This window comes from Aliihoeflea sp. (genome assembly GCF_052435475.1).
In the GTDB taxonomy this organism is placed as follows: Bacteria; Pseudomonadota; Alphaproteobacteria; order Rhizobiales; family Rhizobiaceae; genus Aliihoeflea.
Window position 1 is genome coordinate 56,009 of the sequence record NZ_JBQVMV010000014.1, and the last position, 54,855, is coordinate 110,863.

At 64.9% G+C, this 54,855-nt stretch carries 56 protein-coding genes, 1 tRNA gene and 1 riboswitch (1 of these 58 running past the window's edge); of the genes, 16 read left to right on the forward strand and 41 right to left on the reverse strand.

Going from position 1 to position 54,855, the window contains the following annotated elements:
* A protein-coding gene (locus tag ACT6QU_RS15090; protein WP_444564378.1) for a TIGR02302 family protein crosses the window boundary here: on the forward strand, positions 1 to 948 show its final stretch. Its footprint begins 1,605 nt before the window's first position; 948 of the gene's 2,553 nt are visible here — the last part of the coding sequence; its start codon lies off the left edge, out of view; its stop codon occupies positions 946 to 948.
* Position 949: 1 nt separating this feature from the next.
* Here the strand turns inward: ACT6QU_RS15090 and ACT6QU_RS15095 are convergent, their stop codons facing one another.
* From ACT6QU_RS15095 to ACT6QU_RS15105, 3 genes are read right to left on the reverse strand one after another with little or no spacing between them, the layout of a single operon-like run.
* On the reverse strand, positions 950 to 1,315 hold the full coding sequence (locus ACT6QU_RS15095; protein ID WP_024587036.1) for a response regulator: 366 nt from the start codon (positions 1,313 to 1,315) through the stop codon (positions 950 to 952).
* Positions 1,312 to 1,857, reverse strand: a complete 546-nt coding sequence (hpt, locus tag ACT6QU_RS15100; RefSeq protein WP_444564379.1) for a hypoxanthine phosphoribosyltransferase — start codon at positions 1,855 to 1,857, stop codon at positions 1,312 to 1,314. The genes ACT6QU_RS15095 and hpt overlap by 4 nt, the downstream gene beginning before the upstream one ends.
* Entirely contained in the window at positions 1,857 to 2,444 is a 588-nt protein-coding gene (locus tag ACT6QU_RS15105; protein WP_444564380.1) for a hypothetical protein, read from the reverse strand. Before ACT6QU_RS15105 ends, hpt begins: the two co-directional genes overlap by 1 nt.
* Positions 2,445 to 2,594: 150 nt before the next feature.
* On the opposite strand from ACT6QU_RS15105, the gene ftsE reads away from it, so the two are divergent.
* The 4 genes from ftsE (at position 2,595) to ACT6QU_RS15125 (ending at position 5,891) form a co-directional block, all read left to right on the forward strand.
* Entirely contained in the window at positions 2,595 to 3,254 is a 660-nt protein-coding gene (gene ftsE / locus ACT6QU_RS15110; RefSeq protein ID WP_024587039.1) for a cell division ATP-binding protein FtsE, read from the forward strand.
* The gene (locus ACT6QU_RS15115) at positions 3,247 to 4,209 is read left to right on the forward strand and encodes a cell division protein FtsX (protein WP_444564381.1); all 963 of its coding nucleotides are present in this window, start codon (positions 3,247 to 3,249) and stop codon (positions 4,207 to 4,209) included. The genes ftsE and ACT6QU_RS15115 overlap by 8 nt, the downstream gene beginning before the upstream one ends.
* A 109-nt stretch (positions 4,210 to 4,318) precedes the next feature.
* On the forward strand, positions 4,319 to 5,023 hold the full coding sequence (locus tag ACT6QU_RS15120) for a YdcF family protein (RefSeq protein WP_444564382.1): 705 nt from the start codon (positions 4,319 to 4,321) through the stop codon (positions 5,021 to 5,023).
* Positions 5,024 to 5,087: 64 nt separating this feature from the next.
* Positions 5,088 to 5,891 carry a lysophospholipid acyltransferase family protein gene (locus ACT6QU_RS15125; RefSeq protein ID WP_444564383.1) on the forward strand — a complete coding sequence of 268 codons (804 nt, stop codon included), beginning with the start codon at positions 5,088 to 5,090 and terminating at the stop codon, positions 5,889 to 5,891.
* Here ACT6QU_RS15125 and ACT6QU_RS15130 read toward each other — a convergent pair.
* A complete protein-coding gene (locus ACT6QU_RS15130) occupies positions 5,884 to 6,399 on the reverse strand; it encodes a gamma-glutamylcyclotransferase (protein ID WP_444564384.1) in 516 nt (171 codons plus the stop codon). The genes ACT6QU_RS15125 and ACT6QU_RS15130 overlap by 8 nt on opposite strands.
* Positions 6,400 to 6,463: 64 nt before the next feature.
* Between ACT6QU_RS15130 and ACT6QU_RS15135 the strand changes: the two genes are divergently transcribed.
* Positions 6,464 to 7,459, forward strand: coding sequence for a DUF2125 domain-containing protein (locus ACT6QU_RS15135; RefSeq protein WP_444564385.1), 996 nt, complete (start codon positions 6,464 to 6,466; stop codon positions 7,457 to 7,459).
* Here ACT6QU_RS15135 and ACT6QU_RS15140 read toward each other — a convergent pair.
* Positions 7,456 to 8,379, reverse strand: coding sequence for a prephenate/arogenate dehydrogenase family protein (locus ACT6QU_RS15140; protein WP_444564386.1), 924 nt, complete (start codon positions 8,377 to 8,379; stop codon positions 7,456 to 7,458). The two genes, ACT6QU_RS15135 and ACT6QU_RS15140, sit on opposite strands and share 4 nt — an antisense overlap.
* Before the next feature lies 1 nt (position 8,380).
* Positions 8,381 to 9,475 carry a histidinol-phosphate transaminase gene (gene hisC, locus ACT6QU_RS15145; protein WP_444564387.1) on the reverse strand — a complete coding sequence of 365 codons (1,095 nt, stop codon included), beginning with the start codon at positions 9,473 to 9,475 and terminating at the stop codon, positions 8,381 to 8,383.
* Between the two features lie 83 nt (positions 9,476 to 9,558).
* A riboswitch (SAM riboswitch) is annotated at positions 9,559 to 9,636 on the forward strand.
* 51 nt (positions 9,637 to 9,687) lie between these two features.
* On the opposite strand from hisC, the gene ACT6QU_RS15150 reads away from it, so the two are divergent.
* Complete coding sequence (locus ACT6QU_RS15150; protein WP_444564388.1) at positions 9,688 to 10,605, forward strand: homoserine O-succinyltransferase; 918 nt, start codon at positions 9,688 to 9,690, stop codon at positions 10,603 to 10,605.
* A 17-nt stretch (positions 10,606 to 10,622) separates the two neighbouring features.
* Here ACT6QU_RS15150 and ACT6QU_RS15155 read toward each other — a convergent pair whose 3' ends face one another.
* The 4 genes from ACT6QU_RS15155 to ACT6QU_RS15170 form a co-directional block, all read right to left on the reverse strand.
* Positions 10,623 to 10,844: a sulfurtransferase TusA family protein gene (locus tag ACT6QU_RS15155; protein ID WP_444564389.1), complete on the reverse strand. Its 222-nt coding sequence runs from the start codon at positions 10,842 to 10,844 to the stop codon at positions 10,623 to 10,625.
* Between the two features lie 4 nt (positions 10,845 to 10,848).
* The gene (locus tag ACT6QU_RS15160) at positions 10,849 to 12,027 is read right to left on the reverse strand and encodes a L,D-transpeptidase family protein (RefSeq protein ID WP_444564390.1); all 1,179 of its coding nucleotides are present in this window, start codon (positions 12,025 to 12,027) and stop codon (positions 10,849 to 10,851) included.
* A 141-nt stretch (positions 12,028 to 12,168) separates the two neighbouring features.
* On the reverse strand, positions 12,169 to 13,122 hold the full coding sequence (locus tag ACT6QU_RS15165; RefSeq protein WP_024587050.1) for an acetyl-CoA carboxylase carboxyltransferase subunit alpha: 954 nt from the start codon (positions 13,120 to 13,122) through the stop codon (positions 12,169 to 12,171).
* A gap of 78 nt (positions 13,123 to 13,200) precedes the next feature.
* Positions 13,201 to 14,124, reverse strand: a complete 924-nt coding sequence (locus tag ACT6QU_RS15170) for a site-specific tyrosine recombinase XerD (protein WP_444564391.1) — start codon at positions 14,122 to 14,124, stop codon at positions 13,201 to 13,203.
* Between the two features lie 108 nt (positions 14,125 to 14,232).
* Between ACT6QU_RS15170 and ACT6QU_RS15175 the strand changes: the two genes are divergently transcribed.
* Together ACT6QU_RS15175 and ACT6QU_RS15180 are read left to right on the forward strand one after the other, a co-directional pair.
* Complete coding sequence (locus ACT6QU_RS15175; RefSeq protein WP_444564392.1) at positions 14,233 to 14,559, forward strand: hypothetical protein; 327 nt, start codon at positions 14,233 to 14,235, stop codon at positions 14,557 to 14,559.
* A gap of 73 nt (positions 14,560 to 14,632) precedes the next feature.
* Positions 14,633 to 14,893, forward strand: coding sequence for a glycine zipper domain-containing protein (locus ACT6QU_RS15180; protein WP_024587053.1), 261 nt, complete (start codon positions 14,633 to 14,635; stop codon positions 14,891 to 14,893).
* A 50-nt stretch (positions 14,894 to 14,943) separates the two neighbouring features.
* On the opposite strand, the gene ACT6QU_RS15185 is transcribed toward ACT6QU_RS15180, so the two are convergent.
* The 3 genes from ACT6QU_RS15185 to xylF form a co-directional block, all read right to left on the reverse strand.
* Positions 14,944 to 15,729: an ATP-binding cassette domain-containing protein gene (locus ACT6QU_RS15185; RefSeq protein ID WP_444564393.1), complete on the reverse strand. Its 786-nt coding sequence runs from the start codon at positions 15,727 to 15,729 to the stop codon at positions 14,944 to 14,946.
* Between the two features lie 10 nt (positions 15,730 to 15,739).
* The gene (locus ACT6QU_RS15190) at positions 15,740 to 17,053 is read right to left on the reverse strand and encodes a sugar ABC transporter permease (RefSeq protein ID WP_444564394.1); all 1,314 of its coding nucleotides are present in this window, start codon (positions 17,051 to 17,053) and stop codon (positions 15,740 to 15,742) included.
* A gap of 116 nt (positions 17,054 to 17,169) precedes the next feature.
* On the reverse strand, positions 17,170 to 18,213 hold the full coding sequence (gene xylF / locus ACT6QU_RS15195) for a D-xylose ABC transporter substrate-binding protein (protein ID WP_024587056.1): 1,044 nt from the start codon (positions 18,211 to 18,213) through the stop codon (positions 17,170 to 17,172).
* A gap of 159 nt (positions 18,214 to 18,372) precedes the next feature.
* Between xylF and ACT6QU_RS15200 the strand changes: the two genes are divergently transcribed.
* Positions 18,373 to 19,608 (forward strand): ROK family protein, encoded by a 1,236-nt coding sequence (locus tag ACT6QU_RS15200; protein WP_444564395.1) that lies wholly within the window; start codon positions 18,373 to 18,375, stop codon positions 19,606 to 19,608.
* Positions 19,609 to 19,610: 2 nt separating this feature from the next.
* Here ACT6QU_RS15200 and phoB read toward each other — a convergent pair whose 3' ends face one another.
* From phoB to ACT6QU_RS15250, 10 genes are all read right to left on the reverse strand, one after another.
* The gene (phoB, locus tag ACT6QU_RS15205) at positions 19,611 to 20,297 is read right to left on the reverse strand and encodes a phosphate regulon transcriptional regulator PhoB (RefSeq protein ID WP_024587058.1); all 687 of its coding nucleotides are present in this window, start codon (positions 20,295 to 20,297) and stop codon (positions 19,611 to 19,613) included.
* Positions 20,298 to 20,310: 13 nt separating this feature from the next.
* Entirely contained in the window at positions 20,311 to 21,021 is a 711-nt protein-coding gene (gene phoU, locus ACT6QU_RS15210) for a phosphate signaling complex protein PhoU (protein WP_444564396.1), read from the reverse strand.
* Positions 21,022 to 21,046: 25 nt separating this feature from the next.
* Entirely contained in the window at positions 21,047 to 21,862 is an 816-nt protein-coding gene (gene pstB, locus ACT6QU_RS15215; RefSeq protein WP_444564397.1) for a phosphate ABC transporter ATP-binding protein PstB, read from the reverse strand.
* 13 nt (positions 21,863 to 21,875) lie between these two features.
* Complete coding sequence (gene pstA / locus ACT6QU_RS15220; RefSeq protein WP_444564398.1) at positions 21,876 to 23,174, reverse strand: phosphate ABC transporter permease PstA; 1,299 nt, start codon at positions 23,172 to 23,174, stop codon at positions 21,876 to 21,878.
* Between the two features lie 4 nt (positions 23,175 to 23,178).
* Positions 23,179 to 24,558: a phosphate ABC transporter permease subunit PstC gene (gene pstC, locus ACT6QU_RS15225; RefSeq protein WP_444564399.1), complete on the reverse strand. Its 1,380-nt coding sequence runs from the start codon at positions 24,556 to 24,558 to the stop codon at positions 23,179 to 23,181.
* Positions 24,559 to 24,646: 88 nt separating this feature from the next.
* A complete protein-coding gene (locus ACT6QU_RS15230) occupies positions 24,647 to 25,684 on the reverse strand; it encodes a substrate-binding domain-containing protein (RefSeq protein ID WP_444564400.1) in 1,038 nt (345 codons plus the stop codon).
* Positions 25,685 to 26,069: 385 nt separating this feature from the next.
* Positions 26,070 to 28,988 (reverse strand): response regulator, encoded by a 2,919-nt coding sequence (locus ACT6QU_RS15235; protein WP_444564401.1) that lies wholly within the window; start codon positions 28,986 to 28,988, stop codon positions 26,070 to 26,072.
* A gap of 132 nt (positions 28,989 to 29,120) precedes the next feature.
* Positions 29,121 to 29,195: transfer RNA gene (locus ACT6QU_RS15240), tRNA-Glu, on the reverse strand.
* A 68-nt stretch (positions 29,196 to 29,263) separates the two neighbouring features.
* Complete coding sequence (locus tag ACT6QU_RS15245) at positions 29,264 to 29,656, reverse strand: VOC family protein (RefSeq protein WP_444564402.1); 393 nt, start codon at positions 29,654 to 29,656, stop codon at positions 29,264 to 29,266.
* Positions 29,657 to 30,046 carry a fimbrial protein gene (locus ACT6QU_RS15250; protein ID WP_444564403.1) on the reverse strand — a complete coding sequence of 130 codons (390 nt, stop codon included), beginning with the start codon at positions 30,044 to 30,046 and terminating at the stop codon, positions 29,657 to 29,659.
* Between the two features lie 25 nt (positions 30,047 to 30,071).
* On the opposite strand from ACT6QU_RS15250, the gene ACT6QU_RS15255 reads away from it, so the two are divergent.
* Positions 30,072 to 31,112: an RluA family pseudouridine synthase gene (locus tag ACT6QU_RS15255; protein ID WP_444564404.1), complete on the forward strand. Its 1,041-nt coding sequence runs from the start codon at positions 30,072 to 30,074 to the stop codon at positions 31,110 to 31,112.
* A gap of 175 nt (positions 31,113 to 31,287) precedes the next feature.
* Positions 31,288 to 32,196: an RNA polymerase sigma factor RpoH gene (gene rpoH / locus ACT6QU_RS15260; RefSeq protein ID WP_444564405.1), complete on the forward strand. Its 909-nt coding sequence runs from the start codon at positions 31,288 to 31,290 to the stop codon at positions 32,194 to 32,196.
* 56 nt (positions 32,197 to 32,252) lie between these two features.
* Here rpoH and ACT6QU_RS15265 read toward each other — a convergent pair whose 3' ends face one another.
* Both ACT6QU_RS15265 and ACT6QU_RS15270 read right to left on the reverse strand, forming a co-directional pair.
* The gene (locus ACT6QU_RS15265) at positions 32,253 to 33,845 is read right to left on the reverse strand and encodes a hypothetical protein (RefSeq protein WP_444564406.1); all 1,593 of its coding nucleotides are present in this window, start codon (positions 33,843 to 33,845) and stop codon (positions 32,253 to 32,255) included.
* A gap of 62 nt (positions 33,846 to 33,907) precedes the next feature.
* The gene (locus ACT6QU_RS15270) at positions 33,908 to 35,206 is read right to left on the reverse strand and encodes an adenylosuccinate synthase (RefSeq protein WP_444564407.1); all 1,299 of its coding nucleotides are present in this window, start codon (positions 35,204 to 35,206) and stop codon (positions 33,908 to 33,910) included.
* A gap of 197 nt (positions 35,207 to 35,403) precedes the next feature.
* Between ACT6QU_RS15270 and ACT6QU_RS15275 the strand changes: the two genes are divergently transcribed.
* The 3 genes from ACT6QU_RS15275 to ACT6QU_RS15285 are packed head-to-tail and all read left to right on the forward strand — an operon-like array spanning position 35,404 to position 36,899.
* Positions 35,404 to 36,300 (forward strand): DMT family transporter, encoded by an 897-nt coding sequence (locus ACT6QU_RS15275; RefSeq protein ID WP_444564408.1) that lies wholly within the window; start codon positions 35,404 to 35,406, stop codon positions 36,298 to 36,300.
* A gap of 57 nt (positions 36,301 to 36,357) precedes the next feature.
* The gene (locus ACT6QU_RS15280; RefSeq protein WP_035449617.1) at positions 36,358 to 36,516 is read left to right on the forward strand and encodes a YqaE/Pmp3 family membrane protein; all 159 of its coding nucleotides are present in this window, start codon (positions 36,358 to 36,360) and stop codon (positions 36,514 to 36,516) included.
* Complete coding sequence (locus ACT6QU_RS15285; RefSeq protein ID WP_444564409.1) at positions 36,513 to 36,899, forward strand: DUF4112 domain-containing protein; 387 nt, start codon at positions 36,513 to 36,515, stop codon at positions 36,897 to 36,899. The genes ACT6QU_RS15280 and ACT6QU_RS15285 overlap by 4 nt, the downstream gene beginning before the upstream one ends.
* A gap of 48 nt (positions 36,900 to 36,947) precedes the next feature.
* Here ACT6QU_RS15285 and serA read toward each other — a convergent pair whose 3' ends face one another.
* The 16 genes from serA to obgE all read right to left on the reverse strand — a co-directional run bounded on the left by serA (position 36,948) and on the right by obgE (position 53,896).
* Entirely contained in the window at positions 36,948 to 38,546 is a 1,599-nt protein-coding gene (gene serA / locus ACT6QU_RS15290; protein ID WP_444564410.1) for a phosphoglycerate dehydrogenase, read from the reverse strand.
* Positions 38,547 to 38,615: 69 nt separating this feature from the next.
* A complete protein-coding gene (locus ACT6QU_RS15295; protein ID WP_444564411.1) occupies positions 38,616 to 39,818 on the reverse strand; it encodes a phosphoserine transaminase in 1,203 nt (400 codons plus the stop codon).
* A 168-nt stretch (positions 39,819 to 39,986) separates the two neighbouring features.
* Positions 39,987 to 40,679: an outer membrane protein gene (locus tag ACT6QU_RS15300; RefSeq protein WP_444564412.1), complete on the reverse strand. Its 693-nt coding sequence runs from the start codon at positions 40,677 to 40,679 to the stop codon at positions 39,987 to 39,989.
* Positions 40,680 to 40,842: 163 nt separating this feature from the next.
* Entirely contained in the window at positions 40,843 to 41,634 is a 792-nt protein-coding gene (locus tag ACT6QU_RS15305; protein WP_444564413.1) for an outer membrane protein, read from the reverse strand.
* 199 nt (positions 41,635 to 41,833) lie between these two features.
* Positions 41,834 to 43,186 carry a phosphoglucosamine mutase gene (gene glmM / locus ACT6QU_RS15310; RefSeq protein WP_024587077.1) on the reverse strand — a complete coding sequence of 451 codons (1,353 nt, stop codon included), beginning with the start codon at positions 43,184 to 43,186 and terminating at the stop codon, positions 41,834 to 41,836.
* A gap of 148 nt (positions 43,187 to 43,334) precedes the next feature.
* Positions 43,335 to 44,009, reverse strand: a complete 675-nt coding sequence (locus ACT6QU_RS15315; RefSeq protein ID WP_444564414.1) for a DUF1028 domain-containing protein — start codon at positions 44,007 to 44,009, stop codon at positions 43,335 to 43,337.
* Positions 44,006 to 44,521, reverse strand: a complete 516-nt coding sequence (locus ACT6QU_RS15320) for an RNA pyrophosphohydrolase (RefSeq protein ID WP_444564415.1) — start codon at positions 44,519 to 44,521, stop codon at positions 44,006 to 44,008. Before ACT6QU_RS15320 ends, ACT6QU_RS15315 begins: the two co-directional genes overlap by 4 nt.
* A 9-nt stretch (positions 44,522 to 44,530) precedes the next feature.
* Complete coding sequence (locus ACT6QU_RS15325) at positions 44,531 to 45,676, reverse strand: divergent polysaccharide deacetylase family protein (RefSeq protein WP_444836982.1); 1,146 nt, start codon at positions 45,674 to 45,676, stop codon at positions 44,531 to 44,533.
* A 108-nt stretch (positions 45,677 to 45,784) separates the two neighbouring features.
* Positions 45,785 to 47,116, reverse strand: coding sequence for a S41 family peptidase (locus ACT6QU_RS15330; protein ID WP_024587081.1), 1,332 nt, complete (start codon positions 47,114 to 47,116; stop codon positions 45,785 to 45,787).
* Positions 47,106 to 48,425, reverse strand: a complete 1,320-nt coding sequence (locus ACT6QU_RS15335) for a murein hydrolase activator EnvC family protein (protein ID WP_444564417.1) — start codon at positions 48,423 to 48,425, stop codon at positions 47,106 to 47,108. The genes ACT6QU_RS15330 and ACT6QU_RS15335 overlap by 11 nt, the downstream gene beginning before the upstream one ends.
* Before the next feature lie 69 nt (positions 48,426 to 48,494).
* Positions 48,495 to 48,974 (reverse strand): 23S rRNA (pseudouridine(1915)-N(3))-methyltransferase RlmH, encoded by a 480-nt coding sequence (rlmH, locus tag ACT6QU_RS15340; RefSeq protein ID WP_444564418.1) that lies wholly within the window; start codon positions 48,972 to 48,974, stop codon positions 48,495 to 48,497.
* A gap of 83 nt (positions 48,975 to 49,057) precedes the next feature.
* Positions 49,058 to 49,417, reverse strand: coding sequence for a ribosome silencing factor (rsfS, locus tag ACT6QU_RS15345; protein WP_444564433.1), 360 nt, complete (start codon positions 49,415 to 49,417; stop codon positions 49,058 to 49,060).
* A gap of 186 nt (positions 49,418 to 49,603) precedes the next feature.
* Positions 49,604 to 50,224 (reverse strand): nicotinate-nucleotide adenylyltransferase, encoded by a 621-nt coding sequence (locus ACT6QU_RS15350; RefSeq protein WP_444564419.1) that lies wholly within the window; start codon positions 50,222 to 50,224, stop codon positions 49,604 to 49,606.
* Positions 50,225 to 50,427: 203 nt separating this feature from the next.
* A complete protein-coding gene (locus ACT6QU_RS15355; protein ID WP_444564420.1) occupies positions 50,428 to 51,714 on the reverse strand; it encodes a glutamate-5-semialdehyde dehydrogenase in 1,287 nt (428 codons plus the stop codon).
* Positions 51,715 to 51,725: 11 nt separating this feature from the next.
* The gene (gene proB / locus ACT6QU_RS15360; protein WP_444564421.1) at positions 51,726 to 52,853 is read right to left on the reverse strand and encodes a glutamate 5-kinase; all 1,128 of its coding nucleotides are present in this window, start codon (positions 52,851 to 52,853) and stop codon (positions 51,726 to 51,728) included.
* 5 nt (positions 52,854 to 52,858) lie between these two features.
* Positions 52,859 to 53,896 carry a GTPase ObgE gene (gene obgE, locus ACT6QU_RS15365; protein WP_444564422.1) on the reverse strand — a complete coding sequence of 346 codons (1,038 nt, stop codon included), beginning with the start codon at positions 53,894 to 53,896 and terminating at the stop codon, positions 52,859 to 52,861.
* Positions 53,897 to 53,985: 89 nt separating this feature from the next.
* Here obgE and ACT6QU_RS15370 point away from each other — a divergent pair, with 89 nt between their 5' ends.
* Positions 53,986 to 54,849: an endonuclease/exonuclease/phosphatase family protein gene (locus ACT6QU_RS15370; protein ID WP_444564423.1), complete on the forward strand. Its 864-nt coding sequence runs from the start codon at positions 53,986 to 53,988 to the stop codon at positions 54,847 to 54,849.
* The last annotated feature ends 6 nt before the right edge of the window (positions 54,850 to 54,855 follow it).

Sequence of the window (54,855 nt, forward strand, 5' to 3'; positions counted from 1 at the left end):
GAAGGCGCTTCGGACGAGGAGATCGAGCAGCTTATGGCCGAATTGCGCGAGGCGATGCAGGAATTCCTGCGCGAATTCGCCGAACGCGCCATGCAGAATCCCGAGCAGGCCATGCCCATGCCCCAGAACGGGCAGGAAATGCGCCAGAGCGACCTCGAACGGATGATGGACCAGATCGAGGAACTGGCGAAGTCCGGCGCGCGCGACGAGGCGCAGCAACTGCTTTCGCAGCTTCAGGACATGATGAACAATCTGCAGGCCGGCCGCCAGCAACAGCAGCAGGGCGGCGAGCAGAGCGAGATGCGCCAGCAGATGGATCAGCTCGGCGAGATCATGCGCCGCCAGCAGGAGCTGATGAACGAGACGTTCCAGATGCAGCAAGGCCAGCAGGGTCAGCAGCAGCCGGGTCAGCAGGGGGAGCAGGGCGAAGGCGGCCAGATGTCGCCCGAAGACTTTGCCGAGGCGATGCGCCAGTTGCAGGAGGGCCAGGGCCAGCTCCGGCAGGACCTCGAAGCGATGATGGAAGCGCTCGAAGGCATGGGCATGGAGCCTGGCGAAGGCTTTTCCGAGTCCGGCGAGGCGATGGGCCAGGCAGGCGAATCGCTTGGCGAAGGCCAGGGCGAGAGGGCCGTCGGCGAACAGGGCCAGGCGCTCGAAGCGCTGCGCCGCGGCGCGCAGGACATGATGCAGCAGATGCAGCAGGCGATGGAAGGCGAAGGCGGCGGCCAGCAGCCCGGCGGGCGCAGCCGTCAGGGCGCCGACCGCGATCCGCTCGGTCGCCCCCGCGCGACGACCGGACCCGATTTCGGCGACACGGTGCGCGTGCCCGACGAGATCGACGTCCAGCGGGCGCGTCGCATCCTGGAGGCGATCCGCGAGCGGCTGGGCAACGCGCTCAGCCCGGAACTGGAGCGCGACTACCTCGAACGGCTGCTGGAAATGCGCTGAATCAGTGCGTCAGCGCGCGCGACACCGCCGATCGGATGTCGGCGAGCGTGAACGGCTTGTCGACAACATCGATCACCACCTGTTCGAGATCGCTCGCGCGCTCGCGCTGGTCGGCAAAGCCGGTCATCAACAGGATGCGCAGCGAGGGGAACGAGGCCTTCGCTTCCTTCGCCATCTCGATGCCGTCCATAGCCGGCATGCGGATGTCGGAGAGGATCAGATCGAAACCGCCCGCGTCGCGCGTGATGATCTCCAGTCCTTCCATGCCGTCCTCCGCCATCTCGACCTGATGGCCGTCGACGGAAAGCGCCCGCGCTGTGAAGGTGCGCACCGAGGCATCGTCCTCGACGACGAGAATGCGCTTCATTCGGCATCTCCCTTGACTACGCCCACGAAGGGCAGTTCGCGAAATGCGTGCGCGACGTCCATGCCGTAGCCGACGACGAAATAGTCCGGGCATTCGAAGCCGGTGAAATCGGCGTCGAGGTCGGTCTGGCGGCGCATCGTCTTGTCGAGGAGGACGGCGATCGACACGCTCTTGGCGCCGCGCGACAGCATCAGTTCGCGCGTGAATTTCAGCGTCTTGCCCGATTCGAGAATGTCGTCGATCAGGAGAACGTCGCGCCCGGCGACCTCGTTGTCGATGTCGCGCAGGACGCGCACTTCGCCGCTGGTCGTGCCCGCGCCATAGCTGGAGATGAAGATGAACTCGACTTCCGGCGATAGGCCGGTGTCGTGCATCGCGCGGATCAGGTCCGCCGCGAAGATGAACGAGCCCTTGAGAATGGAGATCACCAGGAGATCGTCATAGTGACGCTCGGCGATCTCCTTGGCGAGTTCCAGATTGCGCCGCGCGATCGCGGAGGCGGAGTAGAGAACTTCGATATCCTTGCCGCGGACGACGGGCATTAGCGGCTTCCTTCCTGAAAAGTGATCGTTACCGACGCGACGCCGTTTCGGGGCGCGTCGAGGCGGCTTGAAAACGCGTGGGCCTGCCCGGGCGCCAATACGGCCTGATTCGTCGCCAGATGATAGCGCAGCGTCGGCCCGTCGGTCTCGGCGACCGAGATGACGATGGAGGGCAGCGCCAGCGCCTCCCTGCCATTGTTGCGCGCCGCGCCGTCGACGACGAGAAAGGCGCGCCCTTCGCGCCGCTCGATGCGGCTCGCGACGCCTTCGATCTGCAACGCCTGCGCCGGCGAATTGCGGATCGTCTCGGCGAGCGGATCGAGCACCATGCGATGGCCGCCCGCGACCCAGAATACGAGGAAGGTGGAGAGCAGGACCGTCGACCAGAAGAGAACTGGACCGGCCTTGGCGCGGCTGTGCTCATGCGCGCCGAACCCTGAAAAGCGCCGCGCCGGTGGGACCGGATCGTTCGGGGATGCGTGCGGCGGATCGGCGCGCTTGGGCGCTTCGGCGGGCATGACCTCGCCCGCGACGAGCCTTGGCTGATCGGGAACGCCCTGCATCTGCGCGTTCATCTCCTGCGACATTGATCCGACCGGCTTTAAGCGCAAATGGTTAAGGCTTCGCTCGGGGACCCTGCATGCCGGAGGATTCTTAACGCCTCGTTAACCATAGCGGACCAAGGTCGTCCGGGGCCTGGCTGTGCGTGGTTCGTGATTCCGGTGAAGGTCGGTGCGGTGATTCAGTTCGAAAATGTCGGCTTGCGCTACGGAATGGGCACGGAAGTGCTGCGCGACGTCTCGTTTCAGGTGCCGCCGCGCTCGTTCCAGTTCCTGACCGGGCCCTCGGGGGCCGGCAAGACGACGCTCCTGCGCCTCCTCTTCATGTCGCTGAAGCCAACGCGCGGGTTGATTTCGGTCTTCGGCAAGGACCGCGCGCGCATCTCGCCGCGCGAACTGCCCTTGATGCGCCGGCGCATCGGCGTCGTGTTCCAGGATTTCCGCCTGCTCGACCATCTGACGACCTACGAGAACGTCGCGCTGCCGCTGCGCGTGCGCGGGCGGGACGAGGCGAGCTATCGTCAGGACGTGATCGAACTTTTGAAATGGGTCGGGCTTGGCGAGCGCATGCACGTGCTGCCGCCGGTTCTTTCGGGCGGCGAGAAGCAGCGCGCCGCCATCGCCCGCGCCCTGATCGAGCAGCCCGACGTGCTTTTGGCCGACGAGCCGACCGGCAATGTCGATCCGCCGCTGGCGCGTCGGCTTTTGCGGCTGTTCATGGAACTGAACCGGCTCGGCACGGCCGTTGTCATCGCCACCCACGACCTGACCCTGATGGACCAGGTCGACGCGCGGCGCATGGTGCTGACCGGCGGCAGGCTCGACATCTATGACTGAGATCGCCGAGCACGCCCCCGCCCTGCCCGCCCGTACCGCCCGGCGCGCGCTGACACCGATCGTCCCGGCACAGAACGTCGCCGGCACCGCGCTCGTCGTCGTGATCGCGATCATGACGTTCCTGTCCTGCCTGACGCTCGGCGCGGTGACGCTGGTGCGCGATTCCTCGGCGGCCTGGCAGACGGAGATCTCCCGCGAGGCGACGATCCAGATCAAGCCAGGCGACGGCGTGGACATGGACAGGGCGCTCGTTGCGGCGCAAGGACTGGCGGCGGGCTTTGCCGGCGTGCGCAGCGCCTCGATCGTCGACGAGGACGCGACCGCCCGCCTGCTCGAGCCTTGGCTCGGCACCGGGCTCGACCTCGACGAACTGCCCGTCCCGCGCCTCGTCATCGTCACCATCGATCCTTCGACGCCGCCCGATTTCGCCACCATGCGCGCGCTTCTGGCCGAACAGGTGCCGGGCGCCGCGCTTGACGACCATCGCACCTGGGCCGACCGGCTCGTCGCCATGGCCCGCACGACGGTCGCGATCGGCATCGCAATCCTCGGCCTGATGCTGGCGGCGACGGTGCTGACCGTCGTCTTCGCGACGCGAGGCGCGATGGACGGCAACGGGCACATCATCGAGGTGCTGCATTTCGTCGGCGCCGAGGCCCGCTTCATCGCCCGCGAGTTCCGCCAGCATTTTCTCCTGACGGGCCTGAAAGGCGCTGCGATCGGCGGCGTTGCGGCCATCGTTGTCTTCGTCGGGTTCTCGCTCTGGTCGTCGGCCAATCTGGCGACGCCGCAGGGCGACCAGGCCGCGGCCCTGTTCGGCAATTTCGCCATCGGTCTGACGGGCTATGCGGGCGTCGCGCTGGTCGCCGCAACCGTCACGATCCTGACAGCCGCCACCACCCATTTCACCGTCGCCGCATATCTTTCCGAACTCGACGGGCGCCAGCACGACTGAATTCGCGCGCGACGAATGGAAATGTTTTGTGTGTTCATGCGTTTAAAGGCACTACCCATGGGTCTCTTCGCCGCGTAACGATGGGCGACATTATCTGGTGCTGAAGAACATGCGAGGAACGAGCGCGCGGGGATTTGAGCGCGAAACCGGAAGGCGGGGCCTGCCGGCGACGTTTCGCGTCGCGATCATCGTGGTTCTTTGCCTCGGCTTCGTCTTTTCCGGCGGCTTCCTGGTCTTCGCCACCCATGTTGGCCGGCTGGAAACACCGAGCGATCCGGGCAGCGCGGATGCGATCATCGTCTTGACCGGCGGCTTTGCCCGGCTCGACGCGGCGGTGCAGCTTCTCCAGGAAGGACGGGGCCAGCGGCTCCTGATCTCCGGCGTCAATCCCGTCGCCCGCCCGCTCGACATCCAGCGTGCCACCGGTGCCAATGAGGACCTTTTCACCTGCTGCGTCGACATCGACCGCGATGCGCTCGACACGATCGGCAATGCCGCCGAAAGCGCCAAATGGCTGGAGCAGAACGCCTTTCGCAGCGCCATCGTCGTGACCAACAACTACCATATGCCGCGCAGCCTGCTCGAAATGAGCCACGCGCTGCAGAACGCGCGGCTGACGCCTTATCCGGTCGTCACCAACCGGCTCGACGGCGGCCAGTGGCTGGCGAGCCGCAATGCGCTGCGGGTGCTCTTCACCGAGTACACCAAATACCTCGCCGCCCTCGCCCGCACGACGGTGATGCCGTCGCGCTCGGGCGACGTGCCGGCGGTGATCGTCGAGGCGGGTGCGGGCAACGGCCCGGTCGAGCGATAGGGCGTTTCCCTTTGACGCCTCATCGTGTAACCAGCGACGGTCCATTCCGACGCGAGCCTGCCTGATGCTGCAAATCCGTTCGCTGGCCTTCAACGTGGCCTTCTATGCGAGCCTGATCGTCCAGATGATCGTCTGGACGCCGATATACTTCTTCCTGCCGCGCCATCTCGCCTGGTTCGTGCCGCGTACATGGTCGCACACCAGCATGTGGCTGATGAAGGTGATCGCCGGCACGGATCGGAAGATCGAGGGGCTCGAGAACCTGCCGGAAGGCGGCTACATCCTCGCGCCCAAGCACCAGTCCTTCTGGGACACGATCGCGTTCTTTCCCTACATGCCGGACCCGGTCTACATCCTGAAGCGGGAACTCATGTGGATACCGCTCTTCGGCTGGTATGTCGGCAAGATGAAGATGATCCCGATCCACCGCGGCAGCCGCTCCAAGGCGCTGAAACAGGCGGTGCGGGTGGCGCGCGAGCGCATGGCGGACGGCCGCCAGTTGATCATCTATCCCGAAGGCACGCGCCGGGCGCCGGGCGCCGAACCGGCCTACAAATATGGCATCGCCGAACTCTACGCCGCCCTCAACGTGCCGGTCGTGCCGGTCGCGCATGTGGCGGGGCTCTACTGGCCGCGCCGCAAGTTCCTGCGCCATCCCGGCACCATCCGCGCGAAGTTCCTGCCGCCGATCGAGCCAGGGCTCGAAAAGCAGGTGTTTCTCGAACGGCTGGTCCGCGAGACGGAAGCTGCCTGCGACGAGCTTCTGGTCGAGGTCGCGCGCGATCCCTCCGGCCCGCCCTTGCCGCCGACCGCGCTCGACCGCCTGAAGGCGCTCGGCGTCGAGCCGGCGCCGCGCAAGGCTAGCTGATTTTCGCGGCGACGCTTTCCAGCCAGTGATCGCGAATGCCGAGCGCTTCGAGATGCGCGACCGTGTTGAGGACGTATTCCTCGTTCGGTCCCGACTTCCCGACCGCGCCGCCCACCGCGCGCGCTGCCTCCTCTGCGTCGATCCGGCCGGCATATTGCTGGTGCGCGCGGTCGACGACATAGGTCACCGCCTCGACGACCGGTCCGCCTTCCAGCCTGACCGGCAGGCGTCGTTCCAGATAAACGTTGGTGACGAGTTCGCGCGCGCGAAGATAGTCGATCACCTCCGCGTGCAGCGCTTCGGGCACGCGAAACGCCATGCCGATGCACGAGCCGCCGCGGTCGAGCCCGAGCACGAGACCCGGCCGCTCCTCCGTGCCGCGATGGACGAAGGAGCGCACGCACAACGCCCGGCGATAGCCGTGCAGCCGCGCCCGATGCGTCTCCGTATGCGCAAAGCCCGGTCGCCACATCAGCGAGCCGTAGCCAAAGACCCAAAAATCGCCCATATCGCCGTCAGTTTAGTTCGAACGCCGGTCGATCCGACCGGACCGGGGTAGCGAGGCACGGGGCATGGCGTCAAGACAATCCGGCGGATCGGGATATTCCCGCCGCATCATCCTGCTCGCACTTGGCATCGTCGTCGTCGTCATCGGCTACACCTATGGCTGGAATTATGCGGCAGATCGGCTCGTGGCTGAGGCGAATGCGCGCGTGGCGGCGCTCAATGCCAGTGGACGCCGCGCAAATTGCGAGAATGCCGAGGCCCGCGGCTACCCGTTCCGCATCGGGCTCTTCTGCCGCTCGATCATGTATGTCGACGCGCCGTCGGGCGTCGCCGTGCGCGCGGGCGCCTTCCGCTCGGCCGCGCAGGTCTACCAGCCGCAACGCGTCGTCGGCGAATTCGACGGCCCCGCGATCATCGAGTTTCCGGGCATCAATGCGCTGGAGGTAAGCTGGGAGGAAATGCGGGCAAGTTCGCGCCTCGCCTCGCCGCGCCCCGACATCGTGTCCGTCGAAGCCAACAAGATTGCCATCGGCCCCGATTCGGCTCCCGCCGGCCAGCGCCCCGCTGCCTCGGCCGACCGCGCCGAGTTTCACATCCGTCCCGCCGGAACCGGGTCGGACGTCGCCTGGCGCTTCGAACGGCTGTCGCTCGATCCCGACCTGCTGGGCCAAGGCACGCTGCCGCTGATCAGCGGCGAAGCGGATTTGCATTTTCCCGTCGATCCGGTACCGGCCTTTTCAGGGCGCGGGCTGCGCGGCCTCGCAACGGTCGTCAACTCGATGGTGATCCGCACCGCGGGCAACGAGACGGCGGCGCGGGTGGAAGGTCCGTTCTCGACCGATGAAGCCGGGCTGATCGACGCGGAGCTGTCGCTATCGGTCGAGAACCCTCAGGTGTTCGCGCAGATCATGGCGGAACTGTTTCCGGCCGCGCGAGACCAGATTCGGCTCGCGGTCGCCGGCGCAGCCATGCTCGGAGACAATCCCAGCCTGCCGATGCGGATATCGAAAGGCAGGGTCTCGATCGGCTTCCTGAACCTTGGAACGCTGCCGCCGCTCTAGCTTTTCTTCGCCGCCTGCCGTCCGAAGTCCGGCGCGTCGACTTCCTGGCCGGCATCGATGATCGAGCGGCGCACCGCCCGCGTGCGGGTGAAGAGATCGAACAGCTTGTCGCCGTCGCCCCAGCGAACCGCACGCTGGAGGGACGCGAGGTCCTCCGAAAAGCGGGCCAGCATTTCGAGAATCGCGTCCTTGTTGTGCAGGCACACGTCTCGCCACATGGTCGGGTCGGAGGCGGCGAGGCGCGTGAAGTCGCGGAAGCCGGAGGCCGAATATTTGATGACTTCGCTCTTCGTCACCGCTTCCAGATCGTCCGCGGTGCCGACGATGTTGTAGGCGATGATGTGCGGCAGATGCGAGACGATGGCAAGCACCATGTCGTGGTGCTGCGGGTCCATCGTGTCGATGTTGGAGCCGCAGGCGCGCCAGAACTCGGAGAGACGCTCCAGCGCTTGAGGGTCGGTGCCTTCGAGCGGCGTGAGGATGCACCAGCGATTGGCGAAGAGTTCGGCAAAGCCGGCGTCGGGACCTGACTTTTCCGTGCCCGCCAGCGGGTGGCCGGGAATGAAATGGACGCCCGCCGGCATGTGCGGCGCCATCTGCGCGATGACGGATGCCTTGGTGGAGCCGACATCGGTGACGATCGCGCCAGGCTTCAGATGATCCCGGATGGCGATCGCGACGGATTCGGAGGCGCCGACCGGCACCGAAACGACGACGAGATCGGCGTCGCGCACGGCCTCGGCCGGATCGACGGTGTAGCTGTCGCCGAGCCCGAGTTCCTCGGCGCGCGCCAGCGTCTCTGCGCTGCGGGTCGAGACGACGAGATGGCCGGCGAGCCCTTCCCGGCGCACCACGCGGGCGAGCGAAGAACCGATCAAGCCGATGCCGATGAAGGCGATGCGGTCGAAATGGGGTTTCACGTCACGCCTTCATGAAGTCGGTCAGCGCCTCGACGACGCCGCGATTGGCCTCTTCCGAGCCGATCGTCATGCGCAGCGCATTGGGAAAGCCGTAGCCCGTCACGCGGCGCAGGATGAAGCCGCGCTCGGTGAGGAACGCATCGGCCGCTTCCGCCGAGCGCGTCTCGGTGAAGTGAATGAGCACGAAATTGCCGACGCTCGGCGTCACGCGAAGACCGATCTGCGTCAGTTCGTCCGCGACCCAGGGCAGCCAGGCTTCGTTGAAGGCGACGGCCTCCTCGACATGGTTGCGGTCGCGGATCGCGGCGGCGCCCGCGGCGATCGCCATCGCGTTGACGTTGAACGGCCCGCGCACGCGGTTGACGGCGTCGATGATGCCGGCCGGGGCGTACATCCAGCCGATGCGAAGCCCGGCAAGGCCGTGAATTTTGGAGAAGGTGCGCGTCATCACGACGTTCTGCGCCGACGAGACGAGTTCGATGCCGGACTCGTAGTCGTTGCGGCGGACATATTCGGCATAGGCCGCGTCGATGACCAGCACGACATGGGACGGCAGGCCGGCATGGAGCCGGCGCACTTCCTCGAACGGCAGGTAGGTGCCGGTCGGGTTGTTCGGATTGGCAAGGAACACGATCTTCGTGCGCTCGGTGACGGCGGCGAGGATCGCGTCGACATCCGCGCGCTCGTTCGTCTCCTTGACGACGACCGGCACGCCGCCCGAGGCAAGAATCTGGATGCGGTAGACGAGAAAGCCGTGCTCGGTGAAGATGCCCTCGTCGCCGGCCGTCAGATAGGTCTGTGCGAGAAGGCCGAGCAGTTCGTCCGATCCGTTCGAGCACAGGATGTTGTCGGCGTTGAGGCCGTGGACCTCGGCGATGGCCCGGCGCAGCTCGTTGGCCGAACCGTCCGGATAAAGCTCGGCATGGCTGAGCACCTGCGCGGCGGCGTCGATGGCCTCCGGAGAAGCGCCGAGCGGCGTTTCGTTGGACGACAGCTTGTGGACCTTGCCCTTCAACGTGTCGCCGTGCTTGCCTGGCACGTAGGCTGCAATGTTCATGACGCCGGGGCGGGGCTGCGGGCGAAGCTTCTCATTCATGTCGACGGGTCCACTTTGGGAAAGGCGGGCTCCATCTACCAAGCTTTGCGATTGACGCAAAGGGCGTGTGTGCCTAAATGCGCGCGTGAACCCGTGGTGATTTGGCCGGTCGGCTTGCAGCCACGTTAAAAAAATTGCTAAGGGGCCGCTTGCACAGTCCGTTCGGACCGGCCGCGAATCTGCCGCCGGTTTCTTGCGTTCTGGAGTGCGCCATGCCGATCAAGATTCCCGACCAGCTACCCGCCCGCGACATTCTCGTGCGCGAGGGCGTGTCCATCATGGACGAGCAGACGGCGCTCCGGCAGGACATCCGCCCGCTGCAGATCGGTCTGCTCAACCTGATGCCGAACAAGGTCCGCACCGAGACGCAGTTCGCCCGGCTGATCGGCGCGACGCCGCTCCAGATCGAGCTGACGCTGGTGCGCATTGCCAACCACAAGGCCAAGAACACGCCCGAGGACCACCTGATCTCTTTCTACCAGACGTGGGACGAGGTGCGTGATCGCAAGTTCGACGGATTCATCGTCACCGGCGCGCCGATCGAGCTGCTGCCCTTCGAGGAAGTCGGTTACTGGGCCGAGATGACGCGCATCCTCGACTGGACGAAGACCAACGCGCATTCCTCGTTCTTCATCTGCTGGGGCGCGATGGCTGCCGCCTGGCACTTTCACAAGCTGCCGAAATATGCGCTGGAAGAAAAGGCGTTCGGCGTGTTCCGCCATCGCAACAACGCGCCCGCATCGCCCTTCCTGACGGGCGTCTCGGACGACTTCGCCGTGCCGGTCTCGCGCTGGACGGAAGTGCGGTCCGCCGACATCCGGCCGGAATCAGGTCTCGAACTCCTGATGGAATCGGACGTGACGGGGCCGTGCATGCTGGCGGAGAAGGCCGGGAACAGGCTCTATATGTTCAACCATATCGAGTACGATTCCACCTCGCTGAAGGAGGAATACGACCGCGACGTCGCCGCAGGCGTGAAGACCGGCCTGCCGCACGCCTATTATCCTGACAACGACCCGACCCGCGCGCCGCTCAACCGCTGGCGCTCGCATGCCCATCTTCTGTTCGGCAACTGGATCAACCAGGTCTACCAGACGACGACCTTCCGGCTCGAAGACATCGGCAAGTAGGAGCTCGGCTGCGGCCGCTATCCCTTTTCGATCACGAAGCGGTGGCCGCCGTCGACGGACGTGCTGTCGACGAGCCTGTGGCCGTCTTCCTGGCAAAAGGCGGGGATGTCGAGGACGGCGAGCGGATCGGTCGTTTCGACCGTCAGGCGTTCGCCGATCCGCATCGATTGCAGGCGCTTGCGCGTCTTCAGCACCGGAAGGGGGCAGTTGAGCCCCCTCAGATCGTAGATTTCGCTCAAATCTCTAGTTGCCGAACAGCGTCATCAGGCGGCCGAGGCGCGAGGGCGGCTCGGCGGGCTGCGGCGCGGGCGCGACGGCAACCGGAGCCGGCTCGGCGACGGGCGCTGCGGCAACGGGTGCCGGCATCGTCGCGGGAACGGGCTGCGGGGCCGGCTGGTAGGCGACGGCCGCAGCGGCCGGGCGTTCGCTCGGCGGACGCGTCGAAACCATCACGCCGGACTGTTCGAAATTCGGCGGCTCCTGGCTGACGCGTTCGCCGCGCGCGCGCTTGCGCGACCAGTCGGCCACGAGCGCCGCTTCCTTGACGCCGGTGATCGACGGCGCGGGCTTGGAGAAGGCGCTGGAATCGAGGGCGGAGGTGAAGGCGACGTCGAAGGTCGACTTGTAGGTCTTGTAGGCCGTCTGCAGCGCCTCGGGCTGCGTCGCCGCAGGGCAGGCGCCGGTGGGCGAGAAAGGACGCCCGTCCGCCGTATACTGGTTGAAGACGTAGCGGCGCTCGCACACGTCCACTTTCGGCGGCAGTTTGGTGATCTCGAAGTGGTCGTAGCCTTCCTTCAGCATCGTCCAGAACTCGTAGTTCGGATCGCTCTTGTAGCGCGCCATGTTCTGCGCGGTCATGCGGAAGGGATAGGCCTGCAACTGGAACGCCTGCTGGCCACCCTTGAAGGCGTCGCGCGCGAAGGCGTAGATTTCCTCGACCTGCTCGTCTGTCATCGAGTAGCAGCCCGACGACGAGCAGCCGCCATGGACCATGAGATGCTGACCGGAGCGGCCATGCGCGCGGTCATAGGCGTTCGGGAAGCCGATATTGAACGACAGGTGATAGCTCGACTGCGGGTTCATCTGATGCGGCCCGACCGCATAGAAGCCCTCCGGCGCCTGGCGGTCGCCTTCGGTGAATTTCGGCCCGAGCTTGCCCGACCATTTGCAGATCTCGTAGGTCTTCACGAGGTCGAAGCGGCCATTGTCCTTCTGCTTCCAGACTTCGAGGACGGCTTCTTCCTTGAACAGACGCACCATGATCGGCGACGTCGTGCTCATGCCCTTCGCCTTCATCGTCTGCACGACCTTGGCGGGCAATTGCCGCTCGGCCTTGGGCGCAATGTCCTCGAGCGAAGCGTTGCAGCCGGCCAGCATGGTGGCGGCGGCGAGAAGGGCGACATGGGCAAGGCGAAGATTCATGGTCGTCGACGGCTCTCTGTGATCCCCCGCGAAGCCGCATGCATAGCGCACCGGGCCTCGCAAAACCCGACGCTAGACTGGTTAACCTTGAAAAACCGTTACCACAATCGAAAAATTGTCTTGCCCTGCCGCAACGTCGCCTCAGGCGAGACTGCGACCGATGGCCAGGAACTTCTCGCGGCGATGCTCGCGGTAGTCCATATTGGCGCCCTGCAGTTCGGCAAACCCGCGTGAAATCTGCTCGCCGGCGGCCTCGATGACGTTCTCGCGGCCGCGGTGGGCGCCGCCGAGCGGCTCGGAAATGATGCCGTCGATGATTTTCAGGTCGAGCAAATCCTGCGCGGTGATCTTCATGTTCGTCGCCGCATCCTTGGCGCGCGTCGAATCGTGCCAGAGGATCGATGCCGCGCCTTCCGGCGAGATCACCGAATAGATCGAGTGCTCGAGCATGTAGACCTTGTTGGCCGTGGCGATGGCGATCGCGCCGCCCGAACCGCCCTCACCGATGACGACGGAAACGGTCGGGACCTTCATCGCCAGACACTGCGAGGTCGAGCGGGCGATGGCCTCGGCCTGCCCGCGCTCCTCGGCGCCGATGCCCGGATAGGCGCCGGCCGTGTCGACCAGCGTGATCATCGGCACCTTGAAGCGGTCGGCAAGTTCCATGATGCGCACGGCCTTGCGGTAGCCCTCAGGCCGCGCCATGCCGAAATTATGCTTCAGCCGCGTCTTGGTGTCCGAGCCTTTTTCCTGTCCGAGAACGGCGACCGGCTGGCCGCGAAAGCGTGCGAAGCCGCCGATGATCGCATTGTCCTCGCCGAAGGCGCGGTCGCCGGCCAGCGGCGTGAAATCGGTGAACAGCCCGGCGACATAGTCGACGCAATGCGGGCGATCCGGATGGCGGGCGACCTGCGCCTTCTGCCAAGGCGTCAACTGCCGGTAAAGATCGCGCAGCGCTTCGCGCGACCGCTTTTCCAGCCGGGAGATTTCCTCGCCGACATCAACCGCCTCGCCGCTGTCGGCCAGCTTCCTCAGTTCGAGAATCTTGCCTTCCAGATCTGCGACAGGCTTTTCGAAGTCGAGATAATTATACATGGACTCTCTGGCTTACCGGGAAAGGTGGCGTGACGGTCCGCGCTTGCGGGATGCGGGCTTCACATAGCGGTCACAAGGCTAATCGGCAAGCGGATGGTGATTCGCGACGAGATCGCTGAGCGTCTTTTCCAGCACATGCGTGTAGATTTGCGTCGTCGAAATGTCGGCATGGCCAAGAAGTTGCTGGACGGCCCGCAGATCGGCACCGTTCTGCAGGAGATGGCTGGCGAAGGCATGGCGCAGGACGTGGGGCGAAAGATCCGCGGCTCGAATGCCCGCCCGAGTCCCGAGCGCCTTCAAGTCGCGTGCCACGACCTGTCTCGCCAGATATCCCTCTTTCGAGCGGGCAGGGAAAAGGAACCGGCTGTCGGCCCATTGCGGGTCGGCATTGCGCAAGGCGGCCCATGCCTTCACCGCCTCGCGCGCGACCGGCGAGAGGGGAACGAGACGATCCTTGCCGCCCTTGCCGGTGACGGCGAAGAAGCGGTCATTGCGTGCGGCAACCGTGACCGGAAGCTGGACCAGTTCGGAGACGCGCAGGCCCGTCGCATAGAAGAGTTCGACGATCGCCTGCATCCGGACGCGCAGTGCACGCTCCGCGTCGGACAGGCCGGCTTCGCTCGCTTCCGCTTCGGCACGCGCGAGCAGTCGGTCGACGAGGCTTTCTCCCATCGTCTTCGGCAGGTTGCGCGCCTTGCGCGGCGCATCGATGGTTGCGGTGGGGTCGTCACCGCGCAGTCCTTCGGAATAGAGGAAGCGGTAGAACTGGCACAGCGCCGAGAGATGCCGGGCCTGCGTGGTCGATGCAAAGCCGCGCAACGACAGGTCTTCCAGATAGAAGGCGATATCGGCCGGCGCGGCCTTCGCCAGCCCGCCACGCGCTGCCAGCACGCCCTGCGCATCTTCCAGGTCGCGCCTGTAGGCAGCGAGCGTGTTGTCGCTCGATCCGCGTTCGGCACTCATCATCTCGAGAAAGGATTCGATTCGCAGCGCGCTCGACATGGCTGGCCTCCGCCCGGCCAAGATCGGTGCGATTCGTTATCGTTTGATGAAGCGGCGGGAACCAACTGCGCGGCTTTGCCGTTTCTGGCTCGTGAAAGGGACGTGGTCATGGAACACATCGCTGCCATTCTTCTGATGATCGGGTGCTCGGGCGATCTCGCGCAATGCGAGGAAATTCCAGCTCCGGTCTTCACCTATGAAACGGTCGAGGAATGCCGGTCGGACCTTCCTTCGGTGCGATCCGCCGCCGGGGAAAGCCATCCGAAGATGTTCGCCGAATGCGTTTCCGTCGATCCCCTGCTCGTGGAGGCTGATGCCGAGCTGGTCTGGGATATCGAGGACGGAAAGATGGTCGCGTCTCTAGAGCCCTGGGTGGAACCGAGCATGGCTGTCGCCATGGCATTCGGTGATGCCGTTACGAACCGTCAGGAATAAACGACTTGATTATCCAACCGCATGCACTTCATTTACCCGCCGAAGGGCATGCCCATCCCTATGGAGGCTGTAAATGAAGAAGACACTCTTGGCTCTCGCCGCAACGATGATGATTGCTGCCGGCTGCACCACCGCTGAACAGACCGCCGTCGGCGGCGCTGCCGTCGGTGCCGGCGTCGGCGCCATCGCTACGGGCCGCGCGTCGGGCGCTCTGGCCGGCGCTGCCATCGGCGGCGCTGCAGGCTACCTCGTCGGCCGCTCGCAGGATCGTCAGGGCTACTGCCTGTACCGCGATCGCAACAACCCGTCGCGTACCTACGAAGCACGCTGCTAATTTCAGCCTCAGGCTGAAACGAAAGGGAGCGCCGAAAGGCGCTCCTTTTTTTATGCGGCGATCTTCAGGGCGCCCGGCCCCGGAACGGCTCCGGGCGGGCATTTGCCGAGGATGATCATCCCCAGCACCTCGTCCTGATCGACATCGCTGGTGCGCGCCGTTCCGACCACCTGCCCGTTCTTCATCACCACGACCCGATCGGCGAGATCGAATACGTCGTGGATGTCGTGGCTGATCAGGAAGATGCCGATACCGTCCTGCTTGAGCTGGAGAACGAGTTCGGAGACCTGCTGCGTCTCCTGCGGCCCAAGAGCGGCGGTCGGTTCGTCCATGATCAAAATGCGCGCGTTGAAGTGGATCGCCCGCGCGATGGCCACGGACTGGCGCTGGCCGCCCGACAATTTGCTCACCGGCTCCTTGAAGCGCTGGAAGCGCGGATTGAGCCGGCCCATGACCTTGCGCGTCTCCGACTCCATCGCGACGTCGTCGAGCGTGCCCCAGGGCGTGCGCAGCTCGCGGCCGAGAAAGAGGTTGGCCGCGGCGTCGACATTGTCGGCCAGCGCGAGCGTCTGGTAGATCGTCTCGATGCCGTATTTCTTGGCGTCGCGCGGATTGCCGATCTGCGCTTCTTCGCCATTGACGAAGATTTCGCCGGTATCGCGCTTGTAGGCGCCGGAGAGGATCTTGATCAGCGTCGACTTGCCGGCACCATTGTGGCCCAGAAGCGCGACGACTTCGCCCGGATAGAGGTCGACGCTGGCATTGTCGACGGCATGGATGCCGCCGAACGAGATCGAGATGTTGCGCATGTCGACGAGCGGCGTGCTTGTTTCCATGATCGTTCTCCTAGCCCACGCGACGGCGATAAATGGTGTCGAGCCAGACGGCGACGACGAGGACGGCGCCGACGACGATGTTCTGCAAAGGCGAATCGACACCGAGCAGGATCATGCCGGTGGCAAGCGACTGCATCAGAACCGCGCCGATCATGGCGCCGACGATGGTTCCGACGCCGCCGGCAAGCGACGTGCCGCCGATGACGGCAGCGGCGATAACGAGCAGTTCGTCGAGCGTCCCTTGGGCGTTGGTCGCCGCATTGAGACGCGCCGTCGAGATCACCGCGCCGATGGCGGCAAGCGCACCCATCAGCATGAAGATCTTCATCGTGATCCAGCGCGTGTTGATGCCGGCGAGCGACGCGGCCTCCGGATTGCCGCCGATGGCGAAGACGTAGCGGCCGAACCGGGTGCGCGTCGTCACGAAGGTCATGACGATGCCGACCGTGATCGCGATCAGGACCGGGATGGCGATGCCGTGCGGGATGAAGAGCCCGCCTTCGGGCACCGTGATGTTGTTGACCTCGGCATAGCGCCGGACGGTGCCTGCCGGCCAGGGATAGGCATTGGCGACGGCGACGGCGCCGAGGATCGCGATGCAGGCGACGCCGGCAAGGAACCCCTCGGCCCAGACCGGACGCAGCGGGAAATGAAAGCGCCGGCGCTGCTTGCGCGCGTTCCAGATGAAGAAGACGACCGCAAGACATGCGACGATCCCGACGACCCAGCTCCACTGGGCGCCGATCGCCCCTTCCGGCCCGCCGCCCAGAAGGCGGAAGGTCGTGTCCATCGGCGCGACCGTCTGGCCGCTCGTCACCCACCAGGCCGCACCGCGCCAGACCAAAAGGCCGCCAAGCGTGACGATGAAGGCAGGCACCTGCAGATAGGCGATGATGAACCCCTGAAGGGCCCCGATGGCGATGCCGACGGCCAGCCCGACGAGGATCGCGATCGCCCAGATCGCCGGGTGGCCGAGCCCGAGATAGTCCGGCAGGATTCTGACCTGCGTAACGGCGATGATCATGCCGGTGACGCCGAGCACGGAACCGACCGACAGGTCGATGTTGCGCGTGACGATGACCAGCACCATGCCGGTCGCCATCACCGAAACGGAGGCGGACTGCACCGACAGGTTCCACAGATTGCGCGGCGTGAGGAACAGACCGCCCGACATGATGTGGAACCCGATCCAGATGACGGCGAGCGCGCCGAGCATTCCGAGCATGCGCGTGTCGAGTTCGGTGGCCTTCATGAAGCGTGTGAGCGCGTTCTGCTCGGATGCGCGCGCGGTATCCACCGGCGCCGGGGACGTCGTGTCCGACATCGTGTCCTCCATCGCGGTCGCTCGCGGTCGAGGACCCGACGCGCCGCTATTCATCTTATGAATGCGCCGCGGCTTTCGTCAAACCGCGGCGCACGATGTTTTCAACCTGGCGAGACTTAGTCGCAGGCTGGCGTCGAGCCGGCGGACACGCCCTGGCAAACGACGTCCTTGGTGACCCATTCGGCGTCGATCACGACGTCGAGATTGTCCTTTGTGATCGCCAGCGGCTCGAGGAACACGGCGTTCATCTCGGTGCCGTTCGGGCCGTCGGACCAGGCCGTCACCCCTTCGATCTCGTTCATCGCGGTGCCTTCGGCGAGTTCGTTGGCGATTTCCGCCGCCGACTTGCCGAGTTCGCGCGAATCCTTCCAGACCGAGACGGTCTGCGTACCGAGAGCGATGCGGTTCAGCGCGGCGTGGTCGGCGTCCTGTCCGGACACGGGAACCGAACCTGCCAGGCCCTGCGCGTCGAGCGCCGCGATCGCGCCGCCGGCCGTGCCGTCATTCGAGGCGACGACCGCGTCGACCTCGTTGTTGTTCTGGGTCAGGATCTGTTCCATGTTGCGCTGCGCGTTGGCGGGCAGCCAGCCATCCGTATAGGCCTCGCCGACATTCTTGATCGTGCCGGCGTCGATCGCCTCCTGCAGCACTTCCATCTGGCCCGAGAACAGGAAGTCCGCGTTCGGATCGGACGACGAGCCCTTGATGAAGACGTAATTGCCTTCCGGCTGCGCCTCCATGACGGCCTGCGCCTGCAGGCGGCCGACTTCCTTGTTGTCGAAGGTCAGGTAGAAGGCGTCGGGGTTCTCGATCAGGCGGTCATAGCCGACGACCGGAATGCCTTCCGCGACCGCGTTCTCGACGGCCGGCCCGATGGCCGAGGAATCCTGCGCCAGGATGATGAGCGCGTTCGCGCCCTGGCTGATCAGCGACTCGACGTCGGTGAGCTGCTTGGCGGCGGACGATTGCGCGTCGGCGGAGATGTAGCTGTTGCCGGCGGCCTCGATGGCGGCCTTCATCGCGGCCTCGTCGGTCTTCCAGCGCTCTTCCTGGAAGTTGGACCAGGACACGCCGATGACCTTGCCCTCGGCCTTCGCCGCGGCGGAAAGCGTGAGCGAAAGCGCGACACCCGCCAGCAAGGCGGTTGCGAAATTCTTCATGATGTTCCTCCCTGCGCCGCGTGCGGCGCCTCCTCAGATTGCCTCTCGGCAGCGGGAAGCCCTTTTTTTTCGAGCCTCGAAAAAAATAATGACTCAGCATTTTCCGTGTGTCAATATCCTTTCAGAGGTGCTTCAAGACGCCTTTGGGAGGTTGGATCGATGATTTTGGGCGTGCGCCACGACGATCTGCGCAAGCGCAATCGCGCCATGGTCATCGCCGCCGTCAGGCGCGACGGCCAGCCATCGCGCACCGATCTGGTCAGCCGCACCGGCCTCAGCCATTCGACGATTTCCGCGATATCCTCCGACCTGATCGCCGAAGGCGTGCTGCGCCCGGTCAAGAGCGGCGAGAACGAGGTCGTGCGCCGCGGACGGCCCCAAGTCTCGCTCGGACTCGAACCGAAGGCGGCGACCGTGCTGACCGTCGTGCTTCTGCTCAACACGCTTTCGGCGACGGTCTTCGACTACGCAGGCGAAATCGTCGCGCAAAAGCGCGAACGGCTGTCGACGCTGACGGCAGGCCGCGACGAGCTGGTCGGCGCGGTGACACACATGATCGAGGCCGTACTCCAGAATGCGGGACGCACGCCGAACGACGTCATGCGCATGACGATGGCAGTGCAGGGGATCACGGATTCGGATGCCCGCGCGATGCTGTGGACGCCGATCACGCCCGAAAGCGACATCCCCTTCGCCGACATTCTGGAACGGCGCTTCGGCTTTCCCGTCACCGTCCAGAACGACTGCAACATGATCGCCGTCGCGCTGGGTGCCCGCGATCCGGAGCGTTATCGCGACAATTTCGTCACCCTGCTCCTGTCGAACGGCATCGGCATGGGGCTGGTGCTGCGCGGCGAACTCTTCACCGGCGCCTATTCCTCGGGCGGCGAGTTCGGACACATGATCCACCGGCCTGGCGGCGCGCTCTGCCGCTGCGGGCGGCGCGGCTGCATCGAGGCCTATGCGGGCAATTACGCGATCCTGCGCGAGGCGGCCGGGCGCAGCGACCAGACGGTCGCCGATGCCGACGTCGACCCGCAGACAATGCTCGAACTCGCGCAGGATGCCCGTGCCGCCGACGGACCGGCCCGCGACGCCTTCACCCGTGCCGGAGAGGCGATCGGCTATGGGCTGGGCTCGCTCTTCGCGCTGATCGACCCTGCGCCGGTGGCGATCGTCGGGCCGGGTACACTCGCCTTCGACGTGATGGAACCGTCGATCCGCGAGGCGATCGGCCAGACGGCGGGAGGACAGCACGACGCCGTCATCTCCTTCGACCTCGAAGCCGACGAAATGCCCTTGATCCTCGAAGGCTGCGCGCGGCGCGCGCTGGAGGCCGTCGACAACGAACTCTTCGCACCGGGCTATATCGCGACCATGCAGGCGGGCGCCTGAGATCAGCTTTCGTTGATCGAGTAGCCCGCGCCGCGGATGGTGCGGATGACGTCCGGCGCGCTGTCCGGATTGACCGCCTTGCGCAGACGCCCGACATGGACGTCGACCGTGCGCTCGTCGATATAGATCGTCTCGCCCCACACATTGTCGAGCAACTGCCCGCGCGAGAAGACGCGGCCGGGATGCTGCATCAGGAATTCGAGCAGCCGGAATTCGGTCGGGCCGAGATGGACCTCGACCTGATCGCGATAGACGCGGTGCGACTCGCGGTCGAGCACGATGTCGCCGACCTTGAGCACGCTCGACAGGATTTCGGGCTTCGCCCGCCGCAGGAGTGCGCGCACGCGGGCGACGAATTCGGGCGTCGAGAACGGCTTGACGAGATAGTCGTCGGCGCCGGTCGAAAGCCCGCGCACCCGGTCGCTTTCCTCGCCGCGCGCCGTCAGCATGATGATCGGCAGGCGCTCGGTTTCAGCCCGCATCCGCAGGCGCCGGCAAAGCTCGATACCGGAGACGGCCGGCACCATCCAGTCGAGCACGAGCAGATCCGGCACGGTTTCCTGGAGCCGGATTTCCGCTTCGTCGCCGCGCGTGATCACCTCGACCTTGTAGCCCTCGGCTTCCAGATTGTACTTGATGAGGACGCCCAGCGGCTCCTCGTCCTCGACCACCATGATCCTCGGCGCGATCATCGGCCGCTCCTCATGCCGGCCTGGCCGAGATCGACGTCTCGTCGAGCTTCGGCCGGTGGAGCGGCAATTGCTGGCCGACCATCACATAGTAGGCGTTCTCCGCGATGTTGGTCGCATGATCGCCGATCCGCTCCAGATTCTTGGCGCAGAAGAGGAGATGGGTGCAGGCGGTGATGTTGCGCGGGTCCTCCATCATGTAGGTCAGGAGTTCGCGGAAGACAGCGGTATACTGCACGTCGATATTCTCGTCGTCGGCCCTCAGCGTCACCAGCGCCTGCGGGTTGCGGCCGACATAATTATCGATCACGCCAGCAAGCTGCGCGCGCACCAGTTGCGACATCGCGTCGATCGAATGGGAGAGCTTGCGCTGCATCGCGCCCGAACCGACCGCGCTGACGCGCTTGGAGATGTTCTTGGCCAGATCGCCAATGCGCTCGAGGTCGCTCGCCATGCGGATGGCGCCGACGACGGCGCGCAGATCCTGCGCCATCGGCTGCCGCTTGGCGATCAGCGCGATCGCCCGCTCGTCGAGCTCGCGCTGGCGCGCGTCCATTACCACGTCGTCCGAAATGACCCGCTGGGCGAGCGGCACGTCGTTTTCGAGCAGCGACTGCGTCGCCGCCAGAACCATCGCCTGTCCCAGATCGCCCATGTCGCGGATCAGCCGGTCGATCTGCCCGAGTTCCTCGTCGAAGGACGCTACGATATGTTGTCCCGCCATTGTCCCTGCCCTCTTCGTATGCCGTTCAGCCGAAGCGGCCGGTGACGTAGTCCTGCGTACGCTTGTCGGACGGCGCGGTGAAAATTTGTTCCGTCGCACCCTCCTCGACCAGCACGCCCAGATGGAAGAACGCCGTGCGTTGCGAGACGCGCGCAGCCTGCTGCATCGAGTGCGTCACGATCACGATGGTGAAGTTGGTGCGCAGTTCGTCGATCAGCTCCTCGATCTTCGCTGTCGCGATCGGATCGAGCGCCGAGCACGGCTCGTCCATCAGGATCACTTCGGGAGAGACCGCGATGGCGCGCGCGATGCAGAGACGCTGCTGCTGGCCGCCCGAAAGGCCGGTGCCCGGCTCGTGCAGGCGGTCCTTGACCTCCTCGTAGAGGCTCGCCTTCTTCAGGCTGGTGACGACGATCTCCTCCAGATCGGTCTTGTTCGACGCAAGGCCGTGGATCTTCGGCCCGTAGGCGACGTTTTCGAAGATCGATTTCGGGAAAGGGTTCGGCTTCTGGAACACCATGCCGACGCGGGCCCGCAGTTCCACCACGTCGATCTTCGGATCGTAGATGTCCTGCCCGTCGAGCGTGATGCTCCCGTCGATGCGGGCAATGTCGATCGTGTCGTTCATCCGGTTGAGGCAGCGCAGGAAGGTCGACTTGCCGCAGCCCGACGGCCCGATCAGCGCTGTCACCTGACGTTCGCCGATGTCGAGATTGACATCGAACAGCGCCTGCTTGGCGCCGTAGAAGACGTTGACGTCGCGTCCGCGCATCTTGGCATTCACGGCGGGCGCCGCATTCATGACGGCGTTTTCGAGAGCGATTTCGGTCATCTGGTTCATCCTTCGTAGCTCCTTACCATCGTCTCTCAAGACGGGCCCGCAGGTAAATGGCAATCGCGTTCATGAAGATCAGGAAACCAAGCAGGACGAGGATCGCGGCCGAGGTGCGCGCGACGAAGCCGCGTTCCGGACTGTCGGCCCAGATGAAGATCTGGGTCGGAAGCGCCGTCGCCGGCTCCATGATCCCGCCGGGCGGCGAGGTGAGAAAGGCGTTCATGCCGATCAGCAACAAGGGTGCGGTTTCGCCGAGCGCCTGCGCCAGCCCGATGATCGTGCCGGTGAGGATGCCGGGCAGAGCCAGCGGCAGCAGATGGTGCAGGATCACCTCGTGTCGCGATGCGCCGACACCCAGCGCAGCCTCGCGGATCGATGGCGGCACCGCCTTCAGCGAGTTTCGCGTCACGATGATGATCGTCGGCAGTGTCATCAGCGCAAGCACGAGGCCGCCGACCAGCGGCGCGGAACGCGGCAGGCCGAAAAGCTGGATGAACACCGCGAGACCGAGCAGACCGAACACGATCGACGGAACGGCAGCGAGATTGTTGATGTTGACCTCGATCAGGTCGGTCCAGCGGTTCTTCGGCGCGAACTCTTCCAGATAGATCGCAGCCGCGATTCCGACCGGGAACGAGATGACGAAACAGATCAGGAGCGCGTAGAACGACCCGGTGATGGCGCCTGCCAGACCCGCGAGTTCGGGAAAGCGGCTGTCAGCATTGAAGATCAACCCCCAATTCGCCTTCTGTTCGATCACGCCGCGCTCTTCGAGCGTTTCGAACAGCGCAATCTGCTCATCGTTGAGGCGGCGCCGGTTTTCCGGCAGGTCGCGGTCGATGACGCCCTTGTGGAGCTGATCGTAGGGATCGGAGACAGGCACCTGCAGACGGATCGTCTGGCCGATCAGCGAGGGATCGGCGATCACGCGGTTGCGCAGGATCACCTGCGCGCCGTTGGTGACGATGTTGCCAGCCTCGCGCAGCGGTCCACGACCCTCGAATTCCGGGAACAGGCGCTGCACGCCGTCCGCAACGAGGGCGCGATAATTGCCCTCCGCGGGATTTTCGGCCGGCACCTGTTCCGGGTCGACCGCGACCTCCATCGTGACATGCGTCTGCACGAAGGCGAGGTAGCCAGTCGAGGTCAGCGACCCGATCAGTATGCCGAGCAGGAGAACCGCGGTCGCGATGGCAGCGATGCCGTAGTAGCGAAGCCGACGATCGGCCGCGTAGCGCTTCTTGCGCAGGGCCTTGGCCTTGCCGGACGCCCAGTCGACGGCCGTTGGCGGGCTCGGGGTGTTCGAGATGTCCGTCATCGGTCTACTCGTATCTTTCGCGGTAGCGTTGCACGATTTTCAGCGCCAGGACGTTGAGGCAAAGGGTCACGACGAACAGCACCAGACCGAGAGCGAACGCGGACAGGGTCTTGGGGTTGTCGAATGCGGTGTCGCCGATCAGGAGGGTGACGATCTGAACGGTGACGGTGGTGACGCCCTCGAGCGGATTTGCTGTCAGGTTGGCGGTCAGCCCCGCCGCCATGACGACGATCATCGTCTCGCCAATCGCACGGCTGGCGGCGAGCAGGATGCCGCCCATGATGCCCGGAAGGGCGGCGGGCAACAGCACCTTGGTGATCGTCTCGGAACGGGTCGCGCCCATCGCCAGCGAGCCGTCGCGCATCGTCTGGGGAACGGCTTTCAGGGCGTCGTCGGAAAGCGACGAGATGAACGGAATGATCATGATGCCCATGACAGCGCCAGCCGCCAGCGCGCTGTTTGGCGAAATCGCGATGCCGAACAGCGAGCCGGCCTGCCGAATCGCCGGCGCCACGGTCAGGACGGCGAAAAAGCCGTAGACGACGGTCGGCACACCCGCCAGGATTTCGAGGATCGGCTTGATCACCCCACGAATGCGCGGATTGGCGAATTCGACCAGGTAGATCGCGGACATCAGTCCGATCGGGATCGCGACGATAAGGGCGATGGTCGCGATCAGAAGCGTTCCGGTGAACACCGGAACCGCTCCGAACGCGCCGGTGCCGGCGACCTGATCGGCACGGATGGCGATCTGCGGCTCCCAGTTCAACCCGAAGAAGAACTCCGTCGGCGGAACGAGCCGGAAGAACTGGATCGCCTCGTAGGTGAGCGAGACGATGATGCCGAGCGTCACCAGAATGGCGAGCGCGGCCGACGAGATCATGATGATATCAAGCGCGCGTTCGAATGTCTGGCGCGCACGGTATCGCGGCGCGCTGCGCGAGCGAGCAAGATAAAGCGCAAGCGCCATCATGCACAGCGCGACGACGACCATCGCCCAGTTGGCGATGACCGTCCAGCCGGCATAGCGCTCCGCTGCCGCGGCGATTTCGGGCCGCGGCTCGGCGAAGATGCGGCCTGCCGCGACGTTGCGTATCTCGCTGACGAAAAGCGATATCTGCGCCGCGCTTGCGCCGTCGGTCAACGACGCCGGAAGCGACTGGACCAAGAGCGCGCGCACCACCGCATCCTGGAAGAGAAGCCACAGGACGACCAGCAAGAGCGTGGGAAGGCCGACCCAGATCGCGGCGAAGGCGCCGTGATAGACCGGACGCGAATGAACGCTGGCACCCTCGGCCGCCACGAAGCGCGCCCCCGCCGAGCGGCCGACATAGAAGGCCGCGAGCGAAAAGAGGATGATTGCGAGAACGAGATATCCGGTCACGGGCAGCCTGCCTGGAACAATCCGGTTTCAACGGTCGATCCCGGCTTCGCGCTGAACTGCGAGGCCGGGATCGGGTATCGTTTGGCGATTACTGCGTGTAGCGGTCGAAATGCGCGCCTTCGGTGACGGTCGCGCGCGTGGTCTCGCGATCCGCATCGCTCAGGGCGATAAGGCCGCGTTCCGAAAGGTAGCCGTCCGGACCGAAGGATTCTTCCGAGACGTACTCCTCGGCGAATTCCTGCAGGCCCTGGATGACGCCGCGATGCGCGTTCTTGATGTAGAAGAACAACGGGCGCGCAACGCCATAGGACGCGTCGCCGATCGTGTCCTCATTCGGCTCGACACCCTCGACGGCGACCGCCTTCAGCGTGTCCTGGTTCTCGTAGAGGAACGAGTAGCCGAAGATGCCGACCGCGTTGTCGTCGGCCTGGAGCCGCTGGACGATCAGATTGTCGTTTTCGCCGGCTTCAACGAACGGGCCGTCGGTGCGCATGCGCTGGCAGACTTCTTCCATGCGCTCTTCTTCGAGGGCGGCGATGGCCTCGAAGGTCTCGCAGCCTTCTTCCATGACCAGTTCGACGAAGGCATCGCGCGTGCCCGAGGTGGGCGGGGGGCCGAAGACGTTGATCGCGGCATCGGGCAGCGACGCGTCGATCTCGTTCCAGCGCGTGTAGGGGTTGGCCACGACTTCGCCGTCGACTTCGACCTCGGCGGCGAGCGCCTGGAAGATCTGAGCCTTGGTCAGATCCATGTCCGGACCGTCCTGCGAGATGGCGATGGCAAGGCCGTCATAGCCGATCAGCACTTCGGTGATGTTGTCGACGCCGTTGGCGACGCAGGTTTCGTACTCGCCCTGGGTCATGGCGCGCGACGCACCGGTGATGTCCGGATGCTCGACGCCGACCCCGCCGCAGAAAATCTGCATGCCGCCGCCCGTGCCCGTCGACTCGAGGACCGGAGCGGTGTTGCCCATATTGGCGAATTCTTCGGCAACGGCCTGCGTGTAGGGAAACACCGTCGAAGAGCCGACGATGCGGATCTGGTCGCGCGACTGCGCGGCGGCGACGCCGGCGGACGCGGCGATGGCGAGTGCTGCGGCGGAAGCCGCGAGAATGACTTTGTTCATGGAGCCCACTCCTGTTCAGAATTATCTTCTGCGGCGCCGTTTGAAGGCGACGCGAGTGGCAATACCGGCCCTATGTAACAGTTGGATGACAGTTTGATGTCGGCTTGACGAAGCGACCGGGAATACGGATCGGGCGGAACAAAATCTGAAAAGCCGGCTAAGGGGAGAGGCCGAAAAAGCCGGACGGAAAGGCAACGCCTTCGAGCCGAAACGCTACCGACGCCTGCATTCGCAGAGAACGATCCTTAGTTGGGGCACAGACAGACCAATCCAACGTCGGCGGCAGCACTTCCCGTCCGGAAACTCGGAAAATATCGAATTCCGATCACGCAATCTTTCAATGACGCAACCATGCAGCGGTATGGTGCGATCACACCATATACGCTCAGTTCACGCCGATTTCCCGCGTCATCTCCCGATCAAGCCACGAAGCGATCTTGTCCGCAAGAGCCTTGGGGCTGACGGGCTTCGGCAGGTAGTCGTCCATGCCGGCCTCCAGACAGCGCTCGCGGTCACCCTTGAGTGCGTGCGCGGTGACGCCGATGATGGGCACCGGCAGTTCCGATGCGCCTATCGCCCGGATCGCGCGCGTCGCTTCCAGCCCGTCCATGACCGGCATCGACACGTCCATCAGGATCAGCCGCGCGCCCGTTTCCCGATAGCGATCGAGCGCCAGCCGGCCATTGCCGACGATGGCGAAGTTCAGCCCGATCTCTTCCAGTATCTGGCGGAAGACAAGCTGGTTCACCTCGTTGTCCTCGGCCACCAGCACATCGAGCGCAGGCCGGTCGCCTGCCGCTTCAACGATGCGCGCCGGCGCGGCCATTTGCTGCTTCTCCGACTTGACGCCGATCGGCACCACGACATTCGGCACGGCCGAGCGCCGTCGCTGGATGGTATCAACGAGCGTCTTGAGCAGGACCGCCGAACGCGCCGGCTTGATGAGCTGCGCCTCGATGCCGAGTTCGCGGCCCGGCGCGCCCGTAACCGCCTGGTCGACCGAACTCAGGAGCAGGATCGGCGTGCGCGCGATCTCTTCGGTCTGGCGAATGATGCGGGCGGCATCGACGCCGGTCATTTCGGGCATCTGGTAGTCGAGGATGACGCAGTCGACGTCGAACCCGCGCCGTGCCGCCTCGGTCAGGACCGCGATGCCCTCGGCCGCGCTCGTCGCCGCGCAGGCGTCGAATTCCCAGCCCTGCATCTGCTCGAGCAGGATCGAGCGGTTGATCGGGTTGTCGTCGATGATCAGCACCCGCGCACCGCGTACGTCGAGCGCCGGGGAGCGCTGCTGCGTGTTGTCTTCGGCATGGGGAAGGTCGATGGTGAACCAGAAGCGCGAGCCCTGCCCTTCCGTGCTCTCGACATCGATCGCGCCGTCCATCAGCGCGACCAGCCGCGACGAGATGGCGAGGCCGAGCCCGGTTCCCTCGTGCCGCCGCGTCGACGACGCATCGACCTGGCTGAATTTCTCGAAGACCAAGGCCAGCTTGTCGGCTGGAATGCCCATGCCGGTATCGGTCACGGAAATGGTGAGGCGGGTGCCGGATTCGGATGCGACGCCGCTGACGTCGACGAGAACGTGTCCGGTATCGGTGAACTTGACCGCATTGCCCATCAGATTGGTCACGATCTGGCGAATGCGCCCGCCATCGCCGACGAAGCGGCGCTTCAGCCCCGGCGCGAACCGGACGATCATCTCGAGGTCCTTCTCCTTCGCGCGCGTCGAGACGAGCGTCGCGACGTCCTCGATCGCCTCGGCGAGGTCGAAGGGCGACGGGTCGAGCGCGAGCTGGCCCGCATCGATCTTGGAGAAGTCGAGAATGTCGTTGATGATGGTCAGCAGCGCATTGCCGGATTTGACGATGATGTCGGCGAACGTCTTCTGCTTGGCGTCGAGATCGGTCTTCCAGAGAAGTTCGGCCATGCCGAGAACGCCGTTCATGGGCGTCCTGATCTCGTGGCTCATATTGGCGAGGAATTCGGACTTGGCGCGATCGGCCAGCTCTGCCTTGTGCTGGGCGTCCTCAAGTTCCGCCTCGCGCCGCTTCATCGCTGTGATGTCGAAATAGGAAACGAGCCGCCGCCCGCCGGAAAGCGGCGTCACCGAATAGATCATGGTGCAGCCGTCGGCACGGGTGAACTCGCGCGGCGGCACGTCACCGGACGCGATCTGCGCCAGCCGTTCCTCGACGTAAGTCGCCCAGGCTTCGTCGTCGACGTCGTAGATGCCGTTGCGCCGGCTGACTTCCATCATGTGGCGTGCATGCGAGCCGACCGGTATCTCCTCCGGCTTCGCGTGCCAGAGCCGGTAATAGGCTTCGTTGATGATCTCGGTGTTGAGATCGCCGTCGAGCACGACCACGCCAAGGTCCATCGTATCGAGCGTGCGCTGGAGGTCAGCCGACAAGCTCTCCGCACGATCGCGCGCAATCGCCAGTTCGCGCTCGCGCTGCTTGTGGTCCGTGATGTCGGCGACGATGCCGACGCGGTCGCCATTCGCGGTGACCTGGTCGTGCCGGCGCATCCAGCGCCCCGTCGGCAGGCGAAACTCCACCTCGTGGTCGACAAGCGCTTCCCAGCGCGCCACCTGTGCATCGACCCATTTCTTCGCATTGCAGCGCGCTTCGGCCACGCCGCCCCGCTCCGCAAGCTCGCTGAACAACTCCCTGTAGGTCTTCCCGACCTCCAGCTTGATCATCGAGAACTGCTCCTGCAGCGCGGTGTTGAATGCGACGAGCCGGTCCTCTCCGTCCCAGAGCACGAAGCCGTCCGGCATCGCATCGATGGCCGATTGCAGGCGCCCCTGCGCTTCCAGAGCCTCGCCCTTTGCCCTTTCCAACTCGGCCTCGCGCGCCATCACCGAGGTGATGTCGGTGCAAACCCCGATGGTGCCGCCATCTTCGGTGCGGATTTCGCGGTGGATGACGTGCCGCCCATCGCGAAAGACGAGTTGCATTTCGAAGCTGGGTCCGCTGCGCTGGGCGAGCACATGCGCCCTGAGGTCGGCCGGATCGGCGTCGCCGATCTCCCAGACACGGCGCTCGATGGCGGCGTCGAGCAAATCGGCAAATTGCACGCCAGGACGAATGAAATCGGCGATCGGGGCGTAAAGCGCGACCATCGCGTCGTTGTAGTGGACGAGGCGGTCGTCGCGATCATAGTAGCAGAACGCGTCGCTCATCACGTTGAGCCCGGCCATCAGCCGGCCCGCATGCGCGCGCTCGTCGCCATCCATGGTCGGAACGGACCCTGCGCCTCGCGCCACCGCCTTCGCCAAAACTCCTTCAATTCCCACGAGCATGCCCCCACATCCCGACGACGCGGCGACACTGCCCGACAGTCACTTAACGCGACGCTAAAATGATGAACATGTGGGGTACTTGACGCAAAAACCCGCAAGCGCGGGGTCCAAAGCGACGCGTCTGAAGAAGATTGGTACTCCCAAGGGGAATCGAACCCCTGTTTTCGCCGTGAGAGGGCGACGTCCTGACCGCTAGACGATGGGAGCGTCCAAGTCGCCCATATAGAAGCGAATCCGCGCGAAGGCAACCGGGTCCGGCGTGACTTTTTTCTGACCTAAGGTCGCGCCGGCTGGATCAGATCGAAGAGATTTCCATAGCAGTCGGCAAACACCGCGACCTTGCCGTAGACTTCCGTGCGCGGCGCCTCGCGGAAGTCGACGCCGCGTGATTTCATCGCCGCATGATCGGCATCGAAATCGTCCGTTTCGATGAAGAAGCCGACACGCCCGCCCGTCTGGTTGCCGACCGCGCCGAGTTGCGCCCCGTCATCGGCCCTTGCCAGCAGGAACGCGCAGCCGCCACCGGCAGGCGCCACGCGCACCCACCGCTTGTCGTCGCCGAGCCGGACATCTTCCAGAAGCTTGAAGCCGAGGGTCTCGACATAATGCGCAATCGCCCTGTCGTAATCGTCGACGACCAGCGTCACGGTGGCGAGGCGAAGTGCCATCTACTCGCTCACCAGAGCGAAGCGCGCAATGATGCGGGCCGCGCCGATGTCGTAGACGAGGATTTCACGCGCGCCGCCGACCTCGACGAGAAGCGTCAGCCTGCCGCCGGAAAGCGACTGGGACAGAACGTTGGCCCCGGCAGGCAGGGCGATTTCGCCGGTGATCGTGCTGCCTTCGGGCGGGAGCGGCAGGCCTGCCGGCGAGGCCTCCTCGGCAGCAGGCTCCGTCGAGACCGCACGGTAGACAAGCGCGCCCACCACGGCCATAAGGGCCAGGAACAGAATTCCCAGATTGATGACGACGAAGCGCATCAGCTTGGCGCGCACCTTTTCGACGGCCGGATCGAGCGGCTCGTCTGGGTCGATCGGCTGGGGCGGGCGCTCGGTCATAGAGAAATCCACTGGTCACTGCGAAATGAGCGTTCCTGATAGCGAAGCAACCGCCGGTTTGAAAGCCTTCGCCGTCGGCGAGGATGCCGCAGGCACGCGCCTGGACCAGTGGCTGGCCGCGCAAACCGCGCCCGACCTGTCCCGCAGCCGCATCCAGGCCATCATCAGGGGCGGCGACGTCCGGATTGACGGCAAGGTGGTGCTTGAGCCCAAATCGAAGCTTGTCGCAGGCACGCTCGTCACGCTCGGCATGCCGGAACCGGAGCCGGCGGAACCGCAGGCCGAGGCGATCGAACTGGCGATCCTGTTCGAGGACGACGATCTGATCGTCATCGACAAGCCGGCCGGCCTCGTCGTCCATCCGGGCGCCGGCAACTGGACCGGAACGCTCGTCAACGCGCTGATCCACCATTGCGGGGACACGCTGTCGGGCATCGGCGGCGTCAAACGGCCCGGCATCGTCCACCGTCTCGACAAGGAGACGAGCGGCGTCCTCGTGGTCGCCAAGAACGATCTCGCCCACCGGGCGCTTTCGGATGCCTTTGCCGATCATGGACGGACCGGCGATCTCGAACGCGCCTACCATGCGGTTCTCTGGGGCGTTCCACCGCGACCGGCCGGCATCGTCGACGCCCCGCTGGGCCGGTCGGGCACCGACCGCACGAAACGCGCCGTCGTTCCCGAAGGCCGGCCAGATGCCCGCCATGCGGTGACGCACTACCAGATCGTCGAGAAATTCGGCGGACGGGCCGATGCGACGGCGTTCGCCTCGCTGGTCGAATGTCGTCTCGAAACGGGCCGTACCCACCAGATCCGCGTCCATATGGGCCATATCGGCCATCCGCTGATCGGCGACCAGACATATGGGGGCGCTTTTCGCACGAAGGCGAACAAGCTGCCGGATGACCTGAAGGACCTCGTCGCGGATTTCCCGCGCCAGGCACTCCACGCCCGTCTCCTCCAGTTTCGCCACCCAGGGACGGACGAAATCCTGCGATTCGAGGCAGCCTATCCGTCCGATTTCGCGGAACTTGTCGAAGCCCTGCGTCGTTTGCCATCCGAATGACGAAATCCCCGGTGACATTGTTCACCTGAGGACGACGCTATGTTTCAGCGCGAAATGTGCCGTGCAATTCGCCCGCGCGATCCCTATATTGTCGATATGGCGTAACAGGCCCACGGCGCTGCGCCACCTGCCCGCCGTCAACGGGGGCATGCCGATTTGAGAGAAGGGGTGCTTTATGGCCCAGACACTACCAAGCATTGCGACCGGAGAGGGAGGCCTTTCCCGCTATCTTGAAGAAATCCGTCGCTTCCCGATGCTTCAGCCGCAGGAAGAGTACATGCTCGCCAAGCGCTATCTGGAGCATGACGACACCGCTGCTGCACACAAGATGGTGACCAGCCATCTACGTCTCGTCGCCAAGATCGCGATGGGTTATCGCGGCTACGGCCTGCCGATCGGCGAGGTGATTTCCGAGGGCAATGTCGGCCTGATGCAGGCCGTCAAGAAATTCGAGCCCGAGCGCGGCTTCCGCCTCGCGACCTATGCGATGTGGTGGATCAAGGCTTCGATCCAGGAATATATCCTGCGTTCGTGGAGCCTCGTGAAGATGGGCACCACCGCCAACCAGAAGCGCCTGTTCTTCAACCTGCGCAAGGTGAAGGGCAAAATCCAGGCGCTCGACGACGGCGATCTGAAGCCCGAACACATCACCGAGATCGCGACGCGCCTCAACGTTTCGGAAGAGGAAGTCGTGTCGATGAACCGGCGCCTGTCGGGCGACGCGTCGCTCAATGCGCCGATCCGTGCGACCGAAGGCGAATCGGGCGAGTGGCAGGACTGGCTGGTCGACGACCATGAAAGCCAGGAAGAGATGCTCGTCCAGCAGGACGAACTCGAAAGCCGCCGCTCGCTGCTGAGCGACGCCATGGGCGTTCTGAACGAGCGCGAGCGCCGCATTTTCGAAGCGCGCCGGCTGGCGGAAGACCCGATGACGCTGGAAGAGCTTTCCGGCGAGTTCGACATCAGCCGCGAGCGCGTCCGCCAGATCGAGGTGCGGGCGTTCGAGAAGGTGCAGGATGCGGTCAAGGCCGCAGCGCGGCGCCAGGCACAGTCGCTGCGGACGATCGAGGCCGACGCGCGCTGATCTCGCACCAGCGTCCCAAACAAAAAACGCCGGCTTAACCGCCGGCGTTTTCGTTTCTACTGCGGCTGATCGTCGCTTTCCTCGGCGATCGGAGCCAAGGCGGCCCAGGCCCGCAACGCTTCCTGGAAGACGCGGTCGCCCGGAATGCCCTTTTCCATCGTCATCAGCGCGCGACGCCCCGAACCGTAGGTGATCGGAATGTCGATCCAGCTCTGGCGGCGCAGAAGCGTGGTGTTCGCCTCGACCTCGGCGGAGGAGTCAGACAGGGCGACAAGGAAGAAGCCGTCCGCGATCTTCGCCGGGATGCCGATCAGCGGATTGCCGGCCGCCTGTTCGGTGTCCTTCATCGCGACACGCAGAACATTGTCGATCGACCCGCCCGAAAAATCGTCGGATGTCAGGAAGATCATCTCGATGATGTGGCTTGCCGGAAGCGACTGGTCGCCATTGCGACGGATCGTCATGCGAAGCTGCAGATCGCGCGCGGGGATGGTGACCTCGGCACGGATCGCCGCCTCTGGCGGCAGGTCCCCACCCGGCGATTCCTGCACCAGCGACCACAGGATCGTGCCCGATTCGGCCGACCCTTCCGCATTGGACGTGCGCTCCTCGTAGAAGATTGCGCGCTGACCGACCGCCAGTTGCGGCTGGTCCTGATTCTGGTCCGTGCCCGCTTGAGGCCCGGACGTCGCGCCCTGCGCCTGGTCGGGCGGCGTCACGGCGGCGACGGACGTGCCTTCGCCGATCGTGGGCTCTTCGCCCGCAACGCCTTCATCGACTTCGGTGCCGTCGGGCATCAGCCGCTGCGTGAACTTTTCGGCCTCCGCCGCCGGCGTTTCCGCAGCGTCGGTCTCTTCTGTCGGCGCGGACGCGACATCCTCGCCTTCCGGCTCGGCCGTCGGCTCGGTGGCGACGTTCTGCGGCGCGGAGCCGAACATGGAGGCGAAGTCGTCGCGATTGAGCCAGATGCCGTAGCCGGCGCCTGCAACCACGATCGCGACGAGAAGCGCGGCGATCAGGCCCGCACTGGCGCGGCGCTTCTTGCGGACCGGAACCCGCGGAGCGTAGAGCGGCTGCGTGCCAGCACCATCGTCCTCGTATTCATCGGGCCGCAGCGCCGCGCGATCGGCGTGCCCGTCGTCGAGAAAGACGTCGCGCTGGGCCTCGTCCTGCCACCGGGTGTCGTCCGCATAGGCGTCCGAATAGGGGCGCTCTGCGTAGTCGTCGTCATAGCCCGCGGGACCGGCGGCATAGGCTGCGTCGCTGGCGGCCGGCTCGTCGTAGATTTCCTCGGCGGGACGTGAGGGAACCGGCTGATAGGGCTCGACCTCGTCGCCGGCCGGCTCGTCGCGATATGCGGTGCGCGCTTCTTCCTGCTCTTCGCCGAAGAAATTCGAGAAGTCCTGTTCGAAATCGGGATCGGCGGCGGGCGGCGGCGGCGCGGCATATTCGTCCCGCACCTGCACGATCGCCGCTTCGAGCGACTGGCGCTGGCGATCGGCAACCGCCGGTGGCGGCGGCGGGTTGAGCGCGGCGAGCTTCGCCTCGATCGTCGCCCGCGCCTTGTCATAGACCTTCTCGCGCATCTGCGGAGAATTGTCCTTCAGGCCGTCGATCGTCTTCTTCAGAACCGCTACGAAATCTGCCATGCGAAACTATGCCTTATCTGGCTTCCGGTTCCGGAAGTCAGGGTCCCTATGTGAACCCGAAACTAGTCTTGAAAGGGGTCGGTCACAAGTATGGTGTCGTCGCGCTCGGGGCTGGTCGAAAGCAGAGCGACGGGGGCGCCGATCAACTCTTCGATATAGCGCACATACTTGACCGCCTGGGCCGGCAGGTCGTTCCACGAACGCGCATTGGCGGTCGTGCCCTCCCAGCCCTCGAGCGTCTCGTAGATCGGCTCGACGCGCGCCTGCGCGCCCTGACTGGCCGGCAGATAGTCGATCACCTCGCCGTCGAGGCGATAGCCGGTGCAGACCTTGATCTCCTTGAGCCCGTCGAGAACGTCGAGCTTGGTCAAGGCGATGCCGTCGATACCGTTGACCGCGACCGCCTGGCGAACGAGCACGGCGTCGAACCACCCGCAGCGGCGCTTACGGCCGGTGACGGTGCCGAACTCGCGGCCGCGCGTGCCGAGGAATTCGCCGACCTCGTTGTCCTGCTCGCTCGGGAACGGGCCTTCGCCGACGCGGGTCGTGTAGGCCTTGGTGATGCCGAGCACGTAGCCGATCGCGCCCGGACCGACGCCCGCGCCGGTCGCGGCCTGGCCGGCGACCGTGTTGGACGAGGTCACGAACGGATAGGTGCCGTGGTCGATGTCGAGCAGCGTGCCCTGTGCGCCCTCGAACAGGATGCGCTCGCCGGCGCGGCGGGCATCGTCGAGCACTTTCCAGACGCGGTCCATATAGGGAAGTATCTGGTCGGCGATGCTGGTCAGCTCCGCCATGATCGTCTCATGCGCGACCTCGCCATGGCCAAGACCGCGGCGTAGCGCGTTGTGGTGCGTGAGCAGCCGGTCGACCTTCGCCGGAAGGGTCTCCAGGTCGGCAAGGTCCATGACGCGCACGGCACGGCGGCCAACCTTGTCCTCGTAGGCCGGGCCGATGCCGCGGCGCGTGGTGCCGATCTTGGTGCCCGAATTCGAAGCCGCATCCTCGCGGAACCCGTCGAGCTCGCGGTGGAGCGACAGGATGAGCGCGGTGTTCTCCGCGATCTTCAGCCGGTCCGGCCCGACATCGACGCCCTGCTCCTTGAGGCGGGTCATCTCGGCGACGAAAGCGTGCGGGTCGAAGACGACGCCATTGCCGATGATCGACATCTTGCCCGGGCGCACGACGCCCGACGGGAGCAGCGACAGCTTGTAGACCTTGCCGTCGACGACCAGCGTGTGGCCGGCATTGTGACCGCCCTGGAAGCGCACGACGACATCGGCGCGTTCGGACAGCCAGTCGACGATCTTGCCCTTGCCTTCGTCGCCCCACTGCGAACCGACGACCACCACATTGGCCATGAAAACCCATCCTCATCAATGTCGGGACGCGCGGCCCCTCGCAAAAACGAGAGCCTCTATAGCGGGCAATCAAGGCATACGCGACCCCTTCGCGTGCGAAAGCTTGAGCTCTGGGTCAATCATTATTTGTTTGCGGCCCGGTTTACCCTGCGGTGGTCGATGAATAGACAGGGGGCCAACCGCCGACGAAGGCCGCAATGGTTCGCACCGCCTATATTCTCCTCTTCCTTACGGCCCTGATGTGGGCGGGCAATGCCATCGCCGGCAAGCTCGCCATCGGCCACATCTCGCCGATGATGCTGACCTTCAGCCGCTGGGCGGTCGGCCTCATCGTCATCGGGATCATCGGCTGGAAGCAGTTGCGGCGCGACTGGAAGGCGGCGCGCGGCAAGCTCGCGCTGCTCTTCATCCTCGGCGCATCGGGCTTCGCCTGGTTCAACGCGGCGCTCTACAGCGCCCTGCTCTACACGTCCGCGATCAATGTCTCGATCGAGCAGGCGGCGATGCCGATGGTCATCATGGCCGCGAACTTCCTGCTCTTCGCGATGCGCGTGACATGGGCGCAAATCGCTGGCTTCGTGCTCTCCATCGTCGGCGTAGCGATCGTCGCAAGCCATGGCGAACTCGCCCGTCTCGTCGAACTCGACGTCAATCGGGGCGATGCGCTGATGGTCATCGCGGTGTTGCTCTACAGCTTCTACACGGTCGCGTTGCGCTTCAAGCCGGCGATCCACTGGCAGAGCATCATGATCGTCATGGTGTTCGGCGCCATGGTCGCCTCGCTGCCCTTCGTCGCCTGGGAAGCGGCGAGCGACCGGCTGGTGCTGCCGGACGCTCAAGGCTGGGCGATCGTCGCCTACACGGCGCTCTTTCCCTCGCTGCTGTCACAGATCTTCTTCATGCGCGGCGTCGAGTTGATCGGTGCCAACCGGGCTGGGCTGTTCATCAATCTGGTGCCGATCCTCGGCACCATCCTGTCGATCCTCATCCTCGGCGAGGCGTTCGAAGCCTTCCACGCCGTCGCCATGGTGCTCGTCATGGGCGGCATCGCGATGGCGGAGATCAGCGGCCGGCGCGCGGCGGCGCGCATCTGAGGGAAACAAAGCACCGCTCGCGCGTTGAAGGGCACCATTCCCAACGCGTGAGAGAAAATGGACGTCATCCGCATCATCGCCGCGATCCTGCTGCCGCCGCTCGGCGTGTTCCTGCAGGTCGGCTTCGGCCTTCACTTCTGGCTCAACATCCTGCTGACGCTCCTGGGCTACATTCCCGGCATCATCCACGCCATCTGGGTCGTCCTGCGCAAATGATCGCGACCGCCGCGCCCCGGATCGACCGGCCTGCTCCCGATTTCGTCAAGGAACTGGACGAGGTGCGGCGGCTGGCGAAGCTTCTCGACACGCGCTGGAAGATCCCCGGCATCGGCGTGCGCTTCGGCATCGATCCGGTTCTCGGCCTCATCCCCGGCGCGGGCGACCTCGTGGCCGGCGCCATCTCCACCTATGTTATCGTCAAGGCGCATCGGCTCGGCGTGCCGAAATCGATGCTGGTGAAGATGGCCTGCAATGTCGCGGTCGACACGGTCGTCGGCTCTGTGCCGATCCTCGGCTCGGTCTTCGACCTCTTCTACAAGGCATCGACGCGAAACCTGCGTCTTCTCCAGACGCATCTGGAAGACCGCGACAAGATATGAAAAAGGCGCGGATCGCTCCCGCGCCTTATCCTTCATTCCAGTAGCAGATCAGCCCGTGACGTCGAAATGCAGCGGCTTGGCCGATTCGATCGACGGGTGCGCGCGCACCTCTTCGAGCACCTTTTCAGGGAACGGCGCATCGAGATAGAGCAGCGCGATGGCATCGCCGCCTGGCCGATTGCGACCGAGCTGGAAGTTGGCAATGTTGACGCCGTTCTTGCCGCAGACCGTTCCGAGCAGACCGATGATGCCGGGCGCATCGGCATTGGTGGTGTAGAGCATGTGCTCGCCCACTTCCGCGTCGAGATTGATGCCCTTGATCTGGATGAAGCGCGGCTTGCCGTCCGAGAAGCAGGTGCCGGCGATCGAGCGCGTCTTGGTCTTGGTCTTGACGTTGAGGCGGATATAGCCGTCGAAGACGCCCGACTTGTCGCGGCGAACCTCGGAGAGGACGACGCCGCGCTCCTTGGCCATGATCGGCGCGGAGACCATGTTGACGTCGGCGACCTGCGGCCGGATCAGCCCGGCCAGCGCAGCCGAGACCAGCGCCCGCGTGTTCATCGACGCCGTATTGCCGTCGAACAGGATTTCGACTTCCTGGATCGGCTCTTCGGTCACCTGCCCCACGAACGCACCCAGGACTTCGGCGAGCTTGATGAAGGGCTTCAGGCGCGGTGCTTCCTCGGCCGTGATCGACGGCATGTTGATGGCGTTCGAAACCGCGCCCTTGACGAGATAGTCCGCCATCTGTTCGGCGACCTGCAGCGCGACGTTCTCCTGCGCCTCGGAGGTCGAGGCACCCAGATGCGGCGTCGCCACGACGTTCTCCATGCCGAAGAGCGGGCTGTCGGTCGCCGGTTCCACTTCGAAGACGTCGATGCCCGCGCCGGCGACCTTTCCGGACTTCAATGCCTCGATCAGGTCGGCCTCGACGATCAGGCCGCCGCGCGCGCAGTTGATGATGCGCACGCCGTCCTTCATCCTGGCAAGCGCCTCCTTGTTGATGATGCCCCGCGTCTTGTCGGTCATCGGCGTGTGCAGAGTGATGAAGTCGGAGCGGGCGAAGATTTCGTCGAGCTCGACCTTCTCAACGCCGAGTTCCTGCGCCCGGCCTTCCGATAGGAAAGGGTCGAAGGCGATGACGTGCATCTTGAGCCCGACGCCGCGCATGGCGACGATGGAGCCGATATTGCCGCAGCCGATGACGCCCAGCGTCTTGCCGGTTATCTCAACGCCCATGAAGCGGTTCTTCTCCCACTTGCCGGCATGGGTCGAGGCGTTCGCTTCGGGAAGCTGGCGGGCGACGGCGAACATCAGCGCGATGGCGTGTTCGGCGGTCGTGATCGAATTGCCGAAAGGCGTGTTCATCACAATGATGCCGCGCCGCGAGGCGGCCGGAATGTCGACATTGTCGACGCCGATGCCGGCACGCCCGACGACCTTCAAATTGGTTGCGGCCGCGATCAGCTTCTCGGTGACCTTGGTGGCCGAGCGGATGGCAAGGCCGTCATACTGGCCGATGACTTCGAGCAGCTTTTCCTTGTCCTTGCCGAGATCGGGCAGATAGTCGACCTCGACGCCGCGATCCTTGAAAATCTGGACGGCGGTGGGCGAAAGCTTGTCGGATACGAGTACGCGGGGCGCCATGGCTGGCCTCCTTGAAACGATGCGAGATGGGGGAAAGCGGAAGCCGGCTAGTGGCTTCCGGGAAAGATGTCAGGCAGCCGCCTTGAGTGCGGCCTTCTGCGTGGCGAAAGCCCAGTCGAGCCAAGGCGTCAGCGCCTCGAGATCGGTCGTCTCGACGGTCGCGCCGGCCCAGATGCGCAGGCCTGCGGGTGCATCGCGATAGGCGCCGATGTCGAAGGCGACGCCTTCCTTGTCGAGCGCGGATACCATCGCCTTGGCGAAGGCCTGCTGTGCATCGTCGGAGAGCGCGGTGAACTCGGGATCGACGATCGACAGGCAGACCGACGTGTTCGAGCGCGTTTCGGGCACGACTGCCAGATGCCCCGCCCAGGTCGAACCGGCGACGAAATCGTTAAGCACCTTGAAATTGGCGTCCGCGCGGGCGACCAGCCCGTCGAGCCCGCCGACCGACCGCGCCCATTGGAGCGCGTCGATATAGTCCTCGACGCACAGCATCGACGGCGTGTTGATCGTCTCGCCCTTGAAGATGCCCTCGATCAGCTTGCCGCCCGAAGTCAGGCGGAAGATCTTCGGCAGCGGCCAGGCGGGCTTGTAGCTTTCCAGTCGTTCGACAGCGCGGGGCGACAGGATCAGCATGCCGTGCGCCGCCTCGCCGCCGAGAACCTTCTGCCAGGAGAAGGTGACGACATCGAGCTTGGCGAAATCGAGCCTTTGAGCAAAGGCGGCCGATGTCGCGTCGCAGATCGTCAGGCCCTTGCGGTCGGCCGGAATGAAATCGCCGTTCGGCACGCGCACGCCCGAGGTCGTGCCGTTCCAGGTGAACACCACGTCGCGGTCGAAATCGATCTGCGAAAGGTCGGGCAGTTCGCCATAGGGCGCCTCGATCTTGCGCGCATCGTCGAGCTTGAGCTGCTTGAGGACGTCGGTGACCCAGCCCGAGCCGAACGATTCCCACGCGACCATGTCGACGCCGCGCTCGCCAAGCAACGACCAGAGCGCCATCTCGACGGCACCGGTGTCCGAGGCCGGCACGATGCCGATGCGGTAGTCCGCCGGCACCTGAAGGACTTCGCGGGTGAAATCGATCGCCTGTTGCAGCTTCGTCTTGCCGATCTTGGCGCGATGCGAGCGGCCGAGCGGGGCATCAGCGAGCGCATCCAGCGACCAGCCGGGACGCTTCGAGCAGGGACCTGAAGAGAAATTGGGATTTGCCGGACGCACTTCCGGCTTGGACGCCGCACGGATTGCGGGCGTGGAATTGGTCGTCGTCATGGTTCTATCCTTCCAGATAGCTGGCCCCTCGTTGGGGAGGGGTGGCCCACTGACGGCGATATTCTTTCCCTCATGCGGCGTCAAGAGGATTGTTCGCGTCGCTTTTGGAGCACGAGAAACGAAAAGGGCGAGCCGAAGCCCGCCCTTGGGAAGCCGGTGAAGTGTCGTCTACCAGAGATCGTAGCGCAGGCCGACCTTGATCTGGTGATAGTCGATCCCGCGATCGATCGTCAGCGTATCGGTGTTCAGATACTCGGCGCGCGGGGAATCCACGTACTGGTAGCCGAAGTCCAGCGAGACGTTGTCGGCGACCTGATAGTTGATGCCTGCGTTGAGGGCATAGGCGAAATTGGTCTGGTTTTCCTGGAACGCGAACACCGACGTGCCACCGACACTGTAGTCGTAGCCCTGACGGGTGTGCATCAGGCCGGCGCCCGCACCGATATAGGGTGTGAACCCGGAAACGGTGCCGAGGTCGAGATAGGCGTTTGCCATTCCGTACCAGGCGTCATGCTTGGCATCGAAGCGCTCACCGCCGCCCGCGACGGAAAAGCGGTCGCTTGCGAGCAGTCCGGCACTGATATCGCCGCGCAGGATGTCGTTGAAATGGTAGCCGATGCCGACCGAGCCGCCGAAACGGTTATTGCGCGTGTCCTCTCCGACAATGGTGAACTCGTAAAGCGGATCGCTGACCACATAGGTGACGTCGCCGCGCAGATACCAGCCCGAGCCGACCTCGACCGGAACATATTCCGGCGCCTGTTCGATGAAGATCGGCGGATCGTAGTCGGCCGCCAGCGACGGGCCGGCGAGCGCCGCAAGCAACGCCGCGGAGGCGGCAAGGCGCAGAATCGTTGGCATCAGCGTGAACTCCCAATGACGGCGGCTAACAGTGCCGAACCCCTGATGCGAACGATCATTAACCATGCCGGTTAATTCGCGGTTAAGCATAAACCGGAGCGTGTGCCGTCAACGAAAAAGGCCCGGCACATGGCCGGGCCTTTTCGTGTCGCACGAAGGCGGATCAGTTGAACTTGTAGCGGAAGCCGAGCTTCAGGTCGTGCGACGAGATGTCGTTGAAGGTGAAGCCGTCATTGGGACGCGAGAAGGCCGGATCGTAGTTCTGCGCGACGCCGGTCTGGCCGTCGCCCAGGTGAACGTAGCTGTAGCCGAGATCCATGGTGAGCTGGTCGGTGACGGCATAGCCGAGACCGGCATGCAGCGCCCAGGCGAGTTCCCACTGCGAGTTCTTCGGCGCGTAACCGCCGGCGCTGGAGAACACGTTGGTATCGTTGAAATGCGCGATCGTGTTGCGCGAGGCGCCGATGCCGGCGCCGATATAGGGCGAGACGCCACCGAAATTGCCCAGATCCGCATAGGCGTTGGCCAGAAGCAGCAGTTCCGACTTGGTCGCCGTGTAGGAGTTGGTGCCGGCGAGCGCGCCGGTCGCATCGTTGGTGAACGTGTCGAGCGCATAGAAGTTCGCCTTGCCGCGATATTCGGCCGTGACGTCGGCGCGCAGCCAGTCGTTGAAGGCATAGCCGAAGCCGACGCCCACGAGCGGTGCGGACGAGAAGCCGCCCTCGTCGAGCCAGGTCTGCGTAAAGCCGGGCACCTCGAAATATTCGTAGTCCAGCCCGTCATAGCGCTGGTTGCTCATGCCGACATGGCCGCGCAGATACCAGCCGCCGAACTGTGGCACGGGAACGGGCGCTTCGTAGACCGGCGGAACGTAGATGTCTGCGGCGATCGACGGGACGACCGGCAAAGCGAGAACTGCACCGGCCGTCAAGGCCGCGACAATGCTGAGTTTCATGATCTTCATCCTCACAGACGCCGGGCTCGTCTGATTACCCCCGGGAATTGCACCTGGAGGAAGATCGCTCAGAAAGGTTAAATGCCGCTTAACCCTAATTCTTTACCTTAATCGACAGTTACTTCTGCTTGGCGGGGTCCGAAAACGAACGAGGCCTCCCTTGTGCAGGGAGGCCTTCGCGGTCAGATGGGCGCAAGGATCAGGCGGCGCTGCGGGTGCTTCCGATGACGCCGACCAGATCGTCGACAACCTTCTCCACCATCGAGCGGTCGTCTGCCTCAGCCATGACGCGGATCAGCGGTTCGGTCCCCGAAGGACGGATGACGACGCGGCCCGACGCGCCGAGCATCGACTGGGCATCGTTTATCGCCTCCTTGACGACGTCCGTCTCGAGCGGCGAGCCGCCGGAAAACCGGACGTTCTTGAGGATCTGCGGCACCGGTTCGAACTTGCGGCACACTTCGCTCACCGGCTTTCCCGCGCGCTTGACGCAGGCGAGGACCTGAAGTGCGCAGACGAGCCCGTCGCCGGTGGTCGAGAAATCGGTCAGCACGACGTGCCCCGACTGTTCGCCGCCGACGTTGAAGCCATGCGCACGCATGTGCTCGACGACGTAACGGTCGCCGACCTTGGTGCGGTGAAGCTCGAGACCCTTGTCCTTGATGAAGCGTTCGAGCCCGAGATTGGACATGATGGTGGCGACGAGGCCGCCGCCATTGAGCCGTCCCGCCTGATGCCAGGTCTCGGCGATCAGCGCCATGATCTGGTCGCCGTCGATGACGGTCCCGTTCTCGTCGACGATGACGACCCGGTCGGCGTCGCCGTCGAGCGCGATGCCGATATCGGCGCGCACTTCGTGGACCTTCTTGGACAGGGTCAGGGGATGCGTCGAGCCGCAATCCTCGTTGATGTTGAAGCCGTTCGGCTCGTCATTGATGGTGATGACTTCCGCGCCCAGTTCCCAAAGCGCATTGGGTGCGACCTTGTAGGCCGCACCATTGGCGCAATCGACGACGACGCGCAGCCCGGTCAGCGACATGGCGCGCGGCAGGGTGCGCTTGGCGAATTCGATGTAGCGGTCCTGCACGCCATCGATGCGCTTGGCCCGGCCGAGCCCGTCCGAACTGGCCAGCGCCTGGTCGAGATCGCCATCGACCATGTCCTCGATGCCCTGCTCGATCGCGTCGGACAGCTTGTAGCCGTCAGGACCGAAGAGCTTGATGCCATTGTCGTAGAAGGGATTGTGCGAGGCAGAGATCATCACGCCGATGTCGGCGCGCAGCGAGCGCGCCAGCATGGCGACGGCGGGGGTGGGGATCGGACCGAGCAGAAACACGTCCATCCCGGCCGCACAGAAGCCCGCGACCATCGCGTTCTCGATCATGTAGCCGGACAGCCGCGTATCCTTGCCGATCACCACGCGGTGGCGATGGGTGCCGCGCTGGAACGACATGCCCGTTGCCATGCCCACGCGCATCGCGGTTTCGGCCGTCATCGGGAATTTGTTGGCACGGCCGCGAATCCCGTCGGTACCGAAATAACGTCTCGTCATCCGTTTCGTCCTGCTGTCTGGTATGGCCAACTCTTGCCATGGCTGAGCTGCGAAGGAGCATCAATATTTGTAACGGTGCTATAGACGCCAAAATACATGCGCGACAAGTTTGATCCCGATTGCTGAACAATTCTTCAAACGCGAAAGGTCAGACCGCGCGATCATCGATCTCGCCCATGGGCTTTGCCCGCGTCGACATGCGCTTGATGTGCGGATAGAGATCGCGCGAAAAGATGCCGTAGACGCGCCGCAGTTCGGCGATGGGGTCGTGATGGTGATCGACCCGTACGTCCCAGAGCGGATATTCTTCCGTATCGACCACATAGACAGTGGACGACAGTTCTTCCTTGCGATCGCCGCCATGCGCGTCGCCAGCGGCGATCGCCTCCACGAGGCGTCCGGCAAGCGGCAGGTCGGCATGGGCCTCGAACGCGTCGCGGATCGCCGCGATGACCTGAGGGCCCTCCAGCCGATTGCCCTGAACGGTGAGGTTTGGAAAGACGGCGTGGCCGCGCCAGTCGATGCACTTGCTGCCGGTCCAAACCGCGCCGTGTCCCGTCGAATCCAGCACCGCGAATTGCCGGTTCTCGATTTCCGGATCGTCCCTTTTCAGGATCTCCAGAACCTCGTCGGACGAATGCCCCGCGCGCAGCAATTCGATCCCGTCGATCCCCAGATAGGGATTGACCAGCGCCTGCGTGGCCACCGCGCCCTTGCCCGGCCAGGCATAGGTCAACAGCTTGCCGACCGCCGGCATGGCGGTGACGGCGCCGATGCCGAACTGGCCGGTGCGCGGACAGCGTGCGGTGAGCGAGAAAGTCATGCGCCCTGCCGCAGATCGGCCAGATGCCCGAACGCGTCGACCACCGCCCGGTAGACGTCGCGCTTGAACGGAACGACCAGGTCGGGCAGGTCCGACATCGGCTTCCAGTCCCAAGCATCGAACTCGGCCGCATGGCCGCCGGGCGGAGGATCGATGGCGATCTCGCTTTCATCACCCTCGAAGCGAAAGGCGAACCAGCGCTGCATCTGCCCGCAATATTTGCCCTTGAACGCCACGCCGACGAGATGCGGCGGCAGGTCGTAATTGATCCAGTCCGGCGCGGCCTCGATCAGCGACACGGTCTTCATGCCGGTCTCCTCATAGAGTTCGCGATGCGCCGCCTCGAGCGGGTCCTCGCCGGCATCGATCCCACCCTGCGGCATCTGCCAAAGTTGCGCGGCACCCGCCATTTCGCCATCGGGCTCGGCGATGCGCCGTCCGACCCAGACGAGCCCGTCGCGATTGAGAACCATGATGCCGACGCAGGGCCGGTAGGGAAGCTTGTTCTTCATCCGCCCTGCCTATCTGCGTTCCGGATCGTTGGCGAGTGCGGAATAGCCGACGATCTCGATGCCGCGCAGCCTTGCCTCGGAAATCCACGCCGAAACGGCATCGATCGTCACATCGAAACCGGCCCCGATCGCGATGGCCGACCCCGTCGCGCGCGCCACCCGCTCGGCCTCGTCGAGCTTTCGCAGGATATCGCCGCGCTCGCGCACCGTGTCGATGGCGACGGACGCGGCGGCGAACGGCACGCCGGCCGACGCCGCCTGCGCATCGGCGATGCTGCGTGCGGACGAACCGTCGTCGAGATAGCCGAGGCCGCGATCGGCGAGCTCGCGCATCAGCGCCTGCATCGCGCCGGGATCGGCGACGAAGCGCGCGCCCATATAGTTCATGATGCCGGTATAGTTGGTCATCCGGCCGAGCGCCCAGTGCAGGTCTTCGCGAAAGGTCATCGGGTCGGCATCGACCGTCAGCGTGCCTTGTCCCGGATCGACATTGGGGTAGTCGAACGGTTCCAGCGGCACCTGCATCAAGAGTTCGTGCCCCTTGCGCCGCGCCGTCTGCATCCAGCGATCGAGGCTGTTGCCGGCCGGCGCGAAAGCGAGCGTCACCTCCGCCGGCAAAACCTCGATGGCGCGCTGCGTACCGGTCTGCGACAGGCCGAGCCCGCCGACGACGATGGCGATTCGTGCCCCGCGCGCGCCCGACCAGGGACGCGCATAGGCATCGAAAGGCCGCTTGCCGTCAGCCGAACGCCGCGGTAGCGGACCGTAGTCGGAGGGCTCGACGAGATCGGGATCGGGCAAATGCGCGGTCGCGGCATTGCGGGAGAGGCCCGCCGGGTCGCGGATCGTGACGACGCTCGGACTTTCCGTGTCGCTGCGTGGCTCGATCCGCGTGATGGATGGGCCGGACGCGCGCGGCGTCTCGGCAGCCGGCACTTGCGGCTCGGGCTCGGATGCGGGGGTTGCTACGACCAGCGGTGGCGGCGAGCGCAACCCGTCATCGTGAAGCGTGGCGAGGACCGAAAGCCCGAAAAGAACGGCCGCGGCGGCTCCCGCACCGATGGCCACCCGGCGGCTGCCGGGATCACGCGGCGATCTTCGCCGCGGCCCTTGGCCGATCGGCCGGTCGATCTCCCTGTCGCCAAAGTCCAGCACCGCGCGCCCTCAGCCCCGAATCACTGTCGCGAAGATCGTGCATTCGTCGCGAATATGCAAAAGGCCGGCGAAGTCGCCCTCGCCGGCCTTGTTTTGATTGCGCCCGCTCTACTGCTGCAGGACGGCGCGGTCCGGGTTGGGCGGGAAGGCCGGATCGGTCTTCTCGCCGCGGATCAGGTCGTAGGCGTAGTTGAGCTGGATGTCGTCTTCCGGCTCCGGCGGCACATACGCCGAAGAGCCCGAACCTTCCTCGCCTTCCTCGGCGCCACGGATATGGCCCGGCAGGGCCGATTCACCGCGCGTCGCCTCGGCGGCAGCGCTCCTGAGTTCTTCCGGCAGCGGCTGGTCGACCGAGATGTCGGGCGTGATGCCCTTGCCCTGGATCGAGGTGCCGGCCGGCGTGTAATAGAGCGCCGTCGTCAGACGCAACGCACCGCTTTCACCGAGCGGAATGATCGTCTGGACCGAGCCCTTGCCGAAGGACTGCGAGCCGACGACGGTGGCGCGACGGTGATCCTGCAACGCTCCGGCGACAATCTCGGAAGCGCTGGCCGAACCGCCATTGACGAGCACGATCAGCGGCTTGCCGTCGATCGCATCGCCCGGCCGCGAATCGAAGCGCGTCACGTTGGATGCCTCCCGGCCGCGGGTCGAGACGATCTCGCCGCGATCGAGGAAGGTGTCCGTCACGCTGACCGACTGGTCGAGCAGGCCGCCTGGATTGAGCCGCAGGTCGAGCACGTAGCCCTTGAGGTTCTCATCCGGAATCTCGGCCTTGATCGCCTCGATTGCGGCATTGAGATCGTCCTGCGTCTTCTCGGTGAAGGAATTGATCTTGATGTAGCCGATGTCTTCCTCGACGCGGTGACGCACCGCACGCACCTTGATGATGTCGCGGACGATCTCGATCTTGATCGGTTCGGAAGCGCCTTCGCGCAGGATCGTCAGCTCGATCGAGGTATCGACCTTGCCGCGCATCTTGTCGACGGCATCGGCGAGCGTCAGTCCACGGACCTCTTCGCCGTCGATCGCCGAGATGAAGTCGCCTGCCAGGACGCCTGCGCGAGCGGCGGGCGTATCCTCGATCGGGGAAATGACCTTCACGAGGTCGTTTTCCATCGTCACCTCGATGCCGAGGCCACCGAATTCGCCGCGGGTCTGCACGCGCATGTCCTGCGCCGCGTCGGGCGTCAGATAGGAGGAATGCGGATCGAGCGAGGTCAGCATGCCGTTGATCGCGTTCTCGATCAGCTTTGCGTCCTCGGGCTCGGTCACATACTGGGCACGCACGCGTTCGAAGATGTCTCCGAAAATCGCCAGTTGCCGGTAAGTCTCGGAGCCGGCCGCGTTCGCCGACGTCCCGGCACCGCCATGGACGAGGCTCATCGCGGACGCGCCCATCAACGCACCGGCAATCAGAAGAGACATTCTACGTATCATTTCCTGTCCTTCCAGAACTGCGCTCCGCCCACCATGGTGAGGGATCGACGGGTTTTCCTTGCCTGCGGAACTCCACGTAGAGTTCCGGGCCATTGTTCGTACTCCCGAAGGCGGCAGTGCTTGCCACCCTCGCCTCTCCCATGGCTCCGACCGGCTCACCCGCCATCAGGGTCTGGCCAAGCGACACGCTCACCCGACCCAATCCCGCCAAGACGACATGATAGCCCTCGCCCACATTCAGGATCAAGAGTTGTCCATAGGATCTGAACGGTCCCGCATAGAGAACGGCCCCGGCCGCCGGAGCCGTGACGATTGCGCCCGAATGTGTTTTAACCATGTCGCCCATGAGGGGCCTTCCGGCCGCGTCCGACTCGCCGAAGCGCTGTCCGATCTGGCCGAAAACCGGCAATGCGACCTGATTCTTGAGCGCCTCGAAGGGAAGGCTGGCGGCGAGGTTCGGCTCCCGTGCCGGGGGTAGCTGGCGCCGCGCTTCCTCTGCCGCCTTAGCGGCCTCTTCCGCCGCGTCGCGCGCGCCCGAGATGTCACTTTCCAGTGAAGCGATCAGGTCCTGGAGCGTTCCCGCCCGCCCGGCCATCTCCTCGGAGCGCGCCTGCTGCTCGGCGAAATCGGCCGCCGACTGCTCTTCGAGCTTCTGCTTTTCCGCGATCAGGCCCGCGAGGCGATGCTTTTCGCCGGCCTGATCGGCGACGGTCCGAAAGAGGCGCCCGCGCTCGCCTTCGATCGACGCCTTCAGCGACGACAATTCCTTGAGGTCGGCGAGGAGTTCGGCGGTCTCATGGCGCATCTCCGGTACAACCGAGCCGAGCAGGATGGCGCTGCGAACGGAGGCGAGCGCATCCTCCGGCTGCACCAGGATCGCGGGCGGCGGGTTGAGGCCCATGCGCTGCAGCGCAGCCAGAACCTCGCCCAGCAATTCGCGCCGCTCGCCGAGCGACAAGCGCAGCCGGTCTTCCTGATGCCGCATCCCGTCCAGCCGGGCGGCGATGTCCTCGATATCCTGCTGAAGCTTGCGCTCCGTCTTGGCCGCCTGAACCAGCGCGGCCGAAAGCGCGGCGTGGTCCTTGCGCACCGCCTCGATCTCGACTTCCAGTTCCGACAGCCGCTCGCTCGTCAGCGCGATTTGCGACTGGATTTCCTCATATTCGTCGGTCGACTGCGCGTGCCGAAGCTCCATGGCCGCGATGTCGTCGGCTTCCGGACTCGCCAGCGACGGCGAGGCGAACTGGCACAGCATCATGAATGCCAATGCAAGGCCGCCCGTCCTGCCAATCGTCGAAAGCTGCCGCACTGAATACCGTCCAACCCGAATCGTCGATGCCGATCCTGGGGCGCGATCGTTAAGGAACGATCAACCATGTCAGATGCGATGGTAGGGATGGTTCGAAAGGATGGTCGAGGCGCGATAGAGCTGCTCGGCAAGAAGCACTCGCACGAGTTGATGCGGCCATGTCAGCGCGCCGAAGGACAGGAGAAGGTCCGCGTTGCCGCGCAGCGCCGGATCGTGCCCATCGGCACCGCCGATCGCGACGACCATCGCCTTGCGCCCGCCATCAATGTGGCGCGACAGATAACCGGCAAAGGCGGGCGACGTCATGTTCTTGCCGCGCTCGTCGAGAAGCACCAGCGCGGCGTCGCCCAAGGCACTTTCGAGTCTGTCGGCCTCCTCGCGCATGCGCTGCTCGGCACTGCGCGCCTGGCTCTCCGCGATCTCCGTGACGCCGGCAAATTCCATGCCGACGGCGGAGCCCGTCTTGGCAAGGCGGTCGAGATAGCGCGCAACGAGGTCGCGCTCAGGCCCGGCCTTCATGCGGCCGACAGCATGTATGGAGAGGCGCAAGCGGGCGCTCCGGTTTCAAGCCGAACGTATCGATCCCCGTCGGATACGGGCATTTCGAGCCGGCGGAGGTCTACGCCCGCGGCTTAGTGCACGGTCTCGTCGTCGAGATCGGGAGCCTGCCACATCTTTTCGATGTTGTAGAACTCACGCACCTCGGGCCGGAAGATGTGCACGATGATGTCGCCCGTATCGACGAGCACCCAGTCCGCACTGGCCAGGCCCTCCACGCGCGGCGTACCCAGCCCTGCCTCCTTGACCGCCTTGATCAGATGATCGGCGACGGCGGCGACATGACGATGGGAGCGGCCCGACGCGACGACCATGAAGTCGCCGAGGCTGGACTTGCGCTGAATGTCGATGGGGACAATGTTTTCGGCCTTGGAGTCTTCCAGACTGGCAAGGACCGAGTTCAGGATCTGGGACGGCTCGACCATGCGGGTCATCCCGGACGACGAAGGCACGTGTTCGGCCTTCCCTTGGAGTGCTGTTCTCAGCGTTTTTCCTTTCGATCAAGAACAACAGTGGGGCGATCTAATGTCGGTCCGTGAATTCGAATCCGATGATCTTGCCCGCACTATAGATAGGCAGAGTCCCGTTAAGGTTTCAAGACACGCGAAGACACGATCCAATCACGATCGTTCGGCCGAGCGGATGGCGGTGGAGGAAAGCGAGGATCGCGGACCGTGGATGAATGTCCATGCCGGCGGCCGGGTGCGCGCGAGCGTGGCCGCATCGCTTTCGTCGACGCGAGAGCGGCTGAAGGTCTGCGCCATCTTCGACGACAGGAAGGCGAGCGTCGCGCCCGGCCTGTCGATCACCGCGATCGGCACAGTCCGCGCGATCTCGCGCCAGCGCTGCCAGAGGTGAAAATCGCGCAGATTGTCGGCTCCCATGATCCAGACGAAATCGACGCCGGGATTGCGCGTCGTCACATGATCGATCATGTCGGCCGTATAGCGGATCGCCGATCCAGCCTCGAATGCGGTGATTTTGATGCGGGGGTTCTCAGTCAGCGTTTCGGACAGCGCGATGCGCTCGGCCAGCGGCAACGCCTGGCGCCCGGCCTTGAGCGGATTGCCCGGCGTGACGATCCACCAGAGCTGGTCGAGACGAAGCGCACGCAGCGCGATCTCGGCGACGAGTGCGTGTCCGCCATGCGGCGGATTGAACGACCCGCCGAAAAGGCCGACGGCCATGCCTTTTTCGACGTGTGGCATGCGCAGATGGTGGGAGGAGATGGACTTAGGCATGCGCGCCCGGCTTCCGACGAAGTGTTCCTTCGCTCCCCCCTCTGTCCTGCCGGACATCTCCCCCGCGAGGGGGGAGATCACGCGCGGTAAGGTCGGCAACTAGCCAATCTCCCCCCATGCGGGGGAGATGTCCGGCAGGACAGAGGGGGGCAACGTAGGGCGTCACACCTAGCCGGCCAAAACGACGGGTTCAAACCCGCTATTCATGGCCGCACCTGTCCGGCCCCGCGCACGCGATATTTGAACGACGTCAACTGCTCGACACCCACCGGCCCGCGCGCGTGCATGCGCCCGGTGGCGATGCCGATCTCCGCGCCCATGCCGAACTCGCCGCCATCGGCGAACTGGGTCGAGGCGTTGTGCAGCAGGATGGCCGAATCGATCTCGTTGAAGAACCGCTCCGCCGTCGCCGCATCGTCCGCGACGATCGCCTCGGTATGATGCGAGGAATAGCGCTCGATATGGTCGATCGCGCCGGAAACGCCATCGACAAGCTTTACCGAAATAATCGCGTCGAGATACTCGGTCGACCAGTCATCTTCATTCGCCGGCTTGGCCTGACCAAATACCGCCCGCACCTCGTCCTCGGCGCGGATTTCGCAGCCCGCCGCATCGAGCGCGGCCAGGATCGGCAACAGATGCGTGTCCTTCACCGCGTGATCGACCAGCAGCGTCTCGGCCGACCCGCAGATGCCGGTGCGCCGCATCTTGGCGTTGACGGCGATCGTCACTGCCATGTCGAGATCGGCGCTGCGGTCGATGTAGAGATGGCAGATGCCTTCGAGGTGGGCGAAGACCGGCACCCGCGCTTCCGTCTGCACGCGGCCGACGAGGCTCTTGCCGCCGCGCGGCACGATCACGTCGAGATTGCCCGACAGGCCGGTCAGCATCTCGCCGACGGCGGCGCGGTTCGTGGTCGGGACGAGCTGGATCGCGTCGCCCGGCAGGCCTGCAGACTTCAGGCCTTCGACGAGGCAGGCGTGGATCGCCTGCGAGGAATTGAGCGAATCCGATCCGCCGCGCAGGATGACGGCATTGCCGGCCTTGAGGCACAACGCGCCGGCATCGGCCGTGACGTTCGGGCGGCTTTCGTAGATGACGCCGATGACCCCGAGCGGTGTGCGCACCCGTTCGATGTGAAGCCCGTTCGGCCGGTCCCATTCGGCGATGATTTCGCCGATCGGGTCCTTCAGTTCGGCGATCGCGCGAATGCCGTCGGCGATCGCGCGGATGCGGCCGGAATCGAGCTTGAGGCGGTCGAGCATGGCGGGCGACAGGCCGGCCTCTTCGCCGTTGGCCATGTCGAGTGCATTGGCGGCAAGGATCGCCTGCTCCTGCCGCGCAACGGCCTGCGCCATGCCCACCAGCGCCGCATGCTTGCGCTCCGCCGACGCCAGCGCCAACGGTCGCGCCGCCGCCCGCGCGCGACGACCGATCTCGGCCATCAGCGCTGCGACGTCGTTTCGCGATCCTTCATGCGCCTGGAGCATGATGCTCTCCCTTACCCTGCAACCACCGCGCGGGACATGACGAGATCGTCCCGATGCACCATCGCCGCGCGCGCTTCGTAGCCGAGAACCGTCTCGATCTCGGCCGTTCTCAGTCCCGCGATCTTTACGGCATCCGTTGCGTCATAGGCAACAAGTCCGCGCGCGACCTCAGCACCGTTCGGCCCCAGGATCGCGACCGTGTCGCCGCGCGCGAACTGGCCGGAGACGAGCGTGACACCCGCCGGCAGCAGCGACTTGCCCTGGCCGAGCGCCCGTACCGCGCCCGCATCAACCGAGATGCGGCCCGCCGGCTCGAGCTGGCCCGCGATCCACGTCTTATAGCCGCGCACCGGATGGGCGCTCGTCTCAAAATAGGTCGACCGCTCGCCGGCATCAATCGCGGCGAGCGGGTTCTGCCGCGCGCCGGAGGTGATGATCATAGCGGTTCCGGCGGCCGTCGCGATCTTGCCGGCATCAATCTTGGTGCGCATTCCACCGCGCGAGAGTTCGGACGCGGCCGCGCCCGCCATCGCCTCGATCTGCGGCGTAATCGCCTCGACATGGGGGATGAACGTCGCGTCCGGATCGAGCTGCGGCGGCGCCGTGTAGAGCCCGTCGATGTCGGAGAGAAGGACGAGCAGGTCTGCGCCCATCATGGTGGCGACGCGCGCGGCGAGCCGGTCGTTGTCGCCATAGCGGATTTCGCTGGTCGCGACCGTGTCGTTCTCGTTGATGACGGGAACCGCGTTGAGCTTCAGAAGCGTCGAGATCGTCGCGCGGGCGTTGAGGTAGCGCCGTCGCTCCTCGGTATCGCCGAGCGTAACGAGGACCTGGCCGGATTTGAGCCCGACGCGGCCGAGCTCCTCGGCCCAGGCACCCGCGAGCGCGATCTGGCCCGCAGCGGCCGCCGCCTGGCTTTCCTCCAACCGCAAGGCACGCCGCCCGAGGCCGAGAATGTTGCGGCCGAGCGCGATGGCGCCGGAGGAAACGACGAGGACCTCGCAGCCCTCGGCGGTCAGCCTGCCAATGTCTTCCGCCAGCGAGGCCAGCCATTCCCGCTTCAACCCGCTCGCGCGGTCGACCAGTAGAGCCGAGCCGATCTTGACCGTGATGCGACGGTGAGACGATAGCGCCTTCATCGCGCTTACTCCGTCTGCCACCGCGGATCGTCCGCCGGCGGCGTCTCGACGGCGCGGGCGGTTTCGACATTGGCGATCAGTGCGCGAAGCACGTTCTGCACCCCCTGCCCCGTCGCCGCCGACAGGATCATCGGTGCGTGGCCGGCAACCTCTTCGAGTGCGGCGGCCTTCTCGGCCAGCGTCTCGGCATCGACCGTGTCGGCCTGGCTCAGCGCCAGGATTTCCGGCTTCTCGTCGAGACCGTTGCCATAGGCATCGAGCTCGCCGCGCACGGTCTCGTAGGCATCTGCGACATCCTCTTCGCGCGCGGAGACGAGATGCAGCAGCACCCGCGTGCGCTCCACATGGCCGAGGAAGCGATCGCCGATGCCGACGCCCTCATGCGCGCCCTCGATCAGGCCCGGAATGTCGGCGATGACGAACTCGCGCGCATCGACCCGCGCGACGCCGAGGCCCGGATGCAGCGTCGTGAAGGGATAATCGGCGATCTTGGGCTTGGCCGCCGTCACGGTGGCGAGGAAAGTCGACTTGCCGGCGTTGGGTAGGCCGACGAGCCCGGCATCGGCGATCAGCTTCAGCCGCAGCCAGATCGTGCGCTCTTCGGCTTCGAGGCCCGGATTGGCGCGGCGCGGCGCCTGGTTCGTCGAGGTCTTGAAATGCTGGTTGCCGAAGCCGCCATTGCCGCCCTTGGCAAGCCGGTAGCGCTCGCCGATGCGCGTCAGGTCGCAGATCAGCGTCTCGTTGTCTTCCTCGTAGATCTGCGTGCCGACGGGTACTTTCAGCACCACGTCCGAGCCACCCGCGCCGGTGCGGTTGCGGCCCATGCCGTGAACGCCCGTCTGCGCCTTGAAGTGCTGCTGGTAGCGATAGTCGATCAGCGTGTTCAGCCCGTCGACCGCCTCCGCCCAGACATCGCCGCCGCGCCCGCCATCGCCGCCATCCGGTCCGCCGAATTCGATGAACTTCTCGCGCCGAAAGGAGACGGCGCCGGCACCGCCGTCGCCGGATCGAATATACACCTTGGCCTGGTCGAGAAATTTCATCGCATTGACAATCGTTGAGGGGATTTGGTCTTTGGGCGTTCATCTAGCCCATCGCGCGCCCAAGTGCGAGGGGCGCGGGGGTGAAACCGATGAAATGCGTGTCCTACAACATCCAGTATGGGATCGGCCTCGACAAGCGATACGACATCGCGCGCATCGTCGACGCGGTCCGCGGCGCCGACCTGATCGCGCTGCAGGAGGTCTCGCGCAACAACCCCAGCAATCAGGGCCGCGACATGCCGGCCGAAATCCGCGCCTTGCTGCCGGACTATTTCTCCGTTTACGGACCCTCCTTCGAGATCGACATGGGCTCGCATGTGAAGGACGGAAAAGCCGTCGATCTGCGCTTCCAGTTCGGCAACATGATCCTGTCGAAAACACCGATCTTCGCCTCGCGCAATTTTCTGCTGCCGCGCCGCCGCTCGATCGCCAAGATGAACTTCCAGCGCAGCGCGCTCGAAGCTCTGGTCGACACACCGCTCGGCCCGATCCGGTTCTATTCGACCCATCTCGACCATCGCTCGCCCGACGAACGGCTGATGCAAATCCGGCACCTGATGGAACGCGTCCTTGCCTACCTGCATGAAGGCGGCGGCCTGACCGGCGTCGCGGAAATGGGCTTCCCCGAACCACCTCGCCCTGAAAACGCGGTGCTGCTGGGCGATTTCAACATGCTCCGCGGTTCGCCCGAATATCTCGAAATGACCGGCAGCATCGACCACGAGTTTGGCCTGCCGCTGGTGGCGGACAAGTTCGTGGACGCGGCCGCGCACCTCAAATCTGAATCGCATAGCTGGGTCGATCCGGAACGACCGACAGACGCCGCGCGACACAAGCGCATCGACTACGCATTCGTCACGGCCGCCCTCGCCGCCCATCTTGCTTCAGCCCATGTCGATATCGACGCACGGGGATCGGACCACCTGCCGCTATGGCTGGACCTTGCAGCATAATAGTTG

What these genes read in the sequence shown, in the direction of transcription:
- ACT6QU_RS15095 (WP_024587036.1), bottom strand. Translation starts at nt 1,315, where the DNA reads ATGAAGCGCATTCTCGTCGTCGAGGACGATGCCTCGGTGCGCACCTTC.
- hpt (WP_444564379.1), bottom strand. Translation starts at nt 1,857, where the DNA reads ATGCCCGTCGTCCGCGGCAAGGATATCGAAGTTCTCTACTCCGCCTCC.
- ACT6QU_RS15105 (WP_444564380.1), bottom strand. Translation starts at nt 2,444, where the DNA reads ATGTCGCAGGAGATGAACGCGCAGATGCAGGGCGTTCCCGATCAGCCA.
- ACT6QU_RS15115 (WP_444564381.1), top strand. Translation starts at nt 3,247, where the DNA reads ATGACTGAGATCGCCGAGCACGCCCCCGCCCTGCCCGCCCGTACCGCC.
- ACT6QU_RS15120 (WP_444564382.1), top strand. Translation starts at nt 4,319, where the DNA reads ATGCGAGGAACGAGCGCGCGGGGATTTGAGCGCGAAACCGGAAGGCGG.
- ACT6QU_RS15125 (WP_444564383.1), top strand. Translation starts at nt 5,088, where the DNA reads ATGCTGCAAATCCGTTCGCTGGCCTTCAACGTGGCCTTCTATGCGAGC.
- ACT6QU_RS15130 (WP_444564384.1), bottom strand. Translation starts at nt 6,399, where the DNA reads ATGGGCGATTTTTGGGTCTTTGGCTACGGCTCGCTGATGTGGCGACCG.
- ACT6QU_RS15135 (WP_444564385.1), top strand. Translation starts at nt 6,464, where the DNA reads ATGGCGTCAAGACAATCCGGCGGATCGGGATATTCCCGCCGCATCATC.
- hisC (WP_444564387.1), bottom strand. Translation starts at nt 9,475, where the DNA reads ATGAATGAGAAGCTTCGCCCGCAGCCCCGCCCCGGCGTCATGAACATT.
- ACT6QU_RS15150 (WP_444564388.1), top strand. Translation starts at nt 9,688, where the DNA reads ATGCCGATCAAGATTCCCGACCAGCTACCCGCCCGCGACATTCTCGTG.
- ACT6QU_RS15160 (WP_444564390.1), bottom strand. Translation starts at nt 12,027, where the DNA reads ATGAATCTTCGCCTTGCCCATGTCGCCCTTCTCGCCGCCGCCACCATG.
- ACT6QU_RS15165 (WP_024587050.1), bottom strand. Translation starts at nt 13,122, where the DNA reads ATGTATAATTATCTCGACTTCGAAAAGCCTGTCGCAGATCTGGAAGGC.
- ACT6QU_RS15170 (WP_444564391.1), bottom strand. Translation starts at nt 14,124, where the DNA reads ATGTCGAGCGCGCTGCGAATCGAATCCTTTCTCGAGATGATGAGTGCC.
- ACT6QU_RS15175 (WP_444564392.1), top strand. Translation starts at nt 14,233, where the DNA reads ATGGAACACATCGCTGCCATTCTTCTGATGATCGGGTGCTCGGGCGAT.
- ACT6QU_RS15180 (WP_024587053.1), top strand. Translation starts at nt 14,633, where the DNA reads ATGAAGAAGACACTCTTGGCTCTCGCCGCAACGATGATGATTGCTGCC.
- ACT6QU_RS15185 (WP_444564393.1), bottom strand. Translation starts at nt 15,729, where the DNA reads ATGGAAACAAGCACGCCGCTCGTCGACATGCGCAACATCTCGATCTCG.
- ACT6QU_RS15190 (WP_444564394.1), bottom strand. Translation starts at nt 17,053, where the DNA reads ATGTCGGACACGACGTCCCCGGCGCCGGTGGATACCGCGCGCGCATCC.
- xylF (WP_024587056.1), bottom strand. Translation starts at nt 18,213, where the DNA reads ATGAAGAATTTCGCAACCGCCTTGCTGGCGGGTGTCGCGCTTTCGCTC.
- ACT6QU_RS15200 (WP_444564395.1), top strand. Translation starts at nt 18,373, where the DNA reads ATGATTTTGGGCGTGCGCCACGACGATCTGCGCAAGCGCAATCGCGCC.
- phoU (WP_444564396.1), bottom strand. Translation starts at nt 21,021, where the DNA reads ATGGCGGGACAACATATCGTAGCGTCCTTCGACGAGGAACTCGGGCAG.
- pstB (WP_444564397.1), bottom strand. Translation starts at nt 21,862, where the DNA reads ATGAACCAGATGACCGAAATCGCTCTCGAAAACGCCGTCATGAATGCG.
- pstA (WP_444564398.1), bottom strand. Translation starts at nt 23,174, where the DNA reads ATGACGGACATCTCGAACACCCCGAGCCCGCCAACGGCCGTCGACTGG.
- ACT6QU_RS15230 (WP_444564400.1), bottom strand. Translation starts at nt 25,684, where the DNA reads ATGAACAAAGTCATTCTCGCGGCTTCCGCCGCAGCACTCGCCATCGCC.
- ACT6QU_RS15235 (WP_444564401.1), bottom strand. Translation starts at nt 28,988, where the DNA reads ATGCTCGTGGGAATTGAAGGAGTTTTGGCGAAGGCGGTGGCGCGAGGC.
- ACT6QU_RS15245 (WP_444564402.1), bottom strand. Translation starts at nt 29,656, where the DNA reads ATGGCACTTCGCCTCGCCACCGTGACGCTGGTCGTCGACGATTACGAC.
- ACT6QU_RS15250 (WP_444564403.1), bottom strand. Translation starts at nt 30,046, where the DNA reads ATGACCGAGCGCCCGCCCCAGCCGATCGACCCAGACGAGCCGCTCGAT.
- ACT6QU_RS15255 (WP_444564404.1), top strand. Translation starts at nt 30,072, where the DNA reads ATGAGCGTTCCTGATAGCGAAGCAACCGCCGGTTTGAAAGCCTTCGCC.
- rpoH (WP_444564405.1), top strand. Translation starts at nt 31,288, where the DNA reads ATGGCCCAGACACTACCAAGCATTGCGACCGGAGAGGGAGGCCTTTCC.
- ACT6QU_RS15265 (WP_444564406.1), bottom strand. Translation starts at nt 33,845, where the DNA reads ATGGCAGATTTCGTAGCGGTTCTGAAGAAGACGATCGACGGCCTGAAG.
- ACT6QU_RS15270 (WP_444564407.1), bottom strand. Translation starts at nt 35,206, where the DNA reads ATGGCCAATGTGGTGGTCGTCGGTTCGCAGTGGGGCGACGAAGGCAAG.
- ACT6QU_RS15275 (WP_444564408.1), top strand. Translation starts at nt 35,404, where the DNA reads ATGGTTCGCACCGCCTATATTCTCCTCTTCCTTACGGCCCTGATGTGG.
- ACT6QU_RS15280 (WP_035449617.1), top strand. Translation starts at nt 36,358, where the DNA reads ATGGACGTCATCCGCATCATCGCCGCGATCCTGCTGCCGCCGCTCGGC.
- ACT6QU_RS15285 (WP_444564409.1), top strand. Translation starts at nt 36,513, where the DNA reads ATGATCGCGACCGCCGCGCCCCGGATCGACCGGCCTGCTCCCGATTTC.
- serA (WP_444564410.1), bottom strand. Translation starts at nt 38,546, where the DNA reads ATGGCGCCCCGCGTACTCGTATCCGACAAGCTTTCGCCCACCGCCGTC.
- ACT6QU_RS15295 (WP_444564411.1), bottom strand. Translation starts at nt 39,818, where the DNA reads ATGACGACGACCAATTCCACGCCCGCAATCCGTGCGGCGTCCAAGCCG.
- ACT6QU_RS15300 (WP_444564412.1), bottom strand. Translation starts at nt 40,679, where the DNA reads ATGCCAACGATTCTGCGCCTTGCCGCCTCCGCGGCGTTGCTTGCGGCG.
- ACT6QU_RS15305 (WP_444564413.1), bottom strand. Translation starts at nt 41,634, where the DNA reads ATGAAACTCAGCATTGTCGCGGCCTTGACGGCCGGTGCAGTTCTCGCT.
- glmM (WP_024587077.1), bottom strand. Translation starts at nt 43,186, where the DNA reads ATGACGAGACGTTATTTCGGTACCGACGGGATTCGCGGCCGTGCCAAC.
- ACT6QU_RS15315 (WP_444564414.1), bottom strand. Translation starts at nt 44,009, where the DNA reads ATGACTTTCTCGCTCACCGCACGCTGTCCGCGCACCGGCCAGTTCGGC.
- ACT6QU_RS15320 (WP_444564415.1), bottom strand. Translation starts at nt 44,521, where the DNA reads ATGAAGAACAAGCTTCCCTACCGGCCCTGCGTCGGCATCATGGTTCTC.
- ACT6QU_RS15330 (WP_024587081.1), bottom strand. Translation starts at nt 47,116, where the DNA reads ATGATACGTAGAATGTCTCTTCTGATTGCCGGTGCGTTGATGGGCGCG.
- rsfS (WP_444564433.1), bottom strand. Translation starts at nt 49,417, where the DNA reads ATGACCCGCATGGTCGAGCCGTCCCAGATCCTGAACTCGGTCCTTGCC.
- ACT6QU_RS15350 (WP_444564419.1), bottom strand. Translation starts at nt 50,224, where the DNA reads ATGCCTAAGTCCATCTCCTCCCACCATCTGCGCATGCCACACGTCGAA.
- ACT6QU_RS15355 (WP_444564420.1), bottom strand. Translation starts at nt 51,714, where the DNA reads ATGCTCCAGGCGCATGAAGGATCGCGAAACGACGTCGCAGCGCTGATG.
- proB (WP_444564421.1), bottom strand. Translation starts at nt 52,853, where the DNA reads ATGAAGGCGCTATCGTCTCACCGTCGCATCACGGTCAAGATCGGCTCG.
- obgE (WP_444564422.1), bottom strand. Translation starts at nt 53,896, where the DNA reads ATGAAATTTCTCGACCAGGCCAAGGTGTATATTCGATCCGGCGACGGC.
- ACT6QU_RS15370 (WP_444564423.1), top strand. Translation starts at nt 53,986, where the DNA reads ATGAAATGCGTGTCCTACAACATCCAGTATGGGATCGGCCTCGACAAG.